The sequence below is a fragment of the Arthrobacter sp. MYb23 genome, assembly GCF_002979775.1.
Taxonomy (GTDB): domain Bacteria; phylum Actinomycetota; class Actinomycetes; order Actinomycetales; family Micrococcaceae; genus Arthrobacter.
Map to the genome: position 1 here is coordinate 1 of NZ_PCPR01000018.1, position 57,671 is coordinate 57,671.

46 protein-coding genes (1 of these 46 running past the window's edge) are annotated in these 57,671 nt (G+C 61.4%); 18 read left to right on the plus strand and 28 right to left on the minus strand.

Going from position 1 to position 57,671, the window contains the following annotated elements; genetic code table 11:
- Positions 1-167: 167 nt before the first annotated feature.
- The 5 genes from CQ020_RS16840 to CQ020_RS16860 all read left to right on the plus strand — a co-directional run bounded on the left by CQ020_RS16840 (position 168) and on the right by CQ020_RS16860 (position 7,238).
- The gene (locus tag CQ020_RS16840) at positions 168-1,511 is read left to right on the plus strand and encodes an MFS transporter (RefSeq protein ID WP_105692896.1); all 1,344 of its coding nucleotides are present in this window, start codon (positions 168-170) and stop codon (positions 1,509-1,511) included.
- Between the two features lie 242 nt (positions 1,512-1,753).
- Positions 1,754-2,335 (plus strand): MarR family winged helix-turn-helix transcriptional regulator, encoded by a 582-nt coding sequence (locus CQ020_RS16845; protein WP_105692897.1) that lies wholly within the window; start codon positions 1,754-1,756, stop codon positions 2,333-2,335.
- Between the two features lie 17 nt (positions 2,336-2,352).
- Positions 2,353-3,726, plus strand: coding sequence for an aminotransferase class I/II-fold pyridoxal phosphate-dependent enzyme (locus CQ020_RS16850; protein WP_105692898.1), 1,374 nt, complete (start codon positions 2,353-2,355; stop codon positions 3,724-3,726).
- Between the two features lie 124 nt (positions 3,727-3,850).
- The gene (locus tag CQ020_RS16855; RefSeq protein WP_105692899.1) at positions 3,851-5,767 is read left to right on the plus strand and encodes an FAD-binding monooxygenase; all 1,917 of its coding nucleotides are present in this window, start codon (positions 3,851-3,853) and stop codon (positions 5,765-5,767) included.
- 85 nt (positions 5,768-5,852) lie between these two features.
- The gene (locus CQ020_RS16860) at positions 5,853-7,238 is read left to right on the plus strand and encodes an MFS transporter (RefSeq protein WP_105692900.1); all 1,386 of its coding nucleotides are present in this window, start codon (positions 5,853-5,855) and stop codon (positions 7,236-7,238) included.
- Positions 7,239-8,304: 1,066 nt separating this feature from the next.
- On the opposite strand, the gene CQ020_RS16865 is transcribed toward CQ020_RS16860, so the two are convergent.
- The 6 genes from CQ020_RS16865 to CQ020_RS16890 all read right to left on the minus strand — a co-directional run bounded on the left by CQ020_RS16865 (position 8,305) and on the right by CQ020_RS16890 (position 16,366).
- Positions 8,305-10,227: a family 49 glycosyl hydrolase gene (locus CQ020_RS16865; RefSeq protein ID WP_258141978.1), complete on the minus strand. Its 1,923-nt coding sequence runs from the start codon at positions 10,225-10,227 to the stop codon at positions 8,305-8,307.
- Positions 10,228-10,241: 14 nt separating this feature from the next.
- Positions 10,242-10,958 (minus strand): YesL family protein, encoded by a 717-nt coding sequence (locus CQ020_RS16870; RefSeq protein WP_105692901.1) that lies wholly within the window; start codon positions 10,956-10,958, stop codon positions 10,242-10,244.
- 11 nt (positions 10,959-10,969) lie between these two features.
- Positions 10,970-11,947, minus strand: a complete 978-nt coding sequence (locus CQ020_RS16875; RefSeq protein ID WP_105692902.1) for a carbohydrate ABC transporter permease — start codon at positions 11,945-11,947, stop codon at positions 10,970-10,972.
- A 13-nt stretch (positions 11,948-11,960) separates the two neighbouring features.
- Positions 11,961-12,929 carry a sugar ABC transporter permease gene (locus tag CQ020_RS16880; protein WP_105692903.1) on the minus strand — a complete coding sequence of 323 codons (969 nt, stop codon included), beginning with the start codon at positions 12,927-12,929 and terminating at the stop codon, positions 11,961-11,963.
- A gap of 83 nt (positions 12,930-13,012) precedes the next feature.
- Positions 13,013-14,719, minus strand: a complete 1,707-nt coding sequence (locus CQ020_RS16885) for an extracellular solute-binding protein (protein WP_105692904.1) — start codon at positions 14,717-14,719, stop codon at positions 13,013-13,015.
- A 435-nt stretch (positions 14,720-15,154) separates the two neighbouring features.
- The gene (locus CQ020_RS16890) at positions 15,155-16,366 is read right to left on the minus strand and encodes an ROK family protein (protein WP_181152025.1); all 1,212 of its coding nucleotides are present in this window, start codon (positions 16,364-16,366) and stop codon (positions 15,155-15,157) included.
- 125 nt (positions 16,367-16,491) lie between these two features.
- On the opposite strand from CQ020_RS16890, the gene CQ020_RS16895 reads away from it, so the two are divergent.
- The 3 genes from CQ020_RS16895 to CQ020_RS16905 all read left to right on the plus strand — a co-directional run bounded on the left by CQ020_RS16895 (position 16,492) and on the right by CQ020_RS16905 (position 22,054).
- Positions 16,492-18,186 carry a glycoside hydrolase family 13 protein gene (locus CQ020_RS16895; RefSeq protein ID WP_105692906.1) on the plus strand — a complete coding sequence of 565 codons (1,695 nt, stop codon included), beginning with the start codon at positions 16,492-16,494 and terminating at the stop codon, positions 18,184-18,186.
- Between the two features lie 291 nt (positions 18,187-18,477).
- Positions 18,478-20,685, plus strand: coding sequence for a TIM-barrel domain-containing protein (locus CQ020_RS16900; protein ID WP_219844483.1), 2,208 nt, complete (start codon positions 18,478-18,480; stop codon positions 20,683-20,685).
- A gap of 100 nt (positions 20,686-20,785) precedes the next feature.
- Positions 20,786-22,054 carry an ROK family protein gene (locus CQ020_RS16905; protein WP_105692908.1) on the plus strand — a complete coding sequence of 423 codons (1,269 nt, stop codon included), beginning with the start codon at positions 20,786-20,788 and terminating at the stop codon, positions 22,052-22,054.
- Here the strand turns inward: CQ020_RS16905 and CQ020_RS16910 are convergent.
- The 4 genes from CQ020_RS16910 to CQ020_RS16925 form a co-directional block, all read right to left on the minus strand.
- On the minus strand, positions 22,032-23,753 hold the full coding sequence (locus CQ020_RS16910) for a glycoside hydrolase family 13 protein (protein WP_105692909.1): 1,722 nt from the start codon (positions 23,751-23,753) through the stop codon (positions 22,032-22,034). The genes CQ020_RS16905 and CQ020_RS16910 overlap by 23 nt on opposite strands.
- 62 nt (positions 23,754-23,815) lie before the next feature.
- The gene (locus CQ020_RS16915; RefSeq protein ID WP_105692910.1) at positions 23,816-24,640 is read right to left on the minus strand and encodes a carbohydrate ABC transporter permease; all 825 of its coding nucleotides are present in this window, start codon (positions 24,638-24,640) and stop codon (positions 23,816-23,818) included.
- A gap of 3 nt (positions 24,641-24,643) precedes the next feature.
- On the minus strand, positions 24,644-25,573 hold the full coding sequence (locus CQ020_RS16920; protein ID WP_105692911.1) for a carbohydrate ABC transporter permease: 930 nt from the start codon (positions 25,571-25,573) through the stop codon (positions 24,644-24,646).
- Positions 25,570-26,919, minus strand: a complete 1,350-nt coding sequence (locus CQ020_RS16925) for an ABC transporter substrate-binding protein (protein WP_105692912.1) — start codon at positions 26,917-26,919, stop codon at positions 25,570-25,572. The genes CQ020_RS16920 and CQ020_RS16925 overlap by 4 nt, the downstream gene beginning before the upstream one ends.
- A gap of 107 nt (positions 26,920-27,026) precedes the next feature.
- Between CQ020_RS16925 and CQ020_RS16930 the strand changes: the two genes are divergently transcribed.
- Complete coding sequence (locus CQ020_RS16930) at positions 27,027-28,049, plus strand: LacI family DNA-binding transcriptional regulator (RefSeq protein WP_105692913.1); 1,023 nt, start codon at positions 27,027-27,029, stop codon at positions 28,047-28,049.
- Positions 28,050-28,498: 449 nt separating this feature from the next.
- Here the strand turns inward: CQ020_RS16930 and CQ020_RS16935 are convergent, their stop codons facing one another.
- The 7 genes from CQ020_RS16935 to CQ020_RS16965 form a co-directional block, all read right to left on the minus strand.
- Positions 28,499-29,506, minus strand: a complete 1,008-nt coding sequence (locus CQ020_RS16935) for an NAD/NADP octopine/nopaline dehydrogenase family protein (RefSeq protein WP_181151920.1) — start codon at positions 29,504-29,506, stop codon at positions 28,499-28,501.
- A 164-nt stretch (positions 29,507-29,670) separates the two neighbouring features.
- Positions 29,671-30,810, minus strand: a complete 1,140-nt coding sequence (locus tag CQ020_RS16940; protein WP_105692915.1) for an FAD-binding oxidoreductase — start codon at positions 30,808-30,810, stop codon at positions 29,671-29,673.
- A 6-nt stretch (positions 30,811-30,816) separates the two neighbouring features.
- Positions 30,817-31,620, minus strand: a complete 804-nt coding sequence (locus tag CQ020_RS16945; protein WP_105692916.1) for an amino acid ABC transporter ATP-binding protein — start codon at positions 31,618-31,620, stop codon at positions 30,817-30,819.
- 12 nt (positions 31,621-31,632) lie between these two features.
- Complete coding sequence (locus CQ020_RS16950) at positions 31,633-32,577, minus strand: amino acid ABC transporter permease (RefSeq protein WP_181151921.1); 945 nt, start codon at positions 32,575-32,577, stop codon at positions 31,633-31,635.
- A 1-nt stretch (position 32,578) separates the two neighbouring features.
- Positions 32,579-33,493 carry an ABC transporter substrate-binding protein gene (locus CQ020_RS16955; RefSeq protein WP_105692918.1) on the minus strand — a complete coding sequence of 305 codons (915 nt, stop codon included), beginning with the start codon at positions 33,491-33,493 and terminating at the stop codon, positions 32,579-32,581.
- Between the two features lie 52 nt (positions 33,494-33,545).
- Positions 33,546-34,259: a GntR family transcriptional regulator gene (locus CQ020_RS16960; RefSeq protein WP_105692975.1), complete on the minus strand. Its 714-nt coding sequence runs from the start codon at positions 34,257-34,259 to the stop codon at positions 33,546-33,548.
- Between the two features lie 192 nt (positions 34,260-34,451).
- Entirely contained in the window at positions 34,452-35,501 is a 1,050-nt protein-coding gene (locus CQ020_RS16965; RefSeq protein WP_181151922.1) for a LacI family DNA-binding transcriptional regulator, read from the minus strand.
- A gap of 197 nt (positions 35,502-35,698) precedes the next feature.
- Between CQ020_RS16965 and argH the strand changes: the two genes are divergently transcribed.
- The 7 genes from argH (at position 35,699) to CQ020_RS17000 (ending at position 44,547) form a co-directional block, all read left to right on the plus strand.
- The gene (gene argH / locus CQ020_RS16970; RefSeq protein ID WP_105692920.1) at positions 35,699-37,186 is read left to right on the plus strand and encodes an argininosuccinate lyase; all 1,488 of its coding nucleotides are present in this window, start codon (positions 35,699-35,701) and stop codon (positions 37,184-37,186) included.
- 91 nt (positions 37,187-37,277) lie between these two features.
- Entirely contained in the window at positions 37,278-38,606 is a 1,329-nt protein-coding gene (locus tag CQ020_RS16975; RefSeq protein ID WP_105692921.1) for an ABC transporter substrate-binding protein, read from the plus strand.
- Complete coding sequence (locus tag CQ020_RS16980; protein WP_105692922.1) at positions 38,603-39,526, plus strand: carbohydrate ABC transporter permease; 924 nt, start codon at positions 38,603-38,605, stop codon at positions 39,524-39,526. Before CQ020_RS16975 ends, CQ020_RS16980 begins: the two co-directional genes overlap by 4 nt.
- Positions 39,526-40,413, plus strand: coding sequence for a carbohydrate ABC transporter permease (locus CQ020_RS16985; RefSeq protein WP_105692923.1), 888 nt, complete (start codon positions 39,526-39,528; stop codon positions 40,411-40,413). The genes CQ020_RS16980 and CQ020_RS16985 overlap by 1 nt, the downstream gene beginning before the upstream one ends.
- Before the next feature lie 306 nt (positions 40,414-40,719).
- Positions 40,720-41,766: a homoserine dehydrogenase gene (locus CQ020_RS16990; protein ID WP_105692924.1), complete on the plus strand. Its 1,047-nt coding sequence runs from the start codon at positions 40,720-40,722 to the stop codon at positions 41,764-41,766.
- Positions 41,759-43,174, plus strand: coding sequence for an aldehyde dehydrogenase family protein (locus CQ020_RS16995; protein ID WP_105692925.1), 1,416 nt, complete (start codon positions 41,759-41,761; stop codon positions 43,172-43,174). Before CQ020_RS16990 ends, CQ020_RS16995 begins: the two co-directional genes overlap by 8 nt.
- Positions 43,171-44,547 (plus strand): aspartate ammonia-lyase, encoded by a 1,377-nt coding sequence (locus CQ020_RS17000; protein WP_105692926.1) that lies wholly within the window; start codon positions 43,171-43,173, stop codon positions 44,545-44,547. Before CQ020_RS16995 ends, CQ020_RS17000 begins: the two co-directional genes overlap by 4 nt.
- Positions 44,548-44,654: 107 nt before the next feature.
- Here CQ020_RS17000 and CQ020_RS17005 read toward each other — a convergent pair whose 3' ends face one another.
- From CQ020_RS17005 to CQ020_RS17020, 4 genes are all read right to left on the minus strand, one after another.
- Positions 44,655-45,110: an Lrp/AsnC family transcriptional regulator gene (locus CQ020_RS17005; RefSeq protein ID WP_105692927.1), complete on the minus strand. Its 456-nt coding sequence runs from the start codon at positions 45,108-45,110 to the stop codon at positions 44,655-44,657.
- A 56-nt stretch (positions 45,111-45,166) separates the two neighbouring features.
- Entirely contained in the window at positions 45,167-45,505 is a 339-nt protein-coding gene (locus tag CQ020_RS24790; RefSeq protein ID WP_105692928.1) for a LysR family transcriptional regulator substrate-binding protein, read from the minus strand.
- Between the two features lie 115 nt (positions 45,506-45,620).
- Positions 45,621-46,871, minus strand: coding sequence for an MFS transporter (locus tag CQ020_RS17015; protein ID WP_258141984.1), 1,251 nt, complete (start codon positions 46,869-46,871; stop codon positions 45,621-45,623).
- Positions 46,872-46,907: 36 nt separating this feature from the next.
- Entirely contained in the window at positions 46,908-47,795 is an 888-nt protein-coding gene (locus CQ020_RS17020; protein ID WP_105692930.1) for a dihydrodipicolinate synthase family protein, read from the minus strand.
- A 115-nt stretch (positions 47,796-47,910) separates the two neighbouring features.
- On the opposite strand from CQ020_RS17020, the gene CQ020_RS17025 reads away from it, so the two are divergent.
- Positions 47,911-49,344 carry a PLP-dependent aminotransferase family protein gene (locus CQ020_RS17025; protein WP_105692931.1) on the plus strand — a complete coding sequence of 478 codons (1,434 nt, stop codon included), beginning with the start codon at positions 47,911-47,913 and terminating at the stop codon, positions 49,342-49,344.
- A gap of 28 nt (positions 49,345-49,372) precedes the next feature.
- Here CQ020_RS17025 and CQ020_RS17030 read toward each other — a convergent pair whose 3' ends face one another.
- From CQ020_RS17030 to CQ020_RS17050, 5 genes are all read right to left on the minus strand, one after another.
- Positions 49,373-50,449, minus strand: coding sequence for an iron chelate uptake ABC transporter family permease subunit (locus CQ020_RS17030; protein WP_219844484.1), 1,077 nt, complete (start codon positions 50,447-50,449; stop codon positions 49,373-49,375).
- A complete protein-coding gene (locus CQ020_RS17035) occupies positions 50,446-51,534 on the minus strand; it encodes an iron chelate uptake ABC transporter family permease subunit (RefSeq protein WP_219844485.1) in 1,089 nt (362 codons plus the stop codon). Before CQ020_RS17035 ends, CQ020_RS17030 begins: the two co-directional genes overlap by 4 nt.
- Before the next feature lie 26 nt (positions 51,535-51,560).
- A complete protein-coding gene (locus tag CQ020_RS17040) occupies positions 51,561-52,634 on the minus strand; it encodes an ABC transporter substrate-binding protein (RefSeq protein WP_105692932.1) in 1,074 nt (357 codons plus the stop codon).
- Positions 52,631-53,716 carry an ABC transporter substrate-binding protein gene (locus CQ020_RS17045; RefSeq protein WP_219844486.1) on the minus strand — a complete coding sequence of 362 codons (1,086 nt, stop codon included), beginning with the start codon at positions 53,714-53,716 and terminating at the stop codon, positions 52,631-52,633. The genes CQ020_RS17040 and CQ020_RS17045 overlap by 4 nt, the downstream gene beginning before the upstream one ends.
- A gap of 149 nt (positions 53,717-53,865) precedes the next feature.
- Positions 53,866-54,696: an AraC family transcriptional regulator gene (locus CQ020_RS17050; RefSeq protein ID WP_219844487.1), complete on the minus strand. Its 831-nt coding sequence runs from the start codon at positions 54,694-54,696 to the stop codon at positions 53,866-53,868.
- A 95-nt stretch (positions 54,697-54,791) separates the two neighbouring features.
- Here CQ020_RS17050 and CQ020_RS17055 point away from each other — a divergent pair, with 95 nt between their 5' ends.
- A complete protein-coding gene (locus tag CQ020_RS17055) occupies positions 54,792-55,580 on the plus strand; it encodes a siderophore-interacting protein (protein ID WP_105692934.1) in 789 nt (262 codons plus the stop codon).
- 67 nt (positions 55,581-55,647) lie between these two features.
- On the opposite strand, the gene CQ020_RS17060 is transcribed toward CQ020_RS17055, so the two are convergent.
- Both CQ020_RS17060 and CQ020_RS17065 read right to left on the minus strand, forming a co-directional pair.
- Positions 55,648-57,429, minus strand: a complete 1,782-nt coding sequence (locus CQ020_RS17060; RefSeq protein WP_105692935.1) for a glycoside hydrolase family 3 N-terminal domain-containing protein — start codon at positions 57,427-57,429, stop codon at positions 55,648-55,650.
- A protein-coding gene (locus tag CQ020_RS17065; protein ID WP_105692936.1) for an alpha-L-rhamnosidase crosses the window boundary here: on the minus strand, positions 57,426-57,671 show its 3' portion. Its footprint extends 2,046 nt past the window's final position; 246 of the gene's 2,292 nt are visible here — the last part of the coding sequence; its start codon lies off the right edge, out of view — the gene reads right to left on this strand; it ends in the stop codon at positions 57,426-57,428. The genes CQ020_RS17060 and CQ020_RS17065 overlap by 4 nt, the downstream gene beginning before the upstream one ends.

Consider the following 57,671-nt stretch of genomic DNA (forward strand, 5'->3'; position numbering starts at 1 on the left):
GGACCCCGAGACCGCCCCCTTCAACCACTCCCCGAGGGCAACCTTCGATGACGGGGCCCTCGCCGACGGCGCCGCCCTCTACGCAGGGTTCGCGCTGGCTCGGCTCCGTAAAGCCTGCTGAGACGCCCATACACACTACCCACCCCACCCCACAGAAAGTCCTCAAAATGACCACAAACGACACCTCGACGCCGAACCTCGCGAAGCCGCGCATCGGCGGGAGCGGCATCTTCAGCGCCGCGACCGGCAACGCCGTCGAAGCCTACGACTGGAGCGTCTACGCGCTCTACGCCACGTTCATCGCGAAGCAGATGTTCAGCCCTGACGATCCTGCCTCGGCCTTCCTTTCAACCCTTGCCGTCTTCGCGGTCGGTTTCGCCGCCCGCCCCCTCGGCGGCTGGCTCTTTGGCTGGATTGGCGACAGCATGGGCCGGAAAACCTCGATGATGCTCTGTATCGGCCTCGCCTCGCTCGGGTCGCTCATCGTCGCCGTAACGCCTGACTACGGCACAATCGGCGGCTGGGCATCGTTCATTCTCGTGATCGCCCGCCTCCTGCAGGGCCTTGCCCACGGCGGCGAGTTCCCGACGGCGCAGACTTACATTGCCGAGGTCGTCCCGGCCCAATCCCGTGGCTTCTGGAGCTCCGCGATCTATTTCTCGGCGACGGCCGGTATCGTGTTCGCGACCATCATGGGCGCGATCCTCTCTAGCTTCATCAATAACCAGGCAATGGCGTCCTTTGGCTGGCGCGTCCCATTCGCTGTGGGGGCGATCCTCGGCCTCTACGCACTCATCATGCGACTTCGTATGCCCGAGAGCGAGGCGTTCGAAGCGAGCAAGGCGCAAAAGGGCACCGGGAAGACCAGCCTCTGGACCTCGGTCGTCCAGCACTGGCGCGAGGCCCTCCAAGTCATCGGCCTGACCCTCGGCCTCACGATCGCGTTCTACACATGGAACGTTTCCGCGCCGTCGATGGCCATGAGCGTCCACAAGGTCAACCCGTCAGAAGCTCTGTGGGCCGGCACCGCCGCGAACGTCCTGTTTCTGTTTTTCCTACCGTTCTGGGGCCGGGTTTCGGACAAGATTGGGCGCAAGCCCGTCCTCGCGGTCGGCTTCCTCGGCGCTGCCGCAGCGCACTTCCCGGCCATCAGCCTCCTGGACAACACAGGCTTCCGCCTCGCTCTGGCCATGACGATCGTGATGTTCTTTATCGCTGCCGTTGCCTCGATCATCCCGGCGGTCTTCGCCGAGATCTTCCCGACAGCAATCAGGAATGTAGGCGTCGCGGTGCCGTACTCGATCTGTGTCGCCCTCTTTGGAGGCACCGCCGCCTTCATCCAGGCTGGACTGAACCAAGCCATGGGACAAGCCGCCGGCGCGACCGCATTCGGAATCTACGTCGCGGTCTCGCTTGTCGGGAGTGCCGTAACAGTCCTAACGCTGCGTGAGACCCGCGGGAGCAACATTCATGACGCCACCCTGCCGCCGGTCGCGGCGCGAGTGTCTTGACCCCGCTGGCGGCGGTGGACTTATGTCTGCCGTCGCCACTCAAGAGTCCCGCAAGTAAGCGTTAGTCTCACGACGAAAACAGGACCTCACCTCACACGCTAATTAGGCTAGTAAGCAATCAATAAACTAGATCTCTAGCAATTTGATACAAATTACTGAGGTGGTCCAATGGTGCAGTCGTAGATATTAAGCTAGACTTCTAGCAATACTCTTGCCGCCATTTGACCGCTATTGGAGAAACTGTGATCCCTGAAACCGCAGCTGAATCTGCAACCGCTGACGAAACCTTTCGGATGACTGCCGATGCCCGGAAGATGAAGCGCATAGGGTCCTCTGATTACGAATCGCTGGCCCAGGCCGCTGCCATTGAGCTGTACCCGGACGTCAATTCGCCCGCCATGGCGTTGTGTTTCAATCTCATCCGAGCCGCAAACAGGATGACCACTGACATGGAAGTCTCGGTACACCGCCCCATGGGCATCAGCTTCGCCGGGTACCGCCTGCTGTTCACCATCAAGTCAGTGGGACAGGTTAACCCCAACGAGCTGGCCCGGTTGTCCAGCGTGTCCACGGCTTCCATCGCCAGCTTGCTCAACACCTTGGAGAAGAGCGGGCTCGTTACCCGAGAACCGGATCCAGAGGACAAGCGCAAAACCGTAGTGCAGCTTTCGGCCGAGGGCGAGCAGCTGCTGGCCGAGCTCTTCCAGATCAATAACCAGCGCGAGCAAGCCTGGGCCGACGGGCTCACCGAAACCGAAGCATCAATCCTGGCCCAACTGCTGCGCAAGCTCTTGCTGCACCACCCGGCTCCCCGAACCAACTAGAACTACAGGAGATACTCATGAGGGCTCAAGACGTCCGCTTGGACGACACCGTGATCGCCGAGCTAAGGCAACGCGCCAAAGACTTGGAGGCGCATTCCACGTTGTGGGCCGGAGGACCAGCAATTGACGCATCAGGCTCAGCTGCTCTTTCCTCCCTGGTTGAACGGCTGGCAAACATGTATCCCTACGGCGATGCAAAGTACATCGGCCAACTCCTCAAGCCCCCACACCCTGTGGCTTGGGTTGCGCAGGCCATCACAGCACTGATCAATCCGAATAACCATGCCATGGACGGAGGCCCGGCGACAGCGGTCCTGGAAAAGGAAGTCGTGGCCAAACTTGCTGAAATGTTCGGTTACGAGGAACATCTGGGCCATCTGACATCTTCCGGCACCATCGCAAATCTTGAGGCACTCTGGGTTGCCAGGGAGTTGCATCCCGGCAAGGTCATACTGTCCGGAACGAACGCCCACTACACGCATGAGCGTATGTGCCGGTTGCTCGGAACCCCGCATGAAACCATTCCGGAAGACGACCTCGGCCGTCTTTCGATGGTGGATCTCAGGACCAGGCTGGCACGGGGCGGGGTCGGGACCGTAGTCGTCACTTTGGGCACGACCGGTCTTGGTGCACTGGACCAAGTCCATGAAGCCGCGGACCTGGCAGCCGAATTCGGAGCCCGGCTACATATCGACGCAGCCTACGGAGGATTCCACACCCTCCTGGCAACTGGTCCCGAACCGCTGGTCGATCCTGCCCCCTTCCTGGCCATACGCCGGGCAGACTCAATCGTCGTGGATCCCCATAAGCACGGACTTCAACCGTACGGATGCGGATCTGTGCTCTTCGCTGACCCATCTGTCGGCAGGCTCTACTCACACGACTCCCCTTACACGTACTTCACTTCTTCTGACCTTCATCTTGGGGAGATCAGTCTGGAGTGCTCCAGAGCGGGAGCTTCGGCGGCAGCATTTTGGACCACGGTTGAAGCTCTGGGATTGTCACGCGAGGGAATGGGATCGATTATCGCCGACGGCCGTAAAGCCGCGCTGCAAATAGCTGACATCATCAGAGCCGCCGACGGCGCCGAGCTCGTGGTCGAACCCGAACTTGACATCGTTTGCGCCTTCCCTCGACGTCCTACCACCGGGCAAATCTCTGCGGCAACAGAAGATGCGTTCGCGGCTATGGCCCAGGACGGCTGGCACTTGGCGCTGTATCGCGTCGACAGCAAGTGGCTTGCGAGGAACCATCCATGGGTCGTAGTTGATAGTGACTACACCACTGTCCTGAGATCCTGCGCCATGAAACCCGAGCACCTCCAACTGGCAAAGGAATTCAGCCACCGCCTCATTGCGTCGATGGAACCACAGCCCGCACGGTCAAGCTAAACCTGCATTGTCGCCTGTGCAGGGCCTTGAATCCGGATTACCACCGACTTTTCCGCGCACGCCCAGTCCGTGGTTCTGAAGAGCTTTATCGCTGACCGACTTACAACGAAGTGAGAAATTTCCCATGCAGTTTCACCATCACGGCTATGTATCCGGGGACCCCCGGATACAGCCGGCAGCAGGAGTCGGCATCAACCGGCCAGTTGAACTTCCCAACGAAGTCGACGTGCTGATCGTAGGCACCGGTCCAGCCGGCATGCTCGCGGCCGCCCAACTGTCCCAATTCCCAGGCGTCACCACGCGCATCGTGGAGCGCCGTCCCGGGAGGCTCGCCATCGGCCAGGCCGACGGCATCCAGACCCGCACAGTAGAGACGTTCCAGGCCTTCGGGTTCGCCGAGCGGATCATCGCCGAGGCATATCGGATCACCGAGACGGCATTCTGGAAGCCGGACCCCACGGACCCCTCGCGCATCATTCGCGTTGCCCGTACCCCGGATGACCCCGCCCACATCAGCGAATTCCCCCACCTCGTGGTTAACCAGGCCCGCGTGCTGGACTACTTCGCCGAGTTCATGGCCAACTCTCCCACACGGATGTCCCCCGACTATGGCTTTGAGTTCCGTTCCCTGAGCGTCGCGCAGGAGGGAGAATATCCCGTCACGGTGACCCTGGTCCACACCTCCGGCCCTCAGGAAGGGCAGGAGCGCATCATCCGCGCCAAGTATGTGGTGGGTGCGGACGGTGCACGCAGCAAGGTCCGCGAGTCCATTGGCTGTACCCTCGCCGGAGACCAGGCCAATCACGCCTGGGGCGTCATGGACGTCCTCGCCGTCACCGACTTCCCAGATGTCCGGCTCAAGTGCGCCATCCAGTCCGGAACCGGCGGCAGCATACTGCTGATCCCGCGCGAAGGCGGCCACCTGTTCCGAACGTATGTTGACCTAGGCGAGGTGGACCCCAACAACAAGGGCGCCGTGCGCAGCACCTCCATCGATGAAATCATCCGCAAGGCCAACGAGATCCTCCACCCCTACACCCTTGGCGTGCGCGACGTCGCCTGGCACAGCGTGTACGAGGTGGGCCACCGCCTTACCGACAGGTTCGACGACGTCCTGCCGGAGGAACGCGGTTCGCGCACGCCGCGGGTGTTCATCACCGGCGATGCCTGCCACACGCACAGCGCCAAGGCCGGCCAAGGGATGAACGTGTCCATGCAGGACGGCTTCAATCTCGCCTGGAAGCTCGGCCACGTTCTCGAGGGCCGCAGCCCCGAGTCCCTGCTGTCCACCTACTCCGAAGAGCGGCAGGTGGTGGCCAAGGACCTCATCGATTTCGACAAGGAATGGTCAACCCTCATGGCCAGAAGGCCCGAGGAGTTCGAAGACCCCTCGGAGCTGGAGGACTTCTACGTCCGGACCGCCGAGTTCCCGGCCGGATTCATGACCGAATACGCTCCCTCAATGTTGGTAGCCGCCCCTGAACACCAGCACCTTGCAACAGGTTTCCCTATCGGCAAGCGCTTCAAGTCCGCCTCTGTCGTGCGGGTGGGTGACAGCAACCCGATGCACCTCGGCCATCACGCAACAGCGGACGGTCGCTGGCGCATCTATGTCTTCGCCGACCCCGCGACACCCCAAAACCCGAAAACCGGAACCGTCTCGCCGACCGAAGAATTCGCCGAGTGGATCGCCAATTCACCCGAATCGCCGCTCGCCGCCACTCCCGAAGGTGCCGATCTGGACGCATGGTTCGATCTGAAGGTGATCTACCAGCAGGACCACGCGAGCGTGGACATCAACGCCGTTCCCGCAGTGTTCAAACCCCACGTCGGACCTTTCCAGCTCACGGACTACGAGAAGGTTTACGCCACGGATCCCGCCTCGGACATCTTCGACCTGCGCGGCGTAGACCGCGGCGGCATCGTAGTAGTGGTCCGCCCCGACCAGTACGTGGCAAACGTCCTGCCCCTCACGGCAACGGCGGAACTTGGCGCCTTCTTTGCACCCCTGCTCTCCAGAAAGTCGCCAATACTTCGGTAACTCCGGTCACCAGCCGAAAACCTGCACCAATCTTTGAACCCCAGGGTTCCCTTGGGGCTACACCGCTCACACCACCTGGAGAACCATGAGCACGCCCACACACAGTTCGAAGGCGAACCAACGTCGTGTCGCCTTCGCTACCATCATCGGCACCACCGTCGAATGGTACGACTTCTTCATCTACGCCACGGCCGCCGGTCTGGTGTTCGCCCAGCTGTTCTTCGAGCCGGCCGGTGCCTCCATCGCTCTGCTGTTGTCGTTCGCCTCCGTCGGCATCAGCTTCCTCTTCCGGCCTCTCGGCGCTTTCCTTGCCGGCCACTACGGAGATAAGCTCGGGCGGCGGGCCATGCTCGTGCTGACGCTGATCCTCATGGGCGCAGCCACCACCCTGATCGGCTTCCTGCCGACGTACGCGACTGCCGGGGCTCTCGCCCCGATCATGCTCCTGCTGCTGAGGATCCTGCAAGGCATCTCCGCCGGCGGTGAATGGGGTGGCGCTGTCCTGATGGCAGTCGAGCACGCCCCCCGCGACCGCCGCGGACGGGCCGGGGCGTTCCCCCAGCTGGGAGTCCCGTTGGGGCTGCTCCTAGCCACCGGTGTCACAGCACTCATGACCGGTGTCATCTCCCCCGGGGCGGCCTTTCTTGAATGGGGATGGCGGGTACCCTTCCTATTGAGCATCGTCCTCATCGTCGTTGGCTACTTCGTCCGCCGTGCAGTGGACGAATCCCCTGTCTTCCAGGAAATTGCCGCAGCCAAAAAACAACCCCGGATTCCGATCGTGGAACTGTTCCGACGTCACGGACTGCTCGTGGTCATCGCAGCCCTGATTTTCGCGGGCAACAACGCTGCAGGCTACATGGCGACCGGCGGCTTCATCCCCAGCTACGCGTCCAGCCCCGCTGTCGGTCACGAACGCACAGATGTGCTCGTCGCGGTCACGTACGGCGCTGGAGTCTGGTTCGTCTTCACCTACCTCGCCGGGTGCCTCTCGGACAAAATTGGTCGCAAGAACACTTATTTCCTGGGCTTCGGCGCGCAGCTGCTGGCCTGTTTTCCGCTCTTCTGGCTCATCAACACCGGGTCCCTGCCGATGCTCTACCTGGCGATGACCATCTTCAGCGTTGGTCTGGGACTTGCGTATGGCCCGCAGGCAGCCCTGTATTCCGAGATGTTCCCGGCCTCTGTGCGCTTCTCCGGCGTCTCCATCTCCTACGCCTTGGGTGCGATCCTCGGCGGCGCCTTTGCGCCCACAATCGCCACCGCGCTGGTCCAGGCCACCGGAGGAACGGAAGCCGTATCCCTATACCTTGTGGGCATGACACTTATTTCCCTTGTGGCCGTCTCCTTAGTGCGGGACCGTTCCGGCTTGGATCTTTCCATCCGGCATCAGGCCGAACAAGAAGTTGGAGCGCTCGTCTTTGACCACCGAATCGTCGCCGTCCCGAATGAACCCACCCAAGTTAGCTGAGCGAACCGTGTTGGGCCGGGCCAGCTGAGAGCGCCCGGCCCAACGCGACCGAAGACAACTGCCTGCGGCAAGGACGCTGCAGGCAGTATCCCACCGGTAATTTTGATGCGAAAGCCTGCAGAAGCACCACGTGGATCAGGCGCTCGGGCGATCGTGGCCGCCGTACTCTCACCTCGGAATGACCCTGCACATGCAGAGCGCCTCCGGATCCGCGTCATGTCGCCGAATCCGGCGGGCGAAATGAACACATGAAGCCAAGAAAGAGAGCAGACCGTGGACAGAAACAAAACAGACCAAAGTGTGCACAATGTGCACACCCCCTTTGGCCCGACAAAGCAAGTGTTCGGCGCCGTGACATGCCGAAAATCTCATGGCTGAAACCGACGAGACGGAAATCTGTGGAAGTCATGTCGTACCTAATCCCCTAGCCCATGAACAGGTGTAGGCCAACCAAGACCTACCCGGCGAAGCAAGAAGGGAACACATAACCCCCAGTTCACAGCCAGCGGAGGACCCGCCAGCCACGGCTCTGAACCCGCTCCCCACAACCAAACAGGCCAACCGGCGGCCAGGCCCAAGCCGGCACCACACAGTTCAGAGACTCGTGTCAACAATTGTCAACACGTTAAAGCAAAAACCCCCTCTGACGAGGGGGTATGCCGTGCCCGAGGTGGGACTCGAACGGGATTCCGAAGCTTGGATGCACTGGGAAGTGGCGGAAACATGCGGATTCCGGGCCAGTCCGGTGGGTGTACGGGCTGCCCTTCGATGCCACTCCTCTGGTTAATGCCCTTTGGTGGCACCCGGTCCACAACCGTGACTCCGAGTATGTATAGAAGCGTGGCCTCTTCAAGGTGGCTGCTGATATCGTCGTCGCCGCCGCGGCCAAGGAAGCCCCTCTAAACGGAACGGGCATGGGGATGCGCCGTTCCAGCTCATGAGCGCCGCGCATGCTCTGGCGCACCCGGGCGTCGCCCAGTAGACGTGCGAACCCTCGTGGAGGAAGTGGGCAACGGCTCTTGCCGCTGCCCACTTTCACCCCCGGACTGAGCTCGATCAGAGCCTGCTAGGGAGCTGACATCCAGGCGTTCCAGCTGTCCCAGTTTTCGCCGTCGAAGCCAAGCCGACCGAGCTGGTAGTCTGACCAGTTTCCGCCGGTCTTCTCGATGACTTGGCCGCCCACTGAGTAGTTTTCAAGGGCGAACCCGTTGCCGTCGGGAACCTCGTTGCCGATGGTGACCTTCTCACCGGCGGAGTTGGTGTAGCGCTTGAGGTGGCTGACCTGTGAAGTCCAGTCCAGCCCGTTCCAGGCGCCGATGTTGAAATTCTTGATGTGGATGTTTTCAGTATCGGACAGGGCATAGACGCGGATAGCGCAGTTGGCCGTCCCTTCGACGGTGGTGTTTTCGAACCGCATGTTCTTCACCGTGGTGCTGGGATCCGCTTTGGTGGTGGAACTCATGTCCTCCCAGTGCGAGGAGGAATTGAAAATGCAGGTGTTGTACTTGACGTCTTTCCAATACATCCGGTTGTGGATGACCGTGGTGTTGGCGACGTTCACGTTGTCAATGTTCCGTGGCGTCCAGCCCCACTGGATCACTGGGCCGTTCTCGTTCTTCCAGATCACCGTGTTATCGATGGTGACATCGCTGTGATACATCTTCAGCACGTCGTCGTTGGCATTGAAGAACGTGTTCTTCATGGTGCTGCCTTTGTACAGCTCGATGCCGTCCGTCTGCCAGTACCAGCTGCCCACCTGCTTGTAGTTCTCCACGTTCATGTGGAATGTTTGCTCGTTCCCGTAGACCACGAAGGAATGGTACGGCGGCTCGGCGACTGTAACACCCTGCAGGTCCAGCTTCTGCTCCGCGTCGGCGGAAGCGAACTGCAGCATCTTTACACATGACGAGTGGCAGTTGGACGCCCCGCTGAGGTGATGGTAGCTGTTGTTCGTATCCGCCTCGTAGACGTACTGCTCGCCGGAGAGGACGCCGTAACCGGTGACCTTGTACTGGCTTTGGGTGTCGTGGAGGAACCGGAAGGCTCCCTTCACGTAGGCCCCTGGTGCCAGATAGACCCATTTCACGTTGGCTGGCAGGACTGCATGGTAGTCCGAGCCCATGCTGTAGGTGCCGGGCCGGAAGTAGATGATTTCCTCGCCGACCGAGTTCAGGTCCCGCACCTCGCCGGGCTTCGGATAGTGGATACTGCCCGACTCTTCTGTCGGGACCAGGCGCTCCTTCTGCTCGCCCCGAAGCTTCGGTTCGGCGAAGACCATCATCGAATTGCGCGGCTCGGTGTGGATGGGCCGGTTGCCTGCCGCCTCGGTCGTCAGTTTGCCGCTGTCGCCGCTCATGTCGTTGTAGGCGGTGTACAGCTGCGGCTCAAATTCGACCGAAAACCTGTAGCCCGCGTCAGAGTAGGGCACCTTGATTCTGACGGTGTCTGCATCCACGAGCTGCTTTTCGAAGTTGTAGCTGCTCGGCCGGATCTGAACCTGGTCGGCTGAAGAGACGGTCTGTCCAGTGCGCAGGCTCACTTCCACCCAGACGTCCTTGGCGTACTCGAAGCTGGACCAGCTCATCGTAAGCTCGGCCTCAGAGGAGAATTCAGCGCCGTCTTCCTCTGTGTAGCCGATCTGGCCCTTTCCGCTGCGGGGAATGCTCATGTAGCTGAAGGCGTCGTATAGCTTCTCCGGCTGATTAGCCTGGGCAACCTGCACATCGTAGAAGGACGACCGGCGAACGTCGCCGCTTTGTGTTGGAGCGGCAGGGCTGGAAACGCCGTTGTCGTGCCACCACGTGTGCAGGGTGCCATTGTCGACCGTAGTGATGGCGTGTTCTGCGTTGACAGCGGCTGGTACCCCTGGTGGGACGGCTGCCGGCGCCGTGGCGGCCTGTGCTGGGAGCACGGCGCTAGTGCTGATAAAGAAGACTGCGGCTGCCGCTGTCATGCGTTTGGCCAGCCGGCCTAGCCCTGTTCCGGGCATGATGGTTCCTCTCGTCAATGGCCCGGTGCATGCGGAGTCGCTATGTGGTGCAGCGGAGAACCAGCACCTCCCAGGGCCATAGCTCCGTTTGGGCGAGCCCGATCATCTACGTTCATTCCCGGCAACCGACCGAATGAGTAGACGACGATCACGGCGGCGAACAGCGGTAGGGCGAACCCGAAGGCCATGAGCATGCCCGGCCACATGTACCAAGCCCAGGCAGTGAGCAGAAGCAACGCGATCGTCATCAGGCTGCACGCCGGGCGAGCAATCACCATTCGAAGAGATGTGCGCACGATCCACCTCGTCCGCTCGTCGAAGTTCGCCCGGACCACCCATGAATTCAGTGCGAAGACGCCATAGAGAACCACGACGAGGAGGACCAGTCCCGAGACGCCAATCCCGATCGGCCCCATATAGTTCCAGTTAGCAAGGTAATAGTCCCAGGCCAAGAACAGCCAAACGACCAGCTGAGGCCAGCCGAATGCGTTAGCTGCCGCCAGCTCAGCCTTCCAGGCGCGGTGAAATACTGACCACGTCTGCCTCACGGTCCATGACCGATCCTTGGCGATGGTCCAAGTGCGAAATGTCGAAGCCGATGCCGCAACCGACGGGAAGAATCCAGCGATCACGACTCCGAGCAGGGTGTGCACTATGAAGGCGACGTTGGTGATGAACACCATCAGGACGATGCGGGCGAACCGCTCGTACCCTGCAGCGAACGTTCTCATGGGCTTGCCCTTCAGCCCTTCACTGCGCCGACCATGACGCCCTTGTTGAAGTACCTCTGCAAGAGCGGGTAAAGCACTAGCAACGGAAGGCTGGACACGATGATGACGCCAAACTTGATCTGGTCAGCGAACTCTTGTGCCTGACCCGAGGATTGGCCCACAGAGCCGCCCGCGCCTTGCTGTGACTGATTCGCGACAAGGATCTGCTGAAGGACGTTCTGCAACGGCTGAAGATCTTGATTACGGACGTAAATCAGGCCGGTGAAGAAGTCGTTCCAGTGGCCGACGAAGTAGTACAGGCCGATGACGGCAATGATTGCGGTGGAGAGCGGAAGGACGATTTTGGCGAAGTAGCCGAAATACGTGAGTCCGTCGATCTGCGCCGCGTCGTGAAGTTCTTCCGGAAGGGAACTCTCAAAGTACGACCTCGCGATGATCATGTTGAACACTGAGAATGCTCCCGGGAGAATAAACACCCACATGTTGTTCAGCAGCCCCAGCTGCTTGATGAGCAGGAACATCGGGATCAGGCCGCCACCGAAGAACATTGTGAAGGCGAAAAGAAACATGATGATTCGCCGCGGCTTGAATTCGGGGCGCGACATCGCGAACGCCGCAGGAAGCGTTACCAGCAAGTTGACCGCGGTACCGACCACCGAGTAAATCAGGGTGTTGCGGTAGCCGGCCCAGATGCGCTCATCAGCCAAGATCAGTTCGTATCCTCCCCAGCCCAGACCTTGGGGCAACAGCGTTACCTGTCCGGTGGCGACGGAACGGGGGTCGGAGAACGAGGCGATGATGATGAACCAGAGCGGGTACATCACGGCGAGCAGAATCAGGACAATCAAGATTCCGATGATGATGTCCACTGCCCGGTCCCCCGGCGTGCACTTGAACGCCCGGGGTTTCCTCGATCGGGCGCCAAAGGCTGTCGCAGTCTTCAGCTTCGGTGCCGGGTCTCGGGAGGATAAGAGTTGTCTATTGCTCATGATCGCTTCGTTCCTAGAAGATGCTCGTGTTGCTGGACTTCTTGGCGATGTAATTCGCCAAGATCAGGAACCCGAAGTTGACCAGCGCGTTGAACAGGCCGATTGCGGTCGAGTAGGAGAACTGATTCCCGAGAATGCCAACGCGGTAGGTGTAGGTGGAGATAACCTCGGATGCTGTGATGTTGAGCGTATTCTGCAACAGGTACACCTTCTCGAAGCCGACGCCGAGCACGCTGCCCATGTTAAGAATCAGCAGGATGCCCGCGGTAGGGAGCAGTGCGGGCATGTCCACGTGACGGATCAGCTGGAGCCGGCCAGCGCCGTCGATCTTTGCGGCCTCGTACAAGGCCACGTCCACCGACGACAGCGCAGCGAGGTAGATGATGCAATTCCACCCGGTGTGCTGCCAGATCTCCGAAATCCAGTACAGGTGCGCGAACGCGGCCGGGTCTCCAAGCAGGCTCGTGTTGCCAAAGAGCCGCCCCATGATGCCACTGCCCGGGGTGAGGAAAATCTGCAGGATGGCAACCATGACCACAGTCGAGATGAAGTGCGGCATGTAGGTGATGGTCTGCGTAAACCCCTTGATCCGCTTATTGCCGATCTGGTTGATCAGGATCGCCATGATGACCGGTGTGATGAATCCCATGACCAGGGTCCATAGGCTGATCGTCACCGTGTTGAGGATGATCTGGCCGAACTGCGGGTTGTTGAAGAACTGCTCAAAGTATTTGAACCCAACCCACTGCCCGCCAGTAAGGCCCTTGGTCACGTCAAATTCCCGGAAGGCCAGCTGAATACCATACATAGGGATATACGAGAAGACCACGATGAAGGCGATCGCCGGCAAGACCATGATCCACAGCTGCCAGTACCGGGTGAAATGACGTTGCAGCCGCTTCCGCCGCGAACTCCCGGTTTCAGCGCGCAGCCTCTTTACCGCGGCGACGACGACTGCTTCTTCAGTCTGCACATTTGTCATGTCGTGACCCTCCTCGGGCCGGGTGAAGCCGTCGCGGTGCCGGCCCCTTGTATCCAGGGGGACCGGCACCGCAACGGTCCGTGCTACTTGGAATTGGTGATGGTGGCCGTGTTGTCTGGATTCGCTGTGAATTTCAGGTCCGGGTTGTTCAGCTCGATGTTGAGGTCAACTTTGTTGTCCTGCATCACCTTGACGTAACGGTCGTACGCGGCCTGCTGGAGCGAGACCTGCTGGTCGAGTCCGTTTTTCTTCAGCGCTGCGACGTACGCATCCCAGTCCTGGTCTGCACCGCCCTTGGTGACCCACTGGGCGAACTTGCTCATCGCTGTCTGGGTGATTCCAGTGTTGTTCAGCGAATATTGCTTGTTCTCGTCTGCCGTGAAGGAAACGCCGCCATAGATCACGTCCTTGTTCAGGTCCATGTTGGCCAGATCCTGCTTGTAAACTTCGTCCACACCGCGAACCTCGAACTGTTCTTTGGGTAGGGTCAGCTTCACACCCGGCTGCAGGAACCAGCCTGGCGCGCCGTCGGAGAGCGAGTTCTGGAACTGCCAATCCGAGGCGTTCTTCGTTGTGTCGGTCGGCGACAGGATCGTGTAGTCCTTCTCACCGTTCTTCTTCACGCCCACACCGAACGAGCCGAAACGCATTTGGATGCCAATGTCCGAGGTGTACATGGCGTCAACAAGCTTAAGTGCTGCGTCTTTGTTTTTGACGTTCGCAGCGACCGAGACCTTGTTTGCGCTGTAGTTGATCTGATCACCGTTGAAGAACCAAACCGGCTTGGCGTTCGGTGCGTCGTCGGCCTTGAGCTGAGGAATGGTGACGTACTGGTCCGCCAACTGAGAACCGAAGATGTCGGAAGGAGTCCACATCCACGTCACACCGACCTTGGCGGTAGTCCCCTCCCCCTTCGTTGTGGCGGTGTACTTGGACCAGTCCTGCGTGAATGCTTCGTTGGAAATAAGCCCCTCGCTCCACAGATCGTGCAGGTAGTTGGCGAGGTCTTTGTAAGCCGGGTCCGTGAGGTAGTTCTTGATCGTGCCGTTCTCGGCGTACATTCCTTGGCCACCACCGGTTACCGGGATGCCATGGCTCCCGAGAAGGACATTAGGCTGGAACCAGCCCCACCCATCGGCGTTCGGCGCGTTGAAGGTGAGCGGGGTCACAGGCTTTCCATCGCCGTTGGGGTCGCCCTTCTTGAAGGCTTCGAGCGTCCTCTTCAGCTCCCCCCAGGTTGTGGGGACAGGCAGACCCAGCTTGTCCAGCCATTTCTTGTTGATGAACATGTGGCTGCTGGAGTTCGCCATCAGACCCGTGTTGACGCCGGGCGCTCCGAACAGCTTGTCATCCCAGGTCGAAGCCACGCGGGAGTACGGGGAAGCCTCAAACGTCTTGCTCAGGTTCGGCAGGTTCTCCAGCTCGGGCGAAAGATCCATAAAAAGGCTGCTGTAGTCACCCCAGTCGCCGCTGCCGTAGCCTCCGATTGTCACGTCGGCCACCTCGCCGGCAGCAAGCGATGCCTGCCTCTGCTGCGTCCATGAAGATGACGCCGTCTCCTGCCACTGAATCGTGCAGCCACATGCGGTTTCGAGATCCTTTGTCCATGGCATGTCACTCATTGCCTTGGCTCGAGAGTCTTTGACCACCTGCACTGTGACGACGGGCTTACCGGATTCGTCTTTGCTGCCGTCCGGGGTGCATCCGGAAAGCGCCAGGGCACCGAGGACTCCGAGGGTCAGGGCAGTCTTCGGCTTCCAGTGGAAGCGAGATGCTTTGGTTTTGGGCATTACCTCTCCTTTGAGCGATGCAGTGGGATCCTGGCCAACACCAGGCCAAAGCCGCATTCGTAAGTTTTGTGAGCCGGTACGCGGAGCCATTAGGACCTGTGATGCAGGTACGGAAAGGACTCTTCCTCCGCTGGTCACACAGCGGCCGACGTGTCAGCAAGAACACGCAAATTCCCCCGTGTTCACGGAGGGGACTACATGAGATTCTCTAGATTTGGGACCTAAATCTAGTGGCTGCTTTTCGAGAATAGGCTGGGCGCGCGGCCTTGTCAAGGACCAGAAGTGACGATGGCCACATGGTCGTGTGACTCATCAGAGGTGCGCGCCTGCTCGATCGACCAACGCGTCCATGGCGACCCGCCGGGAAGGGTCCTCCGGCATGGCGCAGTCCATCCCAACGCGAACTGCCGCCATGAGCCGGGGCCCATACGAGTTTCAGGAGGGCAGAGATGCTCCTCGAACGGCAGCAATCGCACTGTGAACAGCACCCAGAAGCACGACGTCGCGGCCGAGGGTGGAGGCAAGAATCTCGGGCGGGTGAGGAATGAGTTCTCCCAGTCGCTTCCGCACACCTGCGAGCATCGGCGCAAGCAGTTCCGCGTTCCCGCCGGAGATGATGACCGCACCTGGGTCGAGGAAGCTGGACAGAGTCGAGACCGTCAGCGAAAGCCGCTCTTCGAGTCGCCCGACGACTTCCGCCGCCAGTGCATCGCCCTCGTTGGCCGCGGCCATGATGGACTCGAGCGATGGCCGGGCATCGCGTTCCACCCGGGACTCGCGGCCTGCCGCGAGTCCTTCCAGAATCAGGTCCCGTGCCACCGCTGAAGGACCAAGGCTGCTCCCAACCCCCATCACGCGCTCGAGGTACCCCATCTCCCCTGCGCCACCGTTGGCCCCGCGGAAGAGTTCTCCGTTGACGACGATGCCGGCACCTAGCCACTCGCCCGCGAGGAGCGTGACCGTCGAACCCGTGGAGTGACCCCCGGACGCCCGCATCTCTGCAATGGCCGCGAGGTCCGCGTCATTCTCGAAGGTAATGCCCCATGCGGTCGCGAAGCCGCGCACTCGCTCCAGATCGATCCTCACAGCGTCCCAAAAAGGGTTCCCTTGAAACGGCACTCCGTTCCGATCAAGCGGGGCCGCGAGCCCGAGGCACGCTGATTCGATTCGGTCATGGCCGACTCCGGCGTCCAGAAGCGCCTCATCGATCGTCTGCAGAACCTCGCCTGTTCTGTCGGTAGTCCATTCCCGGCCCTCAAAGCGACGTCCTGCCCTGCCGAGCACCGCTCCCTTCAAGTCCGCCACGACCGAGGTGATTGATCGGAAGCCAATGTCGCAGGCGACAACAAGCCGCCGCTTTCTGTTGAACGTAAATCTCCGCGCCTGGCGGCCACGCCCAGGTATCAGGCTGGGTGCCCGGTCCTCAAGAAGCCAGCCCGCCTCCCTCAACTCATCCGCAATCGCCAGAACGGTAGAGCGGGTCAGCCCTGTATTTTCGACGAGCTCCGTGGCAGTCAGGCCGGCATCGACAGGGGTCTTCCAAAAAAGGTCAAGCACAAGCGAGGAATTAAGGTCCCGGACCGTCTGCGTCGATGTAACCGGCACCCGGGGCCCAACTCCGCTCTCACCCATCACTGTCCTTGACATGTTCTTCATTGTGCCTCAAGCTCTAGATTTAGATTCTAAATCTGCGCACTTTCGTGCGCATCTCAACCGCCGGCAGTTCCCTCAAGGTTCCTGCCCGCACACGTTCACCGATAAAGGACCGCTGCATGGCTTATCCGCTCGACTCAGACCTTACGATTCCTCTCCTCCTCTCTGAGGACGCCGCGTGGTGGCGTCAGGCCGCCGTCTACCAGATCTACCCGCGTTCATTCGCCGACTCGAACGGCGATGGGATCGGGGACCTCAAGGGCATCACCTCTCGCGTGCCCTACCTGAAAACACTCGGGGTCGACGCCGTCTGGCTCAGCCCGTTCTACCCCTCGGCTCTCGCCGATGGCGGCTACGACGTCGACGACTACCGCGACGTCGACCCGAAGATCGGCACTCTGGCCGACTTCGACGAGATGACCGCCGCCCTGCACCACGCCGGCATCCGGGTGATCGTGGACATCGTCCCCAACCACTCCTCCAACCGGCATGCGTGGTTCCAGGAAGCCCTCGCCGCCGGGCGCGGATCCGCCGCACGGAAACGCTACATCTTCCGCGAAGGCCTCGGGGATCAGGGGGAACTACCGCCCTCGGACTGGACGGCTGCATTCGGGGGACCTCGCTGGAGCCGCGTCACCGAACCCGACGGCAGCCCGGGGCAGTGGTACCTGCACACTTTCACACCGGAACAGCCCGACTGGAACTGGGAAAATCCGGAGGTTCGGGAAGACTTCCTCAAGACTCTGCGGTTCTGGTCCGACCGGGGCGTCGACGGCTTCAGAGTCGACGTGGCGAACATGCTGGTCAAAGACCTCCCGGATCAGCTGCCTTCGAAAGCCGAGCTGGATTTGCTTGACCGCAATTCCGGCACCCACCCGCTCTTTGATCGCGACGAAGTTCACGAGATCTACCGCGACTGGCGGAAAGTCTTCAACGAATACAACCCGCCCCGTTTCGCCGTCGCAGAGGCCTGGGTCGAGACCGCGGAGCGCCGAGCCCGGTACGCCTCGCCTGAAGGACTTGGTCAGGCATTCAGTTTCGACCTCCTGATGGCTGACTTCGATGCCACCCAGTTCCGTGACGTCATCGAGGACAACCTGAACCAGGTTCGCACCACCGGGTCCACCTCTACCTGGGTGTTTTCCAACCATGACGTCACCCGCCACGCCACCCGATACGGTCTGGCCCCCCTGAGCGGACGCAACACCAAACAAGGCATCGAATGGGTCAAGGCAGGTGGACCCCGCAATGCCCTGGACATCGCCGGAGGCATCCGCCGGGCCCGTGCTGCGTCCCTCCTCATGCTCGCCCTGCCCGGCTCCGCCTACCTGTATCAGGGCGAGGAGCTCGGCCTGCACGAAGTCGCCCAGATCCCTGGGGAGGACCGCCAGGACCCTTCCTTCCTCCGCGGTGCCGAATGGGATGGGCTCGGCCGGGACGGATGCCGGGTCCCTCTTCCCTGGACCCCGGCCGGCACCTCCTTCGGATTCGGTGCCAACGCGGCACACTTGCCCCAACCAGCATGGTTCGCCGATTACGCCGTGAGCGTTCAGGAGGTCCCGGAGAACTCGACCTTGAACCTTTACCGGCGTGCTCTCGCATTCCGTCACAAGCTGCAGAGCGCGGAATCTCTGGATTGGGTAGACACCGGCGGTAAAGATGTCCTCGCCTTCACACGGCCTGGGGGGTGGTTGTGCGTCACCAACTTCGGAGACGCCCCCGTCGAACTGCCAACCGGAGAAATCATCCTCGCCAGCCAGCCCCTGGAAGAGCGCAAGCTTCCCGCCCAGGCCACCGCCTGGCTCCGCAACTGATCCAATCGCCGAGGTCATCGGTCGGTGCCACACACACGGTGCGGCACCGACCGATCCCGGAATGATCTACAGGGTCTTCAGTTACTTCGAAAGGTCATCACCTTCATGTTCCACGTCCCCGACCGGACCCAGCTCCATCCAAATGCCGATTGCGTGGTTCACGGGGAGAACTACCGTTTCACGATCCTTTCCAGCTGCCTGATCAGGATGGAGTGGTCTCCGACGGGGACCTTCGTTGACGGGCCCACGCAGATGGTGGTCAACCGGAGCTTCGCACCAGTGCCTTTCACGGTGACTGATACGCCAGATCACCTGGAGATCCGCACCGAACATCTCTTTCTCAGTTATGACAAGAAACCTTTCAGCCCTTCCGGACTGGTAGTGTCCCTTCGCCAGAGAGCACAAGGCGGACACTTCACCACCTGGCGCTTCGGCGCAGAGCTGCCCGCCACGACAGATGCGTCCGGAAATCTCGGCGGCACCGCCCGAACTCTGGACAACATCGACGGGGCTTGCACCCTTGAGCCCGGCATTCTCGCCCGCTACGGCTTCGCCGTCGTGGAGGACTCCACGTCAGTGGAGATCGGCGTCGACGGCTGGATCGCCCCGCGCCCTCAGGGCGGCCAGGACCTCTACTTCTTCGGCCATGGAACTGATTACCAAGCCGCTCTGACGGACTACTTCCGCCTGACCGGGCCCGTTCCCCTGGTCCCCCGACGAGTGCTGGGCAACTGGTGGAGCCGGTACTGGAAGTACTCCGCCGACGAGTACTTAGAGCTCATGGATGCCTTCGCGGCGGCGAAGGTTCCCTTCTCCGTGGCGGTGATCGACATGGACTGGCATCTGGTGGATATTGACCCGCGCCTAGGCACCGGCTGGACCGGCTACACCTGGAACAGCGAACTTTTCCCCGAGCCCCAGGACTTCCTGTCCCAACTCCAGAGGCAGGGCAAACTCGTCACCCTCAACCTCCACCCGGCCGACGGTGTCCGCGCCCACGAAGAGGCCTACCCCGCAATGGCGGAAGACCTCGGCATCGATCCCGCCACCGAAGTCGCCATCCCCTTCGACATCACCAACCGCACCTTCGTTGACTCCTACCTGAAGCGCCTCCACCACCCACTGGAGGAACAAGGCGTCGATTTCTGGTGGCTGGACTGGCAGCAAGGCGGCCTGACGCGCATCGCCGGCCTGGACCCCCTCTGGATGCTCAACCACATCCACTACCACGACTCTGGACGCGACGGACGCCGCCCCCTGACGTTCTCCCGCTACTCCGGTCTCGGCAGCCACCGCTACCCCGTCGGATTCTCCGGGGACACCGTCACGACCTGGGAATCGTTGGACTTCCAGCCCTATTTCACTGCCACCGCAGCGAATGTCGGCTACACCTGGTGGAGCCATGACGTCGGCGGGCACTTCGGGGGTATTAAGGACAACGAGCTCACCACACGCTGGGTCCAATTCGGGGCGTTCTCACCCATCAACCGGCTGCACTCCTCCATGGATCCTTTCAACTCAAAGGACCCTCTCCGATTCCCGGCGGAGGTGCGCGAGATCATGATCCGTTTCCTTCAGGTCCGGCATCTCCTGGTGCCCTATCTCTACACGGCAGCCTGGCGCGCACACAGCGACGGCGTCGCTCTGCTACGTCCGATGTATCACGACTACCCGGAGTCGGCTGGGGCGTACACCGCGCCCAACCAATACCTCCTTGGCGACAACCTCATCGTTGCCCCCATCACCACGCCCGTGGACCGTGTCAGCCTGCTGGCCAGTGTCACGGTATGGCTGCCCGAAGGCGAATGGGTCGACCTCTTCACCGGACAGCGATACAGGGGCGGCCGGCATCTGGTGATGTACCGGTCCCTCGAGCAAATTCCAGTCCTCGCCCGGGCCGGTGCCGTGATCGCCATGCTGGACGATGTAATGCAAGACATCGGTGACAACCCCGACACTCTCGTCCTCAGGGTCACGCCCGGCAGCAGCCAGAGCAGCATCGTCGAAGACGACGGCTCCAAGCAACCCGCACCGGAACACCGTGTTGAAACCACTTTCACAGTACAGTCCGATTTCACTGCTCTGACGGTGCAGCTCCGAGCAACAGGCGAATCCCGCGGTATCGAGGAACGAACGATCATCCTGGATCTCGCTGGAGTCCTCGCAGTCGAATCCGTGGAAATCAACGGCAAGCCCGCCGACGTCGAGACCAGTACAGTCTCCGGACACCTGGCTCAGGCCCTCCGCATCCAAGTGGGCAGGCACCGGCTCCGAGATGGGCTGACGATCCGGCTGACCGGAGTGAGCGCGCCGCCCACCAATTTGGCAGAGAGAGCGTTCGGGCTTCTTGACCGAGCTCAGATGGAATATCAGCTCAAGCACCGTGCTCTCGACGGCGTGACTCAGACCCAGGGGATCGCACTGGCACAGTTCCTTGACACTGTTGCACTCCCCGGATCCCTTCACGGAGCTCTCTTGGAAGTTGCTGCCGAACAGTAATGCGCCTGGCAGCCCAGCATCGGCGTCGCCATTTCCACCGGCTTTGCTTCCGCGCCCAGACCGGAACCACAGCCTTTAGCACCTCTGAAGGACCCCTGCAATGACATTCACCCTCGGACTTGACGTAGGCGGCACGAAGATTGCTGCAGTCGTCCTGGACCATAACGGCACCGTGGTAGACGACTCTGTGGTGCCGACCGACGGCCACGGCATCTCCGTGATCGCCCAGATCTGGAACCTTATCGACCAGAAGGCCAGCTCACACGCCCTGGGCGGTGTCGGCGTCGCCGTTCCCGGCAACGTCGATCCCAGCTCCGGCACCGTGATATCCGCGCCGAACATCCGCTGGGACCACGTCGATCTCCCGACCCTCATAGAACCGGCACTGCGCGGGTCAGCGGAAGTATCTGTCATCAATGACGCCAACGCCGCAGCATGGGCCGAGTATCGCTTCGGGGAACAGAATCCTGGTGACTCTTTCGCCATGATTACCGTTGGCACCGGCACCGGCACCGGCACCGGCATCGGCGGCGGTTTTGTCCTCAACGGCCGCCTCCTCAACGGGGCAACCGGGGCTGGCGGTGAAATCGGACATCTCACGCTCATCCCAGACGGAGAAGCGTGCAGCTGCGGTTCCAAGGGCTGCTGGGAACGTTACGCCAGCGGCAGTGCCCTCCATCGTGCTGCCGTACAGGCCGGATGGGGACCAGAAAAAGCCTCCCACCAACTCTTGGAATCCGTCGGCACGCGCCCGGAAGCAGAAAAGCTGGCAACCACTATCCAGCACCTCATCCGTGGCATGGGTCTGGTGGCAGGGGTTTTGGATCCCACAGTGATCGTCCTCGGCGGAGGATTGGGCACAGATCCCGTCTTCTTCGACTCCGAAGTCGCGTATTACCAGGAGCTGAGAATTACGCCGCCCCGTTCACGACCTCGACTGGGCAAGGCACACCTCGGCCCCCTGGCAGGGGCAATCGGAGCCGCTGACTTAGCCAGGCCTCATGCGCGGAATCGACAGTGCTGCCCTGCTGCTTCCGTGATGGTGAACCTCCATTTTGGGGCTCAGGCTCGGCAGGCACCACTTGGTCGCTCTGGCGTGGCCCGCCACCAGCGGGCACATCCCGGACCGGGAGGCGGCGCGACAGCGCTTCGGCGCCGACGCAGCACAGGCGCTCGGCGTCGCCGGCGTCCTAACCGTCGACTACCAGGGCACCACGCTCTACTGGTGGGCTTTCAACACCCGCCCGGACCTCACGCTGGCACACTGCAGAGCAGAAGCCAGGGAGGTTTGCTGGATGCAAGTGGGGCGGGCTCGATGAGGGTCACTTCCCATGCAGCTCAGCAGGTCAAGAAGTGCAATCCACGTTGAGCGTAGAGTTCAGGACCCATGCGGTAGCCTCGCCGGGAAGCTTTCCGTCACTGACCGGAATGCTGGCCAGTAGGACCTCTCCCGCCGGTAGTTCAACAGGGGATGTGCCGAAGTTGGCAATCGTGTGCCAGCCGCCAGGTCGCACGAAGTGCAGGACTTCGTCCCTGGATTTGAGCCATTCAAGGGACTCTTCTCCTTGTAGTCTGCGGCGTAAGGACAGTGCTGCCCTGTAAAGCGACAGAGTCGAGTCCGGGTCGGTACTTTGGACACTAACGGCGTAGTTGGCGAACCACTCTGGCTGAGGCAGATGCGCCCCGGCGGAACCGAAGCCATATGACGGTCCGTGCGGTTTCCATGGCAGCGGCACGCGGCATCCGTCACGGCCGACTTCGGTGGCGTTCCTATAGAAGATGGGGTCTTGACGGTCAGCTTGAGGGATTTGGCCGACCTCCTGCAGGCCCAGTTCTTCGCCCTGGTACAGATACGCCGAACCGGGAAGCGCGAACATAAGCAGTGATGCCGCTTTCGCCCTTCGCAAGCCCAATGCGGCATCCACCTCGGCCGGGTCGCCACCTGCGAACAGCCAATCAATCCCGTCCGTACCCTTTTCATTGCGGCGTCCCGTACCTTTGGGCAGCCCGTATCGGGTCGCGTGGCGGACCACATCGTGGTTGGAAAAAACCCAGGTGGAGGAAGCTCGAGTTTCCGCTGCAAACGCCAGATTGGTGGTGATGATCTTGCGGAATTGTGCGGCATCGAAGTCTGCCTTAAGGAGGTCAAAATTGAATGCCTGGCCAAGACCGTTCGGGGAGGCGTAGCGGGCCACGCGGTGCGCGGGAACCCACACTTCGGCTACCGCCATGCGGGGCGGGTTGTACTCGTTGAAGACCTTGCGCCAATCAGCGTAAATGGCGTGAACTTCGTCGCGGTCCCACAGCGGGTGCTCACCGTGTGCAAAGATTTCGTCCGGATCCGTGGTCCATGGACCCTCCTGTGCTGCGTCCATGTCCTTTTTCAGCCCGTGGGCCACGTCGACCCGGAAGCCATCGACACCGCGATCCGACCAGAATCGTAGGGTCCTCAGGAAGTCTTCGTGGACGTCGGAGTTGTCCCAGTTCAGGTCCGGTTGTTCTTTTGCGAAAAGATGGAAGTACCACTGGCCTGGCGTTCCGTCGGGTTCGGTGATGCGCTCCCACGCGCTGCCGCCGAAAAGTGAGGTCCACTCGTTGGGTGGCAGATCGCCCCGCTCCCCCTGTCCGTCTTGAAATATGTAGCGGTCTCGAGCAGGCGAACCTTTCGGTGCAGCGATGGCCTCCTCGAACCATTTATGGCGGTTCGATGTATGGTTCGGGACCACGTCTGTGATAATTCTGATTTCCGCTGTGTGCAGGGCGGCGACCATCTGATTGAAGTCCTCCAGCGTACCGATGCTGGGGTCCACGTCGCGGTAGTCATCAACGTCGTACCCGCCGTCAGCCAAGGCAGAGGGGTAGAAGGGACTTAGCCACACCGCCTCTACGCCGAGCTCTTTCAGATAGGGCACGCGGTTCGTGATTCCCGGAAGGTCTCCGATTCCGTCACCGTTGGAATCAGCAAAGCTGCGTGGGTAGATCTGGTAGACGGATGCTTGACGCCACCAGTCGGCGTCCTTCTTCTCTAGCGTCGGCGCAGCCTGGGCGGAAGTCTGGTTGTCGATCATTGAGTTCTTTTAGTTCTTTCCTGAGGTTGGTTGGTTCGTTTAGTTGCCAGTGTGAGCTCGGGTCATCCCTTGACGCCTCCCGAGATCATGGCCTTCATGAACTGGCGCTGGAAGGCCAGGAACACAACGATCGTTGGCGCCATTATCAGCAGGGCTCCTGCGTTCAGGAGCACAACGTCGGTTGAATGGAGGCCTACGAAGTTCTGCAGGGCGCCGGCCATGGTCCTTTTGCTGGGGTCATCGATTAGGACGATGGCTTGAAGGAAGGTGTTCCACGTCCAGAGGAACAGCAGCAGGCACAGCGAAGAAACTGCCGGGACCGCCAGCGGAACTTGGATGCGGATGAAGGACTGCCATGCACCGGCGCCATCGATCGCGGCGGCCTCGGCGAGTTCTTTGGGCATGGTGAGGAAATGCGCGCGCATCCAGAAGACTGCGAAGGGCATAAACGAACCGATGAGTACAAGCATGAGGCCGAATTGGGTGTTGAGCAGTCCCATGTCCCTGATCTGATAGTAGATCGGTACTATGGTCGCCTCGCGGGGCAGCGTGAGACCCAGCAGGAGCAGGATGAATACGACGCTGCCGCCGGGAATTCTGAGCTGGCCAAGCCCGTAGCCGGCCATCGTTGCGATGAGCGCGGCTGCTGGAACGACGCCGAGGACAAGGACGATGCTGGAGACCAGCAACGGAGTTATGTCGGCCACTTTCCAGGCATCGATGAAATTGTGCCACTGGGGGTCTGCTGGCCATTCGATTCCGACAGGTACGGTGCCCTGTTCGTGGAGGGCGGCTGTGAACATGCTGGCTAGAGGTATCACGGAGAAAATGACGGCTATCGAGAGCAGCGCGAAGCCGGGAATTCGTTCTTTTATGGGTGCCTTCATGACTCAGTCCTCCGAACGGAACAGTCGTTGTAGCGGCAATACAACGATGAGAATCAAAGCAGTCAGTATCAGGGCAAGGGCCGAGGCCAGGCCGACCTGCGACTGGGTGAAACCGAGTTGGTAGACTTGCACCCCGGGGACCATTGTGGAGTAGCCCGGTCCACCCTGCGTGGACATAAAGATGATGTCGAAACTGGCCAACGCCGAGATCACCGTAACCGTCACGCAGACACCGATCTCCTGCTTGAGGCCGGGCAGTGTCACGGAGAGCAAAGTGCGGACGAAGCCGGCGCCGTCCAGTCGGGCTGCCTCGTAGATCGAGGCGTCAATTTTCCCGGTGCCGGACAGGAGCAGGATGGTGCAGAAACCGAGATTGATCCAGGTGCCGATTACTCCTACAGCAGGCAAGGACCAGGTGAAGTCTCCCAACCATGCCCGCGTCAGTCCGTCGAGACCTATCGCTGACAGCATCTGATTGGCAGTTCCGCTGGCTGAGAACATCCAGACCCAGGCGATCGCGGCCGCTGCACCGGGAATGATCTGCGGCAGGAAGAGGGCAGTCCGGGCGAATGTGCCCATTCCTTTGGATCTCAACTCCCGCAGGAGCGCTGCCATTAGCAACCCTCCGGATACTGGAAGGACGGTGAAGAAAATGATGAGGAAGAAAGCGTGCCCAATGCTGGCGAGCAACTGCGGGTCTGTCAGGACCCGCACATAGTTCTCGAAGCCGACGAAGGTCGCTACCGTGATGCCATTCCAGTCGTAAAACGAGTATTCGACAGCGGTCACCAACGGCTTGAGAACGAAAACACCGTAGAACAAAAGAGCTGGCAGGACGAACAACCATCCGCTCCATCTGTGCAGGAATGACTTCTTCTTAGGGGCCACCGTCCTCCGTGATGTTGTGGGGGCTGTAGAGCGCAAGGTAGTCACTTGCCCAGGTCCTGCTCGTACTGGGTCTGGACGGTTTTGAGCATGTCTTCAGGGGTGGTTCGGCCGTCAACGAGCAGTTGGATCTGTGCCGTCCACGCAGCGTTTGCACCGTTGCTGGCATTCTGGATGTACTGCACCTGCCCGTCGGCAAGGACGAGGTCCGCGAAAGCTTTCTGGACCTGCGTGGAAAGTGCACCATTACCTGTGGGCTGCTCGCCAGAACCACTGGGAGCAAAGCCGTTGTCCACAGCGATCTGCCGTGCCTCGGGTGAAGTGAGGAAGTTAAGGAACGCCGCGGCAGCATCTTTATTTTTTGATTTGGCTGGAATGCCGAAGTTGGAGGACGGGTCGGACATTGCCACGGCCTTGCCGTCAGCGGCGGGAGGGAGGGCGAACCCTACGTTTTCTCCCATCTGTTTCTGCAGCGCAGCCGAATCCCAGTTTCCCGAGGCGAAGAAGAGAGCCTCTCCGCGGGCGAAGCGGCCCATCGCGTCGCTTGCCTGGGTTCCGTTGGTGTCGCGGTTGATATAGCCCTTTGCGGCCCATTCAGAAATGGTCTTAGCCGCGGAGGTCGCATCAGGTGTGGCGATGGAGGCGCCTGGCTGCCCGAAAATCCATGAGTTCAGCTTGTCCTGGCCAACGGTGCGGTTGAGGGCGAATTGGAAACTGGTCGCCACCTGACCGTTTTGGTTCCCGGCGATGATTCCGGTGAGGTTGGCAGCTTTGGCCTTCTCGAGCGCGGTTTCGAATTCTTCGGGTGTCTTCGGCGCTTGGCTTAGGCCGAGACGAGAGAGAAGTTCCTTGTTGTAGTAGAAGCCGGTGACGGTGAAACCTGAGGCCACGGTGTACTGGGCGCCGGCTCCTCGTACGCCGTCCGGGGTCGACTTGTATTGCGCCAATTGACCGGCCGGAAGCTTCTCCCATTGGTATGCGGAGGCCCATGGGGTCAGATCGGTCAGGAGGCCGCTCTTCACTGTCTCGCCTAAGGCGCCGATTCGCGCAATGTCCGGAGGACTGTCCGAGGAGAGTACCCTCGGCGCGTTCACTGATTGCACATTGTCCGGGTCGAACCGGGCCGTGATGGTGACGTTCGGGTGTTTCTTGCGGAAGGCTGCGATCAGGGCGTCATCAATTGCCTTCAACCCTGCTCCATCGTAGAGAGTCAGCGAAATGGGGACCGAGCCTATCTCGGTGGATACGGTCGTCGGGCTGCTGCTCCCGGCGTTGGCTCCGTCGCTGCCGGGAGGGCTGCAGGCTGTAAGTGCTCCAGAAGTGAACGCTGCCGTGGCGGCAACTGCGATGGTCAGCAGACGCCGACGTGAGGTGCGGAATTCATTTTGGGTCATTGGGACTTTCCTCTGCTTTGAGGTTTCACTTCTCTTTCGGAAGCGCTTCCGAAATTGTTATCGGAAGCGCTTCCGAAGTCAAGGGGTAAGGCCGATAGGATGGCCGTATGACAAACCAGACGGCGCAGAGCTTGGCCGAAGTCGCTCGTTACGCCGGCGTTTCGCTCTCCACTGCGTCTCGCGCGCTCAACGACGCTTATGGCGTGTCGGCGGCAACCCGCATGAAGGTATTGGCCGCAGCCAGCGACCTCGATTATGTTGTTTCCCCAGATGCCAGCCGCCTCGCCCGCGGGACCATGGGGAGGGTCGCCGTCGTCGTGCCGCACATTGAACGCTGGTTTTTCGGGCAAATGGTCAGCGGTATCGAGCGGGTGTTGTCGGCTGCGGACCTGGATTTAATGCTGTACCACGTCGGCGATGCTGTGGACCGCCGCGACTTTCTTGCCAGGCTTCCCGCACGGAGAAAAGTCGATGCAGTCGTCGTTGTTGCATTTCCCGTGAATGAAGAGGACCGGGCACGGCTTGAACTGATCGGCGCGAAAATCATCGCAGCCGGAGGCCAGTCCGCCAGTTATCCTTACGTCTGCATCGACGACTACGAAGCGGGCCGGTTGGCTATGGACCATCTGCTTTCTCTCGGGCACCGGAGGATCGCAATGATCGCTGGGACGGACCCGGACCAACCTGGCTGGCCTGCCGTGTCAGGACGGACCCGAGCCTATGAGGAAGCCCTCCGGGAAACCGGGATCGAACCAGACCCATCGCTTACAAGAGTGGTGGACTGGGGACCGCTCAACGCCGCCAACGCAATGGAAGAGATCCTTGATTCGACACAAGAAACCCCAACGGCCGTCTTCACGCACAGTGATGAACTGGCTTTCGGTGCGTTGCGGACGCTGCGCAGACGAGGCCTTAGGGTCCCCGAAGACATTTCGCTGATCGGCATCGACAACCACCCAATGGCTGAAGTCCTCGAACTCACTACCGTTGCTCAAGACGTCAGTGAACAGGGCGCTGCAGCTGGACGGCTCGTCCTTAGAGCTCTGGCCGGCGAAGGATCTGCCGTGGCTGGGACCGGCGAAATTGCTCCGATCAAACTCGTTACACGGTCGAGCACGCGCAAGGTCTGACCAACCCGAAATCGATCGCCGATGAGCTGGTGTTGGGAGCCAATTTCCCGCAAAGAAAGTGTTGCCTTTGGCCGGGCTGAGGCCTCCTAGCTCCGGTTCAGGCCGGCTATGAGGCTCATGTGAAGATGCGAGCTTCGGCAGCTTCTTATGGCCTGCAATCAAGCCAGCGTTGACAGTTGCAAAACGCGACATGACGAGCCAGGGAGACGTTGAGAGCGGCCTTTGTGGAGACTATCCCGGCTACGGGTTTGAGGCGGGGGTCAGACCTCCGGACCTGCCGCCACGGTTCGATCTTCCGAGTCTTTGCGAGCCTGGGAAGAGTGCCAGGCTTACGCCCGCTATGCGCGTTGCCTGCTTTATGGAAAACAGTGCCGTTCTGGCTACCCGGCGGTCGCTCTGGTGTGAATTTTCGTCGACAACCAGTCGGACACTTTTTAGCGAGACTTCTTCTAGTTTCCCCTGACGAGAGTGAGAAAACCTTCAGCGGCAATCCGGGCAGCTGCTTCCAAACTGTCGTCGATGAGGATTTCGCCGATTCTGACGACGGATTGGATGGTAGGTACGTCGATGTTGAGGAGCTTGGCGAGCTCAAGCATTGGCGCAAATGTCGACTGCAGTTCGTGCGCGAGGAATCTGTGTCGGAAGGTAGCCGGAAGCCGAATGGGCTCGTACGAGGGGAACGCGTTGACCTTTTCACGGGAAGTTGTCCCGGTCATGCCGAGAGGTCCTTGCGTTCTGTCCATCAGCTCGAGGGCCGTGGCGAGCTTCAGGCCCAAGGCACCGCCGAGTCGTATCCGGTCTTCGTCAAGTGCGGTTAGGAGCCGGCCGACGCTATCCCCGAATCCTTCACGATAGAACCTGACGTCATCGCCTCGTTCGACACTCATGGCGTTGAGAATCATCGGCGGTACATGGACCAATGCGCCAACACTGGATAGCGCCACGCTGGGGCCGGGGACGAGAGACAGCTGGGGGAAGGTCGACAGGGCCAAGTACACGACGTGCGGGGGCGTTCCTGCGGCAAGGAAGCCCGCCACGACACTACTCTTTTCTGCTGTCACGGCCTCAGCGTTTCCTCCGACCAGGAAACCTCCGATGTGGAGAAGTTTGGCGGCGTCGAAGCCGAGTTTCGCGGCTGTCTGTGTGGCTTCCACGACGGCGGTAATGCCACCGCCGATCATGACGAGGAGCTCTGGTGCTGCATCCAAGAGAACGTTGCGGATGCCAGCCGCAGCGCTTTCGCCTTCGGCAAAGACCATGGCGACTTTCGGGCCGGTGGGGTTCAGCTCTGCCAAAGAATGCAGCGTGGCCGTCCGCTGCTCGCCCAAACACCTGAATGTGTGGTGGCCTGGATCCAGGGCAGTCCCCGAAAGGCTAACTTTGTGGTTTCGAGTGGCCAGCAGCAGAGCTGTTGCGGCGGCATTGGCCTCATCGGATCTGATCACGATGTTTGTCATCTGTTGTCTTTCTTCAGTTCGAAGTACTGGGACGACATCAGTCATACCGATCCAATGTCCGCCCTGAGAACTGTTCCCAGCGCGCCAGCCCCTCGGCCGAAAACCGAGTGGTTGGTGCACGCGCCGGGGACACTGCAACAGCGACGGGTGTACTCCGCGCCCTCTCAATGCGCGACGGTTGCGAACCTCGAGAGGCCGAATGTGCGCAGAGACTTGTGTCGTTCGCCGGTGAGAACTTCTTCGGCGACGACCTCTGCAAGGTGAGCCGAAAGGGTCACGCCACTGTGAGTGGCGACAGCGTAGATCGAGTGATTCTCGTCGACCCAGTCGGCGATGGTCAGTCCGTCTTCCGGGAGAACCCGGATGCCCAGGCTGACGTTCTCTGTCGCCACAGTGCGCAGTGCCGGATAGAGTTCCCGGGCGCGTTCGAGGAGGAGCGTAGGAACCGTCCAGACGCGGGGGTCATCCAGGTCCCATTTGCCGCCGGTGGGGTGGTCGGCAAAAGTGATGCCCCCATTGCGGGCTGGACGCATTGCGATGCCTTCTGCGCGGACGATATGCCTGATGCCGGAATCTACGGGCCCCGTGGTGCTGATGATGCCTATCCCGGCGTTCTTGGCGTCACCTCCGGCGCCGTTACCTGTTTGTTCGAGGGTCGGGAAGTCGATACCGGTTGTCGCGAGGATCGGGCGGATACCGTTGCCAGCGGCCAGAATGATGATGTCGGCGTCGTAGTGTCGGGTGGAACCGTCGGCAGTGGTGGTAGTCACCGTCTTTGAACCGAGGGCAGTCACTGTTTCGTACGGTTCAAAGCTCGCCCCCGCACTGATCGCGCGGTTGAGAAGGCTGGTGCACATCGTCGGTGTGTCTATCCACCCTTCCTTGGGGTAGAGCGCACCGCCGGCCAGACCTGGAGACTGAAGGTTTGGCTCCAACTCCCGCACGTCGTCGGCCGTAAGGAGCTTCACGTCGTAGCCGTTGGAGGTGAGCCTGGTGACCTTGAGTTCAAGGGCTTTCATCTCGTCGTCGTTCTGGGCGATTTGGAGGTTGCCGATTTGGTGGAACCATCGGCCGCCGCCGCGGGCCGCTGAGCGCTCGTGCGCTTGCAGTCCCAGTACGTTGAGTTCGCTGTACTCCGACGGTGTTTTGTCATTGGAGTTGACCCAGGCGAACGTGGCGGCGCTGGTGGCCGATCCAACCTCGGCTGCGTCAATCACGGTGACGGTTGCTCCACGGCGGGTCAGTTCATCCGCCAGGCAGCAGCCGATGATGCCTGCGCCGACGATGAGGACTTTTTGGTTCACGACGTATTAGCCTTTCTGGGCTGAAAGTGTTCCAACGGAGGCGAAGAACTTCCTTGCCCTCGCTGTCGATGGGTTGTGAAGGATGTCCCGTGGCGGGCCCTGTTCGATAATTCGTCCCGCGTCCATCATGATGACTTCGTCGGCTACATCTTCGGCGAACCGCATTTCGTGGGTCACGATGATCATGGTCGCCCCAAGGTCTGCCAGGCCTCGCATGACTCCCAGAACTTCGCTGACGAGTTCGGGGTCCAAGGCGCTGGTGGGTTCGTCGAAGAGCAGCACTTTGGGTTCCATGGCCAAGGCTCGGGCGATAGCGACACGTTGTTGTTGGCCACCGGAGAGTTCGTTGGGATAGTGGTCCATCCGGTTTCCCAGTCCCACTTGCTCGAGAACGCGGCGACCGATCTCCTGCGCTGCCCGTTTCTTCAGGCCTTTGACCAGCATCGGGGCGATGGTGACGTTCTCCAGCGCTGTGTAGTGGGGAAAGAGGTTGAAGTGCTGGAAGACCATGCCGAAGTTGAGGGTTTGCTTGCGTGCCACTGACTTAGCGACGGGTACACGGTGACCGTTGCGGACTTCGTGGCCGATCATGTGGCCTTCGAAGAAGACGGCGCCGTCGTTGATTTCTTCCATCATGTTGATGGTTCGCAGCAGTGTGCTTTTGCCGGAACCCGAGGGTCCGACCAGACAGGTTACTGACCCCGCCGTGATGTTAAGGCTTACGTCATCAACTGCCCGTAGTTCGCCGAAGTGTTTGCTGACTCCAACGAGTTGGAGCAATGGGGTTGTGGTTTTGGTGTCAGTTGTCATGTCGTGCCCGCCTTACAGATCTTCCTTGGCCGCGTTTTCCAGCGCTGCCTTGGGGCTTCCCTGGTTTCGTCGGGCGAATCCCCGGCCGAAGCGCTTCTCGAGTCGTGCCTGGCCGAACATCGCGATGCTGGTGAGCACGAGGTACCAGATCACGGCCACCATCAGGAGCGGTATGGTTTCGAAGTTCCGGGCATAGATGGTCTGGACGGTGGTCAGCAGTTCTGTGTAGCCAATGACCGAGACCAGCGACGTGCTCTTGAAGATGGTGATGACGTCGTTGGCCAGCGACGGGATGATCACGCGGATCAGTTGTGGTCCGAGGATCTTTTGGTAGGCCTTGAAGGGCGGCAGACCGAGGGATTTGCAGGCCTCGAACTGCCCGGACGGCAAGGCGAGGATGCCTCCGCGGAAGATTTCTGCAGAGTACGCGCCGAGGTAGATCGACAAACCGATGATCGCTGCGCTGAACCGTGAGATGACATCGTTGGTCGGCACTTCGGCGAAGCTGGGCCCGAACGGGATACCGATGCCCAACGTTGGAACCAAGGCTCCGAAGAAGAACACCACGAGCAACATGACCAGCGGAGGCATGGCGCGCATCAGCCAGATATACAGAACTGCGAAGGTCCGCAGCACCACCAGGGAGGACATCCGGGCCCATGCCGTGATGACACCGAGGATGAGGCCGAAGAAGGTGGTCAGCAGGGTCAAGTAGATGGTGTTCAGCAGCCCGTTCATGATCACTTGGCTGAACAAGTAGGAGAAGACGACGTCCCATTTCCAGTTTTCGTTGAAGACGAAGAACTGGATCAGAGTCAGGCCTAAGTAGATGGCCACCCCAATACTGACCCATTGCGCGATCCCGAAGCGGGGCCTGATTTTCAGGGCCGCCAGATCCTTCTGTGTACGGAGGTCGGCCGGTAGGCCCGACTTCCGGCGCGTCAGTAGGCTGGACATGTCACTTGCCTCCGAGCTTGTTGGTGCTGTTGACATTCATGTCCGGAATACCGAAGTCCTGCAGGCCCCACTTTTCGAGGAGGGAATGGTAGGTTCCGTCCTCGACGAGCTTGAGCAGGGCGGTACGTAGAGCGTCCCGAAGTTCGGGGTTGTCCTTGTTGATACCGATCCCGAGCACGCTCTTCTGTTCGGTGTAGACGATCTTGAAAAGTCCCGGTTCGCTTTTGACGTTGTACAGCATCTGCGGGAGGTCTCCCCAGAAGGCGTCAGCTTCGCCGCTCTTGACCGAGAGGATTCCCGCCCCGGGTGAGGGATAGCCGCTGATTTCAAGTTTCGGCTGTCCCTTTGCCTCACATTCCAGGGCAATCTTCTCGAGGTTGCCCTGTTGTGAGGATCCGCGGCCGTAACCGACGTTCAAGCCGCACAGCTGCTCTGTGGTCAGTTGGTCCTGTTTCTGGCTGGTCGGAGCAAGAATTGCCGTACCGTTTTTCAGGTAATCAATGAAATCAATCTTTCCCTGGCGTTCAACGAAGTCGCCCACGGAGGCAATGGCGTCATAACGCTTGGCCTCCAAGCCTGGCACCATTGCGTCGAAGGTGCCTTCCTGGAATTCAACTTCCGTTCCCAGGACCTTGGCCGCTGCCCGCAGCAGTTCGGGGTTCAGGCCAGTGATCTTGCCGTCGCTGTCAATGAACTTCACCGGTGCCACATCTGCGTTGATGGATACCGTGAAGCTTCCCTTCTTTTTGATCTCGTCGGGGAGCATGGCGGCGATGGCGTCGTCCTTCTGCACAGCGGCGATGACGTCTGCGTTGGCGGACGGCTGGGTGGCCGCGCCGTCGGTGGGGTTGGCGCAAGCGCTGAGCCCCATGAGCCCTACCACGGTGGACAGGGCCAGGATTGTTACTCTTTTCATTCGGTCTCTCCTGGACTTTAAAGTTGGCGCCCACGAATAGTGTCGTGGGCAGTTAGTGACTCTGGTCGGAGTATTCGACGTAGAACTCGAGCGCGTCAGGCTTCAGGTAGTAGGCCGCCGACTCGGCAATTTGGCCGTTTGGCTGCCACATGAGCCTGCGACGGCGAAGGACAGCGACGCCTGCGTCAATGCCCAACAGGTCCGCGTGACGCTGCTCCAGCAGGATCGGGTCAAAGTACATCCTCGATCGGGCGATGGCGACGTCCTTGTTCGAGAAGTAGGCCCTGATGGAGACTCCCTCGAGTCCGTCTTCCAACAGCCGGGGTGCCAGGTTGAAAGGGATAGCAGATACTTCGATGACGATCGGGGTATCGTCAACGTCGTGGCGCACCCGCACCAGCTGGATGACCGGATCCTCATCCTCGAGGCCCGGCACATCCACCTCTGCACTACCCGCGGACACGACCCCGGCAGAAACAACCACCATGCGTCCTGGCAGCCCCGCGCTTTCGATCCTTGGGTCCAGTGAACGCAGCAGGTTCACTTGCCGGGCACCTTCGGCCACGTGGGTGCCAAGCCTCTTGCGCCGCACCACGAGTCCCGCTTGCGCCAGATCGTTCAAGACCCGCTGGGCCACGGAACGGCTGACGCCGTGCTCCGACTGCAACTCCGCCTCCGTGGGCATCCTCGCCCCGGGCGCTAGCTCTCCGGAGTGGATCCGGGATTCAAGGCCCGATCGAATTTTCTGATGCAGAGGGGTGTTCATGAATTGACCGTACATTTAATCAAATGACCGGTCAATAGTTTTCTGACAAAATTTGTATGCCACGTCACACGGAGTCTGTCCAGCTGAGGGCATGGCTGTATCAGCAAACGGCGGGGCAGCATCTGTAGTAGCTGCTGTCTCCAGGTCCGCCTGAGGCAGGGGCTACAAGCAGAAGAGCGATCAGCGCCGCTCTTACTGCGGAGGCTGAGCCATTTCAAACCGCTCGGATACAATTTCCGGCGCCACTTCCCCCGTGCCTCGTTGGACCAAATGGCTGGGGAGAATGATGGTTCGTGCCGGCAAGTCCGGCTGGGCAATCCTGTCGATGGCGAGTTTGGCCGCTTGCCTACCGACCTCTTCGGGGTCCCGGACAAGCGCACTGACGCTCAGTCCGGCGGAGAGTTCGCTTTCGTCGAGGGCAATGAAAGCCAGTTTCCGGTTATTCTCCAGACGGTCCAACAGCACCCCAGTGCTGATGCCGAGGTTCAGAGCCAGGACAGCAGTGGGTGGCGAAGGAAGATCCATCAGATGGGCCATTGCCGAACGCGCCTGGGCTGAGGTGATGAGATTGTCAACCACCAGCTCCGGATCCTCCCCCAGACCTCGTTTTGCCAAGGCCATCCTGTACCCACTCAGGCGCTGCGTTGCACGGAAGGAGCTACTTTGCCCAGCCAGGGCGGCTATTCTGCGGTGGCCAAGGTCGAGCAGCTGATTGGTTGCCTCTTCGACGCCGCGGTCGTCGTCGGTCATGACCACATCCGCATCGAGGCCGCCGGCGGGCCGGCCGACGAGAATGACGGGCGTGCCGAAGAGATGGCCGGGGTTGAGGAATTCCCGCTCCTCGCCGTCAGGCATCACCATGAGAGCACTGACCCTGCGGTCGATCATGGCCCGTGCCAGTTCGGGCTCGCGGGAAGGGTCCTCGTCCGTGGAGCCGATGAGGAGCTGCAGCCCGGCGTTTCGCAGTTCCTTTTCGGCACCCGCGGCGACACCAGCCTGATACATGTTGGTGAACGTGGACATGACAAGGCCGACCGCTCCGGTCCGGTTCCCATGGCGTAGATCTCTTGCCATGGGATTGGGCCGATAGCCCAGTTGCTCGACGGCCGCCATGACCCTGTCCCGCGTTTCCGGGATGACTTTCTCCGAGTCTTGCAGAACCCTGGTCACGGTTGCGGTACTGACGCCGGCAAGCACGGCAACATCCTTGACCGTGACGCGGTGTTGCTCAATCCCTGCCATTCCAGCCCCCTCAATGCCTGATGTTTCTCCTAGTGTAATCGTCGACATCAAATTCCATGTAATCGTTGACATCGGATTCTCAGTGGCCTAATACTGATGATGTTGACGTTTACATTGATCTAGGGAGAGCAAATGTCCTTTCGGACAGGTACTGAGTCCGGCACCGTGGCCGACGAATCAGCGACGGCGGAACGACCATGAGGGCCACTCTGACTGACGGCCGTCTTGGTGCCCGCCCCTCACCTGCTTTGGTGGAGCACGTGAACGGACTCGAGCTAACAGACGAGCTGGCCGGTGCTGAGGAATACGTCCTGATGGACATTGCCCACGCGCTGATGCTCACAAATCAGAAGATCTTCACGCCAGAGCATGGGCGGTCACTCGTGTCGGCGCTGCTGGCGCTCCTGGACGAAGGTCCGGGCAAGGTCCTTGCCGGAGATCCGGAAATTGGGACCATCACGTTGCAGATCGAGCGATACCTGGAGGATCAGTGCGGACCGGGTGGCTTGGACATCCAGCGGGCCCGCAGCCGCATCGACCAAAAGGCAACCGGCTGGCGGCTGATTAACCGCAAGGCGTTCCTTACCGTCCTGGCCGGGCTTGTGGAGCTCGGCGAGACTCTGCTGGACGCCGCTGAACGCTACGACAGCGTCCTGATCCCGGGGTACACCCATTTGCAGCATTCCCAACCGACCACCTTGGGGCATTACTTCAACGCCCACTACTGGTCGGTGGCCCGCAACCTCAGCCGTCTTGAGCAGGCCTATGAACGTCTCAATGAAAGCCCACTCGGGGGCGCTGCTTACAGCGGGACGTCCTGGCCCATCGACCGCGAAGCCACGGCCTCATATCTGGGATTCGACCGAACCATCCCGAACGCGCGCGACGCCGGCGCTGCCGCGACCGACGTCGGAGCTGAATTAGCCGCAACCCTGGGACTGGCGCTCTCGGGCATCAGCAGGCTCGCCTCGGACCTTTACTACTGGTCCTCCACAGAAGTCGGGCTGGTTCGGATCCATCCGTCCCTGTGCGGAACCTCCAGCATGATGCCCCAAAAGCGGAACCCGATGGTATTCGAGCGCATTCGGGGATTGGCCGGCAGTGCCGTGGGGTGGAGTGCCAGCCAGCTGGGCGTGATGCACACGTCCACATCTACTGACGTGGACCAGTGCTATGTGCACAACTTGATCCCCGGCTACTGCCAGGAGACAACCGGAGCCATCACACTTCTGACGGAAGCCGTCGCGACTTTGGAGGTGAACGTCGAAGGGATGCGGCGCTCCGCAGGACGGCATTGGTCCACGGCCAGTGCCCTCGCCGACGACCTTGCCCTTACCCATGGATTGAGCTTCCGGCCAGCCCACGACGTCGTGGCCCGGTTTGTCACAGCCCACGAGACCTCTGAAACGGAAGAGGGCAGCCTGCGTCCCGAACTTGCAGAAGCCCCGCTTCGGCAATACAGCCAGGAACAAATCGCGGCGGTACTTGATCCGGCCTCCTTCGTCGAAAGCCGCATCAGCTCGGGCGGGACGTCCAGCGCCAGGCGAAAGGAATTGGCTGCAGAAGCCGAATCTGACCTCCGAACGCACCGGAAATCCGTCGATGCCACTATTGCCCGGGCCCGGGAGGCTCGTGAAGGGCTCCTTCGAGAGGCGGCCGCTCTGGTTGGAGCCACTCCACACTGATTACCCCCTGGCCACGGGCCGCGAGCCCAAAACCACAGACACCCAAGTCGATACGACCTCGTAAAGCCCTCAAAGAAGAAGGAAGATCCTCATGTTTTCAGTGCTATCTCCTCAACGAAACCGGCGGCGTTTGGCCGCCCTCACTGTTGCTGCGGCGCTAGGTATCACCATCGCCGGCTGCGGTAGCGGCGGCCCTTCGCAAACCAGCGGCGCCACTGCCACCATGTGGTCTCTCACCAGCGGCGACCAGCCCGTCATCAAGGACGCAGTCGCACAGTGGAATGAGAAGAACCCCGACAGGAAGATCACGGTCGAATTCTTCGCCTCAGACGCCTACAAGGCGAAGATCCGCACCGCCGTCGGTGCTGGCCAAGCCCCGACCCTGATTTTCAACTGGACCGGCGGCGTTCTGCAGTCCTACGTCGACAACAAGGCCGTCGAAGACCTCAGCGACCTCGTCAAGGAAAAACCAGATGTTGCTGATCGGTACCTGCCCAGCGTCCTTCAGAACGGGGTCATTGACGGCAAAACGTACGCCTTGCCGATGAACAAAGTGAACCCGGCAACCATGTACTTCAACAAAGACCTCTTGGACAAGGCCGGCATTGAGCCGCCAAAGACCTGGGACGACATCATGGCTGCCGTCCCCAAGCTCAAGGCCATCGGCGTCGCCCCGTTCGCACTCGGCGGGCAAACGAAATGGCCGGAACTGATCTGGCTTGAGTTCCTCGTCGACCGCGAAGGTGGATCCGGGGTATGGGAACGCATCCAAAAGGGCGAACCAGACGCGTGGTCAGATCCTGCCGTGCTCGATGCGCTGAAGAAGATTCAGCAACTCGTCGACGCCGGCGGATTCCAGGACAGCTTCGCTTCCACGGCGTCCAACTCCGGGTCGGAACTGGCCCTGCTCTATACGGGCAAGGCCGCCATGTGCCTGCAACTCTCGTCGCAATTCCAAGCCATCAAACAAGGCTCGCCGGACTTCATTGCCAACGACAAGCTCGGTTACGCACCATTCCCCACGATTGACGGCGGCAAGGGTGACCCCTCGTACACGGTCGGCTCCCCCGCCAACTTCTTCTCCGTCTCATCGACCGCCTCCGAGGCGCAGAAGAAGACCGCCAAAGACTTCCTTGCCAGCGGACTGTTCAATGACTCCTACACCGAGGGCATCATCAAGACAGGTGCAGTACCGCCGCTGAAGGGCGTCGACAGCAAGCTCGGCACAGCCCCTGACAGCGAGTTTCTCAAATACACCTACGACCAGGCAGCGAACGCCTCCACGTTCCAGTTCTCCTGGGACCAAGCCGTGGACCCGTCACTGGCAGATACCCTACTGACCCACCTGTCCCAGGTATTCCTGAAGCAGGAAACCCCCGAGCAATTCGTTGACGCCATGAACGCTGCGAGCAAGAAATGAGCGCCCCAACACTGACGCGAACCAGGAAACCAGGCGTCAAGAGCATCGATGGCACCAGGGCATCACTGGCGTGGCTGACCGTTCCGGCGCTGGTGTTCTTCGTGGCCTTCGCCATCATCCCGCTCGGCGGAGTTATCGTCCTGAGCTTCATGCACTGGGACGGAATCGGTGAAATCAGCTGGGCAGGCTTCACCAATTGGGCATCCGTACTCTCTGACCCCTTGACCGGCGGATCACTGTGGACCACTGTCAAAGTCATCCTCATCAGCTGCGCCATCCAGATCCCCATCAGTCTGCTCCTCGGAGTCTTCACGGCTGGATTCCAACGCTACCGGGCAGTCCTTTCGGTCCTCTTCTTCGTCCCGATCCTGCTGTCCTCGGCCGCTGTCGCCCTGACCTTCACAGCACTGCTGGACCCCAACTTCGGGTTGAGCGGAGCGATTCCCATCGAAGCATTGAAGCAAGACTGGCTCGGCAACCCCGACCTGGCACTCGCCGTCGTGGTCTTCGTCCTGTCATGGCAACACATTCCGTTCCACGTCCTGGTCTACCAAGGCGGTGTACGGCAGATCCCACAGTCCCTCTACGAAGCGGCAAGCATCGACGGAGCCAACGTGGTCCAGCAATTCTTCACCATCACCGTTCCGCAGCTGAAGTACACCTTCATCACCTCAACAACACTGATGGTTGTCGGCACGCTGACCTACTTTGACCTCATCTTCGTCCTGACCGGCGGAGGCCCCGGCCACGCGACCACCGTACTGCCACTCTTCATGTACCTCGAAGGCTTCCGTGCCAACGACATGGGCGGAGCCAGTGTGCTCGGCGTGATCCTGGCCGTCTTCGGCCTCGGACTTGCCCTCCTCATTCAACGACTCGGTGGCAAGAACCGCCAAGCAAGCCAACTGGAAGGTGCCTGATGAGCCTCCGAACAGCATCAGCCCCGCGGGCAACGACGGGACCCTCCGCAAAAGCACCCCTTCGAAAGACGCGAAAGAAGCTCAACGTACCGGCCGGCGTCGCTGGGTTCCTCTGGCTCGCCGTCGTCATCCTGCCGATCTACTACGTCGTCATCACCAGCTTCAAAGACCAGCAAGGCTTCTTCGCATCCAACCCTTTCCTTCCCGCGGAAAAACCGACACTGGCGAACTACCAGCTCGTTCTCGAAAACGACTTCTTCCGCTACCTGGCCAACAGCCTGATCGTCACCGCCGGCGCGGTCTTGCCAGCGGTACTTATCTCCTTCATGGCCGCCTACGCCATCGTCCGCGGCAGCGGACGGCTGCTCACCGGGGTCAGCCGCCTCTTCCTACTCGGGCTGGCCATTCCTCTTCAGGCAACGATCATCCCGATCTACTGGGGCATCACCAAGCTATACCTCTACGACAGCTTGCTGGCACTCATCCTGCCTGGGATCGCCTTCGCTGTTCCCGTCTCGGTACTCATCCTGGCCAACTTCCTCCGGGACGTACCCAACGAGCTCTTTGAATCCATGCGACTTGACGGTTGCTCGGACTGGTCCATGATGTGGCGCCTCGCATTTCCCCTGATCCGCCCCGCAATCGTCACCATAGCCATCTACAACGCCCTCAATGTGTGGAACAGCTTCCTCTTCCCGCTGATCCTGACCCAAAGCGCAGAAAACCGCGTCCTTCCGCTATCGCTCTGGGCCTTCCAAGGTGAATTCACCATCAATACCCCGGCGATCCTCGCTGCGGTCGTACTATCCGCACTCCCCCTCGTCTTCGTGTATGTCGTGGGGCGCCGCCAGCTCGTCGCTGGCCTCACGGCCGGATTCAGCAAGTAACTGCCAGAGTGCGTCCGGCAGGTCTTCAGCGAGAACACAGGACATCCCGCAGCCCCACCGCCCGCAGAACACGGCTGGCAACAGCAGGCCACGACAGGGCTGACCAGCGGCCTTCCACCTCCACGGTGGAAGGCCGCTTTTTTGCCTTGCGGCGATAGTGCTGGAGTGCCCTGTGACGGATAGGACCGAACTGCCCGCATTTTTGGGCGTTTCGGCATCTCCAACGAGCCATTTGTACCTAGGAGACTGACACTCCCGGGACAGAGGCTTAAAGGACAGCAATATTGCCCTACCAAGGAGATCGAAGTGACTACTTACAATCTGGCCCTGATCGGTTTCGGAGGCGTCAACCGCGCCCTGGCGGAACTCATTCGCGATGAACCGCAGCGCTTCGCTTCCCTTGGATTTGAGCTCCGCGTTGTGGCCATCACCGACCTTGCCTTTGGCTCACTCGTCCAGGGCGACGGCATCGACCTTGCCGCTGTTCTGGCCATGCCGCGCGGATCCTCTTTCGACGGGCTCCCGGGCGGCAGCTCCGACCCCCGCAACGAAGATGTCATCAAAAACAGCCCCGCCGACATCGTCGTCGAAGCGACTTTCACAAGCCCGGTCGACGGCGAACCGGCAGTTTCGCACGTGAAGTGGGCCATCGAATCCGGCAAGCACGTGGTGACCACCAACAAGGGACCTGTGGCACTCCGAGGCCCTGAGCTGAGCAAACTGGCCGCAAACAACGGCGTCCGCTTCGAATACGAAGGCGCCGTCATGAGCGGCACACCCGTGATCCGCCTGGCACACAAGATGCTCGGCGGCTTGGAACTGAACGCTGTGCAGGGCATCCTGAACGGCACCAGCAACTACGTCCTGGGCCGGATGGAAGCTGGCCTGCGCCTGGACGAGGCCATCGCCGAAGCCCAGGACCTCGGCTACGCCGAAGCTGACCCCACCGCGGACATCGGCGGTTCCGACGTCCGGCTGAAGGTGGCCATCCTTGCTAACGAACTGCTCGATGCCACCATCGATCCCGGTGATGTGGACACCACCGGCATTCAGGACATCAAGGGTGATGACGTCGCCCAGGCCCTGGCCAACGGCCTCCGCTGGAAACTGATCGGCGAAGCCCGGCGCGAGAGTGATGGGAGCATCGTTGCCAGTGTCCAGCCCATGGCCCTTGAAGCCGATCACCCACTCGCCGGCATTTCCGGTGCCACCAACGCCGTCTCCTTCACCACCGACCTGCTCGGGGCCGTCACCGTCTCCGGTCCGGGTGCTGGTCGCGTCGAGACCGCGTACGCCCTCATTTCCGACATCATTGCCGTCGACGAATTCGTCAAAGGAGCCGTCCGTGCCTGAAACAGCCATCGCCGAGACCATCAGCGAAGCCACCGTCAATCAACTGGTGGTGCGCAACAAGTTTGACGGCACCGTCCTGGCCACTTTGGACCAGTGCTCCGAGGCGGACGTCCGCGTGGAGCTCATCCGCGCGGCGGCGTCCGCTCCCGCAGCGGCCGCCATGCCGCGTCACGAGCGCGGCCGGATTTTGGACACCGCCGCCGACCTGCTCCAAGAACGGTCCCAAAAAGTCGCGGAACTGATCGTCGCCGAAGCCGGCAAGACCATCAAGCAGGCCCGCAAGGAAGTCTCCCGCGCGGTGAACACCCTCAAACTCTCGGCAGCGGAAACGCGTCGCAATGTCGGAGAAGTCGTTCCGTTCGACTCGTTCGCCGGTTCTGAAAACCGGCAGGGGTGGTTCACCCGGGAACCGCTGGGACTTATCGCGGCCATCACGCCGTACAACGACGCCTTAAACTTGGTGGCCCACAAGCTCGGCCCGGCGATCGCCGGTGGCAACACCGTCATCCTCAAGCCGTCCCAGCTGACACCCCTGACAGCCATCCTCCTGGTTGACCTGCTCCGTGAGGCCGGCCTGCCCGCGGAGTTCGTCACCGTTGTCTTGGGCGATCGCACGATCGCCCAGACCATCATTTCCTCCAAACTGGTCCGCATGGTCTCCTTCACCGGAGGCTTCGCAACCGGCAGGGCGATCGCGGCGAACGCCGGCCTCAAGCGCCTGTCCATGGAACTCGGCGGCAACGCACCCGTCATTGTCTTCGAGGACGCCGACCTTCCTGGCGCCGTCGAAGCCTGTGTCTCCGGTTCCTTCTGGGCAGCGGGACAGAACTGCATTGGCGCCCAGCGGATCCTTGTCCAAGAATCTGTCTTTGATGCGTTTGTGCAGGACTTCGTCGCCCAAACCACTGCTTTGAAGTCCGGTGACCCGAGCAACGAACAAACCGATGTGGGGCCCATGATCAGCAACGCCTCCGCCGCCGAAGCGAAACGGAAGATCGATGAGGCTGTGGCCGCCGGGGCGCAACTTCTCGCGGGCGGAGACCTGAACGGGCCGGTCCTCACACCCGCTGTCCTCACCGCGGTGCCCCGCAACTGCGAAGCCTGGAGCGAGGAACTGTTCGCCCCCGTGGTTTTGGTGGAATCGTTTGACACCGCCGATGAAGCCATCGAACTGGCCAACGACAGCGAATACGCCCTGCAGGCCGGCGTCTTCACCAAGGACCTGGGCCGCGCCCTGGCCACTGCCAAGGCCATTGATGCAGGCGGAGTGATGATCAACGATTCTTCCGACTACCGGCATGACGCCATGCCCTTCGGCGGTTCCAAGTACGGCAGCATGGGCCGCGAAGGCGTCCACTTCGCCTACGAAGAAATGACCCAGCCCAAAGTCATCGCGATCACCACATGAACACAGGAGTAAGAATCGAACAGGACAGCCTGGGCTCCATCGCTGTCCCGAAATCCGCACTGTGGGGAATCCACACCGAACGGGCCATCCTCAACTTCCCCATCAGCGGCATCCAGCTCGGATCCCACCAGCACCTTGTCCGCGCCCTCGCGTTGGTTAAGAAGGCGGCGGCGCTGACCAACACCGAGCTGGGCCTCATCCCGGCAGACATTGGCCACGCCATCGCTGCAGCGTGCGACACCGTGGCCTCCGGCGAGGTTGACCACGCCTTCCCGGTGGACGTTATCCAAGGCGGCGCCGGAACATCCACCAACATGAACGCCAACGAGGTCATCGCAAACCTCGCCTTGGAAGCCCTGGGTCACCCCCGCGGCACCTACGATCTGGTGGACCCCATCGGGCACGTCAACAAGTGCCAGTCCACCAATGACGTCTACCCGACGGCGGTGCGCCTGGCTCTGGTGCTCGCGCTGGAGGATCTCTTGGAACGCCTGGCCCTGCTTTCGGCGGCGTTCGCCGAGCGCGGGCAGGCGTTTGCGGACATCCCCAAGGTTGGCCGCACGCAACTGCAGGACGCTGTGCCGATGACCCTAGGACAGGAGTTCACCGCCTTCTCCGTCACGCTGGAAGAAGACCAACGCCGGCTACGCGAAGCGGCTGCCCTGTTGCTCGAGTGCAGTTTGGGTGCCACGGCGATCGGTACCGGCATCACCGCCGACCCCTTGTATGTTGAGCGCGTCATCGACAAACTTTCCGCCGTGAGCGGGATCCAGCTGGTCCGCGCCCATGACTTCGTCGAAGCCACCTGGGACACCGGTGCGTTCATGACGTTCTCAGGCGCGCTCAAACGAACAGCCATCAAGCTCTCCAAAATTTGCAGTGACCTGCGGCTACTCTCGAGCGGACCGCAAACAGGACTCGCGGAGATCCGGCTGCCCCCGCGCCAGGCGGGCTCTTCGATCATGCCCGGCAAGGTCAACCCCGTGATCCCGGAGGTCGTCAACCAGATTGCGTTCTTCGTGGCCGGGGCCGACCTCACCGTCACCATGGCTGCCGACAATGGACAGCTTCAACTCAACGCGTTCGAACCGGTCATCGCTCACGCCCTGCTGCAATCACTGAGCTGGCTGACCAACGGGACCGATGTGCTGCGGGACCTTTGCGTCGAGGGCATTGAAGCAAACGAGGCTTTACTGCGCTCCCGTGCAAGGGCTTCCACGGCACAGGCCACATCGTTGCTCCCGCTGCTGGGCTACACCGTGGCAGCAGAACTCGCGCACCGCGCCCTTGTTTCAGGGCAAAGTGTTATGGACCTCGCCGTGACCGAAGGGCTGCTCCTGCCTGAACAGCTCGAGACGCTCATGGGCGCCTGATACAGGCAACAAGCCGTCGGGGCGCACGCCCGCCTGCAGGAGATCCGGCGTTGCGGAACTAATCGTTTCCGCAGCGCCGGATTTCTTTAAGCATTGAGATCGTAGGGCTATTGTCGCAACTGCCTGTCGATCACAGTCGTTAAGGACAGGGCCGTGGTGATGTCACGGACCCCGGGAAATTCTGAGACCTGCCGCCAAATTTCCTGGATCCTTGCTGCATCAGGTGCTTCCACCCTGGCGATCAGGTCAAGCTCACCGCTCACCACGTCGCAGGTGATAATTTCCGGAATGGCCTGTAAGCCTGCAATGACGTCACCGCCCCTCATCCTGTCGTGGCGCTGAATCAGAAGCACTGCGTTGACAGCAGGCGTCCCATCTCCCACTGATTCCCGGATGGTGTAACCGTTGATGAAGCCATCCCGTTCCAGACGTTCGACGCGCTGTCTCACAGCATTACGGGAAAGCATCACCATCTCGCCGAGTTGGGCCAAGCTGATGCGGGCGTTTCGCCGAAGTTCGGCAAGAATCTGCGCGTCTATCTCATCGCGTGGATTCTTTGGCATGGGCGCTCCTGAGTGATGGGGTTTGAACGTGTGTTTGGGCGATTCCGCGCAAGGCATCAATGACAACGGTTACAGCCCTGTGGACCACCCGTTCGCGTCGGACCAGCATGTCCACGTGACGAACTGTTTGCACGCCTTCGGAGCGGGCGAAGGACCCCATCCTGCGAGGCGGGAATACTGACGGTATGCCGGGGCAACAAGGCCAAGTGCCCACCTTCGGAGACCATGGCAGCGGCCGTACTGAAGTCATTGATTCTGTGCACAACCCGCATTGGGTACCCGGCCGCAGCAGCTACGGCGTCGAGCATGTCCGTCGGCGAGAAACCAGCATGGGTGGAAATCCACGTGGTCCCGACCAGGTCTGCCGGTTTCAGAGAAGCCTTTCCCTGGGCCATGGCCAGCGTGGCTGGAGTTGGTACGGATCCATAAGCCTTACCTTAATCGTCCGTATAAACATATCCCACTGGCTTGCCGTTTCTGGTTGGGCATCTCCCGAGTAGGTGAAACGGATTAGATTCTGGATCGATAGCGGTCCACTATGGATGCCACGACGGCCAGGATAATGAGCCCGAACGCAAGGTACAGCGGGAGCCGGGTTACAGGGACGATCAGCGCCCCCGCCATAGCTGTGCCAGCTGAGCCGGCAGTGATTTTCAGGGCGCCAATCCAGACGAACACCTGACCTCGCGCAGCCGGCGGCGCGTATTCGCTGCGGGCCGCCAGCGTGGCGGCGAAAAAGTAGGAATTCAGTACGCCGGCACAAGCAAAGGCTGCAACCGCCGTCGGGAATGTTCCGGCCAGGGCTGTACCACACAAGGCAATCCCTACGGCGGCAGCAAGCCAGGTCATCAGCGGATCGGCGTCGGTTCTCAGTGGCCGGATCATGACGCCCGCTGATCCCAAGAGCCCACCGAGCCCGTAGGCGGCCGTCAGAATCCCGGCGGCGGCCGGGGCCACACCGAGCTCCCCCGTGGATGCCACCGCGGTGATCGGTAGAGCAGCCACGGACAGGGCCACAACAACAGTCATGTAGAGGGTTCGTCGCAGCGGGCCGTTGGAAATCATCATCAGAAGTGTCCGGCCGGGCCGGGGAACTTCAGCGGCAACCGTAGCCGGAGGCATGTAGGGCAAAAGCCTAACGACGGCGGCGGCCAGGAAAGTTGCCCCCGCAAGGATCAGTGCTGCAGTGGCGGGGTTGGCCCACGCGGAGACGGCCGCCACCAAGGACGGTCCGATCGTCCCGCTGATGCCGTACGTGGCCACATCCCACCCCTGGGCACGCCTTTGGCTGCTCCTCTCCGGTCCGGCGATTGCTGCCAATCTGCTGCTGATGCCTCCCGTGAGGAGGGGACCGACCAGACCGGAGACGATGAGAAGGAGGCCGGGGACAATAGGCGGAGTTACGGGGAATAGGAGAACTGCGGCCGCGAGTGTTGCTCCGTGGACAATACAAGCCCACGCAATTACTGTCCTGCCGTCCTTGGCGGTATCGAGGCTGCGCGCTATGAGAGGCCCGAAGAGATGCGGCGCCGTAATGCAGGCACCCAGGAGGCCTGCCACCCAGCCGGATGCACCACTGGTGGTTGCCAACAGAACTATCGCGACAACTGCGCCGCCATCGGCACTACGCGCCAAGGTGGCAGCCAGGACATAGCGTGCCAGGCCACCCGGGGCGCCTGGCTGGTTACTCCCACGGAACTGGTTCTTCCCGGCGGTGCGGCTATTCCCTGTCAGGTCAACTGCCACTCTCCGGGCACTCATCTCCTGTGTGGGCGAAGATTCGACCTGTTCCAACTGCTAAGCCTCCACACCACATTGCCGGATGGCCAACGCCACCTTCTCCCGCCCCTCGGCATCTAAGCCGCGGAGCGGCAGCAGCAAAGCCGAAGAAGGCACGACGCCCAGATCCTCAGCCAAAGCTGTGGTGACGCGCAGACTTCCATAGGTGCGGAACAGGGACCAGATGGGTTCCAGTTCCGCCGATGCGGCCAAGGCCAGCTCGCTTCGGCCCGCGAGTGCATGGTCAACAATGGCCCTCGCCTGGCGCGGCAACACCCCAGCAATGACGGAGTACCAAACGTTGCATCCGGCGAGCAATGCGTCCGCGGCCACCCAGTCGCCACTGATGCCCAGAGATGTCCTCCCAGGCAATCCGGCCTTGAGCTTGGAGACTCGCGCTGCCACTTGCCCGGGCGGGGGCGGAGGAATCTTGATGGAAGCGATCCCCGGGATCCTGGCAATCCTGGCGTGCAGGTCATCGCTGAAGGTAAAGCCGGTGGTGCCCGGGTTGTCGTAAACCACAATCGGAAGATCGGACTCTGCCGCCACAGTCTCGAAGAGCCCAAAAACCTCTTCCTCGGAGAGCTTCTGGTAGGACACCGGGGCCAGAAGCAACGCGGAAGCACCTGCTGCTTGGGCATCAGCGGCGTACAAGAGCACGTCCCGGGTGCGCACTGCGCCAACTCCGGCGAGAACAGGCACCCCGTCAGCGGCTTCCACTGCGGTTTCAAGCACGGCCCGGCGTTCTTCGCGGGACAGGTAAGCATAATTGCCCGTTGAACCAAGAACTCCCAGCGAGTCCGCACCGGCCTTGGCGGCTCGGCTCACCACCTTGCCAAGGGACTTGTGGTTCACGCTTTCGCCGTCCATGGGAGTGAGGGGAAATGCGCTGAGGCCGTTGAACACTGGCTCCTACTTTCATCGAGCTGCAAGGACGCAGCACTTCTGGTGACTGAAGTCCATGTTCCCAAAGCTCTTGGTCCTACACTAGGTCCAAGAATCAACAAGTCTGGAGGTCCAAATGAGTGAAGCTGAGCTACCGATCGAGCTGGACAGAAACAGCTCCATCTCCCTCGCTGCACAAGTGGCCAGCCAACTGCGTGCCGCCATCCTCAACGGCGTCCTGCGGCCGGAACACGCACTGCCAGCCACCAGACGGCTCGCCACGGAACTCGGCATTTCCCGAGGCGTCGTGGTGCGGGCGTTCGAACAACTCTCCGGCGAGGGGTTCCTTGAGAGCAATGGCGCCGGCGGAACCAAGGTGGCCGTTCGCCCGGACATTAACAGCCGCCCCCCGGAGAAGAGGAAACCATCCAGCACCTCGCCCCCGGCCGACGTCATCGACCTGACACCCGGCCGCCCCTCTGGATCACCGTTTCAGGACAAGCAATGGCGGAGCGCCTGGAAATCGGCCGTAGCAGAACAAGGCCAAGCCCAACTCCCACCGGCCTTGGGAACCACGGCACTGCGTGAAGCAGTTGCTGATCACCTGGCCGTCTCCCGAGGACTCGCCGTCGATCCTCATGACATCATCATCACCGGCGGCACCAGCGACGCGCTGCAACTCGTCGTCGCCATGCTCCGCAACCAAACCACCCAGCCGCGCATCCTGGTTGAGGACCCCGGCTACCCCACTGCACGCCGGGTCATGACAGCAGCAGGCGCCCACATCGAGACAGTCCCCGTGGATGAAAACGGCCTGAAGAGTTCACAGCTGGCCGCGCTCAAGGACATCCCGGATGCAGTTCTGGTGACCCCCAGCCACCAATACCCGTTGGGCGGAAGGATGGCAGTACAGGAAAGGATCGGGCTGCTGAAATGGGCCGAGCAGCACGGCGTCCTTGTGCTGGAGGATGACTACGACAGCGAATTCCGGCACAGCAGAATGCCGCTTCCCGCCGTCGCTTCCCTGCCCAGCCGGGCAGACGTAGTCTTGCTCGGAACGTTCTCCAAAAACCTCAGCCCGTGGCTTCGCTGCGGGTACTTGGTGGTTCGCGGCGACGCCGGCCACCGTTTGAAGGCCACCAGGGAAGCACTGGACACACCAGTGGCCGGCGTACTGCAGTCAGCAATCGCCCACTACATCCAAGCAGGCGGACTTTCCCGGCACATCACCCGCGCCAGGCGCGAATACGCGCACCGCCGCGGCCTCATCATCCACCGCTTGGGTTCCCGGCGCGACCTGGAACTCTCAGCCCTCGACGGCGGACTCCACGCCGTCGTGCGGTTCAACCACCCCGAGGCCGCAGACGTGGCCGCCAAGGCCATGGCACTCGGAGTGCGGGTCATCCCCCTGACCGGATATTACGCAGACCGACCAGCTGAAAATGGTCTCGTTCTCGGCTACGGGGCCGCCACGGACCTGCAGTTGGCCAAAGCCCTGACCATCTTGTCGGGCCTGATCAAACATGTCGGACAAACTGAGGTTCAAGCCGACTCCAGTGACCAAAAGTAGTCCAACACCACCGCTCCCGGGAGCGAGACTATTTTCTGCGACGGTATTCGCGGACCAGAAGCCAGATCAGGTAAGTCCCGCCAATGGAGACGGTGATGATGCCCACTGGCAACTGGATGGAGTTCGCCACTACGTCGGCCGCGGTGAGCAACAATGCGCCCACCAAGGCCGCTGGAATCATTCCAATCCCAGCGGCACCGGTGAGGCGGCGGGCGATCTGCGGCGCGGCGAGGGCTATGAAGGAAATGGGTCCGGCCGCCGCGGTCACCAGTGCGGTCAGGGCGACACCGACCACCACCGCGCCAAGTCGGAGCCTTTCCGTGCGCAGGCCCAGCGCCTTGGCAGCGTCGTCGCCCAGCTCCAGTTGCCGCATGCCCGGTCCCAGGGCCAAGGCTATCGGCACCAGGAGCACCAAGACCGTGAGCATGGGCCAGAACTGGTCAAAGCCCAGCCCATTGAGCGACCCGGATCCCCAGGCGGCTGCGGACATGGCGTCTTCCAACTTGGCCTGCAGCATCAGGTAGGAATTGATCGAGCCGAGCACGGCACTGACGCCGATGCCCATGATGATGAGCCGGAAGCCTTCCACGCCACGGCGGTAGGCCAGCAGGTAGACCAGCGCCGCCGTCACGATCCCCCCGATGAGTGAACCAGCGGCGACCATGTAGTAGCCGGTGCTGCCCACGACGAGCATCACCAGCAGCGCCCCGGTGTAGGAGCCGGCCGCGAATCCAATGATGTCCGGGCTGCCCAGCGGGTTGCGGGTCAGCGACTGAAACAGTGCACCGCTCATCCCCAGCGCCACACCGGAGAAAATGGCGAACAGCAGCCGCGGAAGCCGCCATTCGACCACGAGCATCTGGGTGCGCCTGTCCCCCTGCCCTAGAAGTGCAGACACCACATCGGCCAGAGGTGTGCGGGAAGCGCCTGCGGTCAGCGTGTACACGCCAATGAGCAACGCCAGCAACACAATGATGAGGCCGACGACGAGTGCCCGGCGATCGAATCTCAGTGAGATAGGCGGGCGGGAGAAACGCAGCAACCATTGCGGGCGGCCGTTCCCCAGCGGTGCACGCCCGACGCGTTGTGCTTGTTCGTGCGTCACAGTCCGCTCACTTTCTTGCGCCGCGCCAACAGGATCAGGATGGGGGCCCCGACGACGGCGGTCACCAACCCCACTCGCAACTCACCGCTGGGCAGGATGATCCGGGCAAGGATGTCAGCCACCAGCAGCAGGATCGGTGCGATCACCAACGTGTAGGCCATGATCCACCGTTGGTCCGGACCAACAATCCAGCGAACCATGTGCGGCACCATCAATCCGATGAATCCAATGGGGCCGGCCAGCGCCGTCGCCCCTCCGGCCAGCACAGTGACTGCCACCACCACAACAACCCGGGTGCCCACGATGCTGACGCCCAGGGACTTGCCCAGGTCATCGCCCATGGCCAAGGCATTGAGCGGCCTCGACACGAGCAGGGCCAGGGTGACTCCAACGAAAATGAGCGGAGCGATCGCGGCAACAACCTCCAGGTCCCGGCCGCCAATGGATCCGGCACCCCAGTAACGCATGTTGTCGAATGCCTGCGGGTTCTTCAGGCTGATGCCCGAGGCGACCCCGCCCAGAACGGCGCTCAGAGCCACGCCGGCAAGGGTCATCTGGACTGGGTTGGCAACGCCGGTCCCCACCGATCCGATCAGGTACACCAGCACCGTCACCACGGCTGCCCCGGCCAGGGCGAACCAGACGTAGCCCCTGGCATCCGTGAATCCCAGGACTCCTACGGCGATCGTCACAAAGAAGCCCGCTCCGGCGTTGACGCCCAAGATGCCGGGGTCGGCCAGAGGGTTTCGGCTGAAGGCTTGAATGAGGGCGCCGGCAAGCCCCAACGCCGGACCCACCACGAGCCCCACCACGGTGCGCGGGACCCGCAGTTCCCAGATGATGAGGGCCTCGGTGGAGCCGCCCGGATTCAACAAGGCAGACATCACGGTGCTCACGGTCAGGTCGCGGGCACCAACCATGATGCTCGCTACGGTGACCATGACCAACAGGGCGACGGCGGCCATGAGGCCGACCGTCCGGAAGGTGCGGGTGCGCACGGTCCCACTGGGCAATGTCTTGTGCGGTATGGTCTTGCGGGGTGGTGGCGGCGCACTTCCACTGACCAGCGCAGTTGTGCTGCTCACTGCTTGGATCCTGTTCGCTGCATGGGTTACTTGAGCTTGCCGGTGGCGTCCGATAGCCGCTCAACGAAGTTGTCCAGGCCCCACGGAATACTCAGAGGGCTCGGTGAGGACAAGGACATTGTTTGCGCATGGTCGCTGGTGACCACCACGGATCCCCGGTCAACCGGGGCCCAGTTGGCGAAGATGCTGCTGGATGTCAGCGCCTTCTTCCACTCCGCGTCGTCTTCAACATTTGTCACGAAAAGCGCCGGTTTCAAGTCCGACATTTCTTCCAGGCTCACGTTAAAACTGGACGATTGGCCGCTGGCTTTGGCAAGTTCCGGAATTCCCGGGGCCAGGACCAGTCCCAGTTGCTCCAGGAGTTGCACCCGGGTGTCGGCGGGTCCGTTGAACAGCACGGTGCCATCGTCTGCGGGCACCGTTCCATAAGCGAACGTCACGCCCTGGAACTCAGGGTGGGCCTTTGCAGCGCTTGCGATGGTGTTGTTCAGGGAGGTTTGTAGCTTTCCGGCGCGTTCCGGCACGCCGAGGGCTTGTCCCACGAGCTCGATGTTGTCCTCGAGCGGTGTGGCCCATGGCGTTTCCGGATAGGCGACGGTGGGGGCGATCGAACTCAGCCGGGTGTAGTCCTCGGCAGTGATCCCGGAGTAGGTTGCCAGAATCACATCGGGAGCGGTGTCCAACAGTTCTTCGAAATCAATCTCGCCGCGTTCCAGGCTCGGCAACGCAAGGGGCAGCTGGCCATCCAGTTCCTTGACGCCGTCGCGGAACCACGGGAAGTACCCGCCGTCGTCCGCTCCGTAGCTGTTCTTGCCCACTGCCACGGGAACACGTCCCAGGGCCACCACAATGTCCGGCGTGGTCCAGCCGATGACGGCGATGCGTTGGGGCTCCTGGTCAAGGGTCACCTCGCCCAGGGCATGTTTGATGGTGACGGGATATGCCCCGGCCTCGGCCTGACCCGCCGTGGCTGCGGTGGCGACTTTTCCGGCGTCGTCGGTGCCTGGGGCACAGGCGCACAGCGCAAGGGCTGCAATGAGGGCGACGGCGGCAAGAGTCTTTTTCTTGGCGCGGCGGGCGCGCCTGGTCAGGGTGCTCATGACTTTCCGATGATGTCGGTGAGCTGCGGAACCAGAACGTCCATGCCCCACGGGATGCCGAGCACGCTGACGCGCTGCGTCGCGGACGACAGCGCTTTGTCGGTGAGCCACAGGTCTTTGCCGCCCGAAATGACGGACCACTTCGAGAACAGCGGGTTCTTCAGGGAGTAGTCCACTTCGGACTGTTCACTGGCCCAACCAATGAAGATGTCGGCGTCCACCGTGTCCAGCTTTTCCAGGCTCACACCGAAACTGAACGAGTCGGCGTCGGACTTGGCCGCCCCGGCAACCACATCCGGTGCCACAGTCAGGCCAAGGTCACTGATGAACTTCACGCGGGGGTCGGCCGGACCATAGATGGCGGCCTCGGTTTCGCCTTCGCGCAAGTAGGTGCCGTAGAGGAAGCTCACGCCCTTAAACTCCGGATGGCTGGTCTTGACCTTCTCCACCGCGGCCTCGGTTTCGGTGACCAGTTCCGACGCGCGGGCCGGCCGCCCAAGTGCCTGGCCAATGCTGATGGTCATTTGTTGCCATGAGCTCGGCTGCCACGGCTTGTTGTCGTAGGGCACGGTGGGCGCAATCTCGCTGAGCCGGGCGTAGTCCTCCTGGGAGAAACCCGAGTACGGGGCCAGGATAATGTCCGGGTCCTCGTCCAGGATCACTTCAAAGTTCAGGTCGCCGCTCTCGGAATAGAACTCCTTGGTCTCGGGTGCCGCCTCGATCAGCTTGTCCACGGCCTGGCGCGTCCACGGGAAATACCCCTGCTCGTCGCCACCCCACGTCTGCTTCGAGATGGAGGTCGGCACTACGCCCAGGGCAAGTGCGGTGTCGGCCGATTCCGAGTCCATGACCAGCACCCGTTTCGGCTCTTCTTTGATGGTGGTCTCGCCGAGGGCATGCTTGATGGTGACAGGGAAGGCGCCGTCTTCAGCCTGGCTGGCTGCGGTTGTGGTGCCTGTTGAACCGGCATCGCTGCTGCCTTGGGAGCAGCCGCTGACCGTCAGAACCGCGAGGAGGGCGAAGGCGGCAAGGCCCCTCTTCCTGAAGGGCGTGGCCATAGGGGGATGGAGAGTGCTGGACATGTTGATCCTGTGTTCGAAGTGTTTGCTGTGCGGCACGGCCCGTGAAGTTAGGACAGGTTTACCTAACATCCAAGCCTAGGTTGCCTCACCTCGGCTGTGTGGACAGCGTGTATCGCTTTTCGGACACGGTGGCTGCGCAAGCGGTGAGCCTAGCCCCGGGCCAGCAGCTCTCCCGGGGTATGGCCAACCACCTTGCGGAAGGCGGCGACGAAAGCGCTGGTGGTACCGTAGCCGACCCTTCGTCCCGCGGCCTCCACGCTCATGCCTTGTGCCAGCAATCCGCGGGCCGAGCGCATTCGGACAAGCCGGCGCCAGTGCACAAAGCTCATGGCCACATCGGCTCCGAAGGTCCGCGTGATGGTTCTCGAACTCAGGTTGAGCCTGCGCGCCCACTGCTCCAGCGAACGGTCGTCGGCCGGATCTTTGAGGACGGCGTCCACCAGCTCCCGGATCCTTGGATCGGACGGGATTGGCACCGAGATGTTGCTGCTCTCGGCTGGCTCGAGCATGTCGATGCACACCTGCTGGGCCCGCAGCCGTTCCTCCGCGGGCATTCCCGTGTTGGCCAGATGGACCAGCAGCTGCTGCACCGCCGCATTGACCTTTACGGCGAGGGTGTTTTTCCAGCCGCGGGTCCACGCCTCCGGCGAGAAGAGGGTCACGCGCGCGGCGACGCCGCCGCCCATGTGGCCCTCGTGCACCACACCACGGGGAATCCACAGACCGGTTCCGGGCAGTACACTCCACACCCGCCCATCCACCAGGATGGTCACTACTCCCTTTGAGGACCAGATCAGCTCGTGCTCCTCGTGGTGGTGCGGGGGCCAGTGATACGGCTCTTCCTGCTCCATCATTCCCGTCGTGAGCAGGAACGGATCCGGCACCGTCCGGGGGCTGGCCACTACGGGCGCGGGGCGCTTAGCCCCCTGCTCATTCTTCCCGGGCCCGGCGGCAGGGGCGGGGGCAAGCACTGATGACACAACACAACCTTCCAAAAACTATTGTTAGGCTAACCTTACTTCATGCGTGTGCGACGGCTCTCGCGCACCCCTCACACTGCACTTAAGGACGAATAGTGGCCATCCCCTGCGCACCGGCACGTGTAATTCACGTAACCCGCCTGTCCCCTCACATGATTCGTATCAATCTCGAAGCCGTGGGTGATTGGCGCTGGCATGTCAACGGCATTGGCGACGAACGCGTCGACATCGCCATTCCCCGCCCCGGAGAGACAATCGCCGCACTCGAGACGTTCAACTTGCCGGAGTACGGCCCCGGGTGGACAGGCGAGGAGCCGCCGTGGCGGCATTACACGATTCGGTCCGTGCACGACGGCGGGCTGCGTTTCGATATCGATTTTGCAATCCACGGCCACGGAATCGCGTCAACCTGGGCGGAACGGGCTGAGCCCGGGCATGTCATTGGCATCTTCAATGAGGGCGAAAGCCGCTCCTACTACGAGCCGCCCGCCGACGCCGAGGTGCAGGTCCTGGTCGCTGACGCAACGGGGCTTCCAGGCCTCGGGCGCATCGTTGAGGGGCTGCGAAACGGGATCCGCGCCACGGTGATCGCGGAGGTTGCGGACGAAGCTGACATCCTGAACTTCACCACAGCCGCGGATGTCCACTACCGCTGGCTGGTCGGCACGGGCAACGGTCTAGGCGACAGTTCGCTGCCAGGTGCGGTGGCCGAGCTTGAAGAGCCCGACGCCCCCTGGTACGCCTGGGTTGCGTGCGAGGCCTCCGCCAGCCGGGCCATACGCCGTGAGTTGCGCCAACGGCTCGGCTCACCCCGCAACCGGCACCATGCGATCGGCTACTGGTCCCGGGACAAAGCCGGCGACCGCCCGGCTGACGTGGACTGAATTCAGAGGGGCGGTCGCGGGGAGGCAAGCCACGCAATTGCCCTGAACCCGATGCGGTTGCTGAAGATCAAGCGTCTGTCTCACATGCGGGAACAGCCACTCCCGCCAGTCCGTGCCCGTACGTGTACAGAGGATCTCGAGTGCCGGCTGGTTCATCGCTGTGGGCCTCCAGGACGGCTTGAGTAGATCGAGGCAATTCAAAGGGAAGGCGGCCTTCGGGGTTTACCTCGCCAGTCAGCACCCGCACCAGAGCTTCGTCGGAGACTCCGAACGTGGCCAAGAGAGCCGCACAGTGTGGTTCCAGCGGCGTGAGTATCGCCGGACGGTCGAGGTTGATCACAAGGACCACGGGTGCTTTCGAGGCGAGTTCTTCAATATGCGCAACGGTGGCGGCATCGAACTCAAGGCTCCCGGCGTGGAACATCGCCTCAAGGAACAGAGCATTGCGTGGCTCGTAAGGGGCATCGAGACGGACAATCGCGACGTCGGCACCGTCCGGAGTAGGTGCAATGAGAGCAGAATCAGCGAGGGATCCAGAGGATATACCTTCCACATAGACCCGCGTCGAGGAGCTCAGAGGCAGGATACCCGATGCACTTTTGAGGGCCACCACGGAGCGGCTTTGTGCTTTGAGGCCCTCCTCCCGGAATTCAGGGTTGCCTACAATGGCCACCGCTGCTTCCTCGTCCACATAGCGGTTCTCGAAGAGTCCAAGCTCAAATTTGACCTTCAACAACCGCCGTACTGATTCGTCGATGCGCTCGGTTGGGATTCGGCCTGCATTCACCAGGGCCACCAGGATCTCGGGGCAGGCCTCTCCCCCAAACTGGTCGCAGCCGGCTTCAATGACCTTGACCATGCGGTCTTCAATGGAAAGGTGCTCCACACCCCAGGCCCTGGCGGGCAGATTCATGCCGAACACTTCCGAGTCGTGCAGGAGCCCCCAGTCCGTGCACACCACACCGTCGTAGCCGAGCTCCCTGCGCAGCAGTCCGGTGATGATTTGGCGGTTGAACCCGAATCCCACTTCCTCGATGGCCTCCCCGTTTCGCTCGAGTCCCACGGGCATTCCGTAGTACGGCATGATGGCGCTGGTTCCGGCGCTGATGGCGTCGCGGAAGGGCAAGAGGTGGTCCTCGAATTTGCCGCCCGGGTAGACCTGTTCGCGTCCGTAAGGGAAGTGGGGGTCTTCCCCGTCCTTCTGGGGTCCACCGCCTGGGAAATGCTTGGTCATGCACGCGACGCTCTGGTCGCTTATGGCATGACCTTGAAAACCTTCAAGGTAGGCCGCGGCCAGCTGTCCTGTGAGCTCGGGATCCTGGCCGAAGCCGCTGTACTGCCGTGCCCACCGCGGTTCGGTGGCGAGGTCCACGGTGGGGTGCAGGGCTGCGCGCAGTCCAACGGCGAGGTACTCCTGGCGTGCAGTGTCAGCGAAGCGCCGAACCGTTTCGGGATCCCGGAGTGCGGCCATACCAATGGGCTCAGGCCATGCGGAGAAAAAGCCGGCCGCGAAGGACGCGCCCTGGTTCTCAGCGAAGGCATGCCGGGGATCCGTCGAGACTGTGATGGGAATACCCAGTCTCGTCCGGGATGCCAGCTCCTGAATGGCGTTATGCCAGCGGGCCGCCGTCCTCGCATCCGGCAGTTGGTGGACGCTGAAGTGGCTCATGAAGCCCTCGGCAATCAAACCTTGGGTTCCGGAGTCTACGTCCGCCCCACCGAAAGTGATGGCGTGGAACAACTGCCCGGCTTTTTCTTCCAAGGTCATGCGTCCGAGGAGGTCTTCCACCCGCTGGTTCACCGGGAGGGCTGTGTCCAAGTAGGCGGCTTGCGTGCCTGTGTCGCTCATTTGCCTTCTCCTGCCAGGGTGAGCCCGGAGGTACGGAACGTATGCGTGCCTGAGCCTACTTCCTGCCGAGGCATTGACGGCACGTCAATTTCGGCAGCTACGCCATCGGGTACCGTAACGCTGAACTCGTAGTCTCCCCCGTCTTGGAGATGCCACTCGCCGGCCACGGTTCCGTGCGGCGTCACCAAGCTGGTCTTGGCCCAGTCGATTCCGTGCCCGGGCTTGGGTGCATAGAGAACCTT

Bases quoted from the DNA above. Each gene is read 5' to 3' on its own strand.
- CQ020_RS16915 (WP_105692910.1), bottom strand. From the start codon at position 24,640: ATGAAGGCACCCATAAAAGAACGAATTCCCGGCTTCGCGCTGCTCTCG.
- CQ020_RS16985 (WP_105692923.1), top strand. From the start codon at position 39,526: ATGAGCCTCCGAACAGCATCAGCCCCGCGGGCAACGACGGGACCCTCC.
- CQ020_RS16895 (WP_105692906.1), top strand. From the start codon at position 16,492: ATGGCTTATCCGCTCGACTCAGACCTTACGATTCCTCTCCTCCTCTCT.
- CQ020_RS17025 (WP_105692931.1), top strand. From the start codon at position 47,911: ATGAGTGAAGCTGAGCTACCGATCGAGCTGGACAGAAACAGCTCCATC.
- CQ020_RS16945 (WP_105692916.1), bottom strand. From the start codon at position 31,620: ATGACAACTGACACCAAAACCACAACCCCATTGCTCCAACTCGTTGGA.
- CQ020_RS16880 (WP_105692903.1), bottom strand. From the start codon at position 12,929: ATGACAAATGTGCAGACTGAAGAAGCAGTCGTCGTCGCCGCGGTAAAG.
- CQ020_RS17000 (WP_105692926.1), top strand. From the start codon at position 43,171: ATGAACACAGGAGTAAGAATCGAACAGGACAGCCTGGGCTCCATCGCT.
- CQ020_RS16860 (WP_105692900.1), top strand. From the start codon at position 5,853: ATGAGCACGCCCACACACAGTTCGAAGGCGAACCAACGTCGTGTCGCC.
- CQ020_RS16965 (WP_181151922.1), bottom strand. From the start codon at position 35,501: ATGGCAGGGATTGAGCAACACCGCGTCACGGTCAAGGATGTTGCCGTG.
- CQ020_RS16850 (WP_105692898.1), top strand. From the start codon at position 2,353: ATGAGGGCTCAAGACGTCCGCTTGGACGACACCGTGATCGCCGAGCTA.
- CQ020_RS17015 (WP_258141984.1), bottom strand. From the start codon at position 46,871: ATGAGTGCCCGGAGAGTGGCAGTTGACCTGACAGGGAATAGCCGCACC.
- CQ020_RS16960 (WP_105692975.1), bottom strand. From the start codon at position 34,259: ATGAACACCCCTCTGCATCAGAAAATTCGATCGGGCCTTGAATCCCGG.
- CQ020_RS17060 (WP_105692935.1), bottom strand. From the start codon at position 57,429: ATGAGCGACACAGGCACGCAAGCCGCCTACTTGGACACAGCCCTCCCG.
- CQ020_RS16865 (WP_258141978.1), bottom strand. From the start codon at position 10,227: ATGCCCGGAACAGGGCTAGGCCGGCTGGCCAAACGCATGACAGCGGCA.
- CQ020_RS17040 (WP_105692932.1), bottom strand. From the start codon at position 52,634: ATGAGCACCCTGACCAGGCGCGCCCGCCGCGCCAAGAAAAAGACTCTT.
- CQ020_RS16840 (WP_105692896.1), top strand. From the start codon at position 168: ATGACCACAAACGACACCTCGACGCCGAACCTCGCGAAGCCGCGCATC.
- CQ020_RS16925 (WP_105692912.1), bottom strand. From the start codon at position 26,919: ATGACCCAAAATGAATTCCGCACCTCACGTCGGCGTCTGCTGACCATC.
- CQ020_RS16855 (WP_105692899.1), top strand. From the start codon at position 3,851: ATGCAGTTTCACCATCACGGCTATGTATCCGGGGACCCCCGGATACAG.
- CQ020_RS16980 (WP_105692922.1), top strand. From the start codon at position 38,603: ATGAGCGCCCCAACACTGACGCGAACCAGGAAACCAGGCGTCAAGAGC.
- CQ020_RS16890 (WP_181152025.1), bottom strand. From the start codon at position 16,366: ATGTCAAGGACAGTGATGGGTGAGAGCGGAGTTGGGCCCCGGGTGCCG.
- CQ020_RS16935 (WP_181151920.1), bottom strand. From the start codon at position 29,506: ATGACAAACATCGTGATCAGATCCGATGAGGCCAATGCCGCCGCAACA.
- CQ020_RS16905 (WP_105692908.1), top strand. From the start codon at position 20,786: ATGACATTCACCCTCGGACTTGACGTAGGCGGCACGAAGATTGCTGCA.
- argH (WP_105692920.1), top strand. From the start codon at position 35,699: ATGAGGGCCACTCTGACTGACGGCCGTCTTGGTGCCCGCCCCTCACCT.
- CQ020_RS16955 (WP_105692918.1), bottom strand. From the start codon at position 33,493: ATGAAAAGAGTAACAATCCTGGCCCTGTCCACCGTGGTAGGGCTCATG.
- CQ020_RS16910 (WP_105692909.1), bottom strand. From the start codon at position 23,753: ATGATCGACAACCAGACTTCCGCCCAGGCTGCGCCGACGCTAGAGAAG.
- CQ020_RS24790 (WP_105692928.1), bottom strand. From the start codon at position 45,505: ATGGCCCAGGGAAAGGCTTCTCTGAAACCGGCAGACCTGGTCGGGACC.
- CQ020_RS16975 (WP_105692921.1), top strand. From the start codon at position 37,278: ATGTTTTCAGTGCTATCTCCTCAACGAAACCGGCGGCGTTTGGCCGCC.
- CQ020_RS16950 (WP_181151921.1), bottom strand. From the start codon at position 32,577: ATGTCCAGCCTACTGACGCGCCGGAAGTCGGGCCTACCGGCCGACCTC.
- CQ020_RS17005 (WP_105692927.1), bottom strand. From the start codon at position 45,110: ATGCCAAAGAATCCACGCGATGAGATAGACGCGCAGATTCTTGCCGAA.
- CQ020_RS16870 (WP_105692901.1), bottom strand. From the start codon at position 10,958: ATGAGAACGTTCGCTGCAGGGTACGAGCGGTTCGCCCGCATCGTCCTG.
- CQ020_RS16875 (WP_105692902.1), bottom strand. From the start codon at position 11,947: ATGAGCAATAGACAACTCTTATCCTCCCGAGACCCGGCACCGAAGCTG.
- CQ020_RS17045 (WP_219844486.1), bottom strand. From the start codon at position 53,716: ATGTCCAGCACTCTCCATCCCCCTATGGCCACGCCCTTCAGGAAGAGG.
- CQ020_RS16885 (WP_105692904.1), bottom strand. From the start codon at position 14,719: ATGCCCAAAACCAAAGCATCTCGCTTCCACTGGAAGCCGAAGACTGCC.
- CQ020_RS16930 (WP_105692913.1), top strand. From the start codon at position 27,027: ATGACAAACCAGACGGCGCAGAGCTTGGCCGAAGTCGCTCGTTACGCC.